This window comes from Rhizobium sp. Root482 (assembly GCF_001426565.1).
Taxonomy (GTDB): domain Bacteria; phylum Pseudomonadota; class Alphaproteobacteria; order Rhizobiales; family Rhizobiaceae; genus Pararhizobium.
Window position 1 is genome coordinate 229,553 of sequence record NZ_LMFA01000022.1, and the last position, 57,671, is coordinate 287,223.

The window sequence follows — 57,671 nt, forward strand, 5'->3', positions numbered from 1 at the left end:
TCGATTTCGAGAAGGACAAGATGCGCCTCAAGGTGCCGGTCGCCAAGGCCGTCAGCATCGGTATGCGCAAGCTGTCCGAAACGGATTTCGTCGAACGTGCATTGAAGGTCGTCCAGGGCAGGGCCCGCGTCAAGCGGACCATGTGGTCGCGTCGCGCGCAGGAATATGATGCCAAGATCAATTCCGGCGACCTGATCTCGATCGCCGAAGTGGTCCGCGATCTCTATCGTGCTGAAAACCAGCCGGAGCAGTCCTATTCCGAACGCCAGCTTTACGAAGCTGCACTCGACCGCATGGCGCGCGAAATCGCTGCCGTGAACAAGATGTCGGAAACGGAAGCCGTTCGCCTGGTCGAGGTCAACCTCGCGAAGGGCCCCAAGCGCGGCAAGACCGTCGAGGAAGACGATACGCAGGAAGAAGCCGCATAAGCCGGCCTCTACCGCTTCTCACTCCAAAAGCCCTGTCAGCGATGACGGGGCTTTTTTCTGTCGGGCACTCTGTGGCTCCGGAGCGTGCGTCTGTCAGGCAAGCGGTTCGGATGTGTTTGTGGCGGGGAAACGGCCAGATCGGGCGGCAGTCACCTTGATAGCGCGGGCATTCCCGGATGCCGCACCTCCTTCGCTCGTGACCGCCGCGTCTGCCTTCGTTCCTTCCAACTCCGCCCGGAACTGCTTTCGATCCTCCGTGACGCCCCGATCTTTCCTCCTGCCAATCCCGGGCTTTTTCATCCTCGGTTCTCTCTCTCTCTCTCTCTCTCTCTCCCTCCCTCCCTCCCTGGTCATCCTTCCCATCTCCCCCTCCGCCATGCAGTTGGCTTGCCGCTCGTCCTTGCGTACTCCGCCCCTTGGGTCATCCTCGGGCTCGACCTCAGAATCCACGCCCCAGGCGATGGACGTGGGCGTGGCCCTGGTTCCTCGGGTCGCGCCCGAGGATGACGAGAGGGGAGGAGCCGACCGCGCGTCACACTCACCCTGCCCGAACAAAATCCCTGCTCGCTCCGTTCTGTGCCCCTTCACCTTCAGCCCCCTCCCTCGTCGGCCTCCACCTTCTCCTTCGTCATCCTCGGGCTTGACCCGAGGATCCACACCGTAAGCACGGAAAACGGTGTGATTGCAGATCCTCGGGTCAAGCCCGAGGATGACGGAGAGAGAGGAGCGGCCATGGGGAAAGCCTGTTGGATGATGAACGGCTCCCTCACAACCCAGGCAAACGGGCTGTTGGAGAAGCCAGCCGTATCCCCAGCACCGGCCCCCCAAGACAAAAATTCCTCCCCGCTCATCCCCGCCCCATGAATCCATGTCACCTTATGCCCGTTCCGTCATTGGATACGCTGCCAGGCGTGGTGGTGAGGCGGGGCCGGTGCCGGATGGGGGCGGGACGCAAGTCTTCATTCGGTGGATGGRCAGAAAATGGTTTCCCTCTCGCCTGAAACAGGGCGGGGCGCGCTTGTGAGGCGCACATGAGGAGCGGCGACTGGGCTTGCCACAAGCAATCCCTTTCGNTGGGGGCGGGACGCAAGTCTTCATTCGGTGGATGGGCAGAAAATGGTTTCCCTCTCGCCTGAAACAGGGCGGGGCGCGCTTGTGAGGCGCACATGAGGAGCGGCGACTGGGCTTGCCACAAGCAATCCCTTTCGTGGCGTCGCCGATACCGGAGCGATCCGGTCACGSCGAGCGTCACCCTGTGCTAGAAAAAGGTGCYGCCACCCCCGCAGAGAGACCGGAATTGTTCATCGACCAACACTGAACGGGGCGCTGGAAGGCGTCATATAAATTAACTTAGTCACGGCACTTTCCAGCGCCCCGGCCAAGTGAATGAAAGCAAACCCACGACGGATGTTTTCCGGGCGTGGCTGAAGGCGGTTGGGAGCCGGCATTCTCCGAATTTCCCTTCTCCCCGGCGGGGAGAAGGTGGTCCGCAGGGCCGGATGAGGGGGGGCGAAGCCACATCATGCCAAGCGGCCAGACGGACAAGAGGCTCTGAAAACATGGCAAGGAAAACAATGACCCACCGATGCCGTACCACCCCCTCATCCGCCCTTCGGGCACCTTCTCCCCAGCGGGGAGAAGGGAGATGCGGCGAACCCGAGCGCCCCAAGCCCCTCACCCCGGGCCTCTCTCCACAAGCAGAACAGGCCATAACGGAGATCTATGACGCCGCAAGCATGCCGTTCTTCCCTTCTCCCCAGCGGGGAGAAGGTGGCCCGCAGGGCCGGATGAGGGGGCCGAAGCCACATCACACCGCGCGGCCAGACAGACAGGAAGCTTTGAAAGCATGGCAGCGAAAGCAATGTTCCACCGATGCCGCACCACCACCCCCTCATCCGCCCTTCGGGCACCTTCTCCCCGCTGGGGAGAAGGGGGATGCGGCGAATTCACGGAGACGGCAGTCTTCCTCACGCCAGCTCCAGCGCCCGCCCGGCCGTCGCCTTGCGGGCTTTCATTGCCTTGCCGGCCACATAGACCTCTGCCACGCAGCGATCGTCGCCCATGGTCTGCAGGATGAACAGTTCGTCGACGAGCGAGCGCGCGGTGCGCATCCGGAGTTCCATCGCCGATTTGCCGCTACTGTCGAGCACGACGATATCGGCATCGGCGCCGACATGCAGCGAGCCGATGTGGTCCTGAAGCCCGAGCGCCCGGGCATTGCCGAGCGTCATCCGGTAGAAGGAATTGAGCGGCGACAATCGCTGGCCCTGCAGGTGCAGCACCTTGTAGGCCTCGTCCATGGTCTCGAGCATCGAGAAGCTGGTGCCGGCCCCGACATCGGTGGCCACCGACCAGCGGGCGCCGAGCTTGTCGAAGCGGTCGCGGTCGAACAGGCCGGAACCGAGGAACAGATTGGAGGTGGGGCAGAACACGCCGACGGCACCGGTCTCTGCCAGCGCCGAAATCTCCCGGTCGCTCAGATGGATGCAATGGCCAAGCAGCGTGCGGTCGGTCAAGAGGTCGTAACGGGCATAGATGTCGGTATAATCCAGCGCATCCGGATAAAGCGAAGTGGCAAAGGCGATCTCGTCGCGGTTTTCGGACAGATGCGTCTGCACATGGCAGTCCGGATGCTCGGCAACCAGCGTGCTCGCCATTTCCATCTGCTCCGGTGTCGAGGTGATGGCAAAGCGCGGGCTGATCGCATAGTGGGCCCTGCCCCGCCCATGCCACTTGCCGATCAGCTTTTTCGTCTCGTCATAGCCCGTCTGCGGCGTGTCGCGGAGTGCTTCCGGCGCATTGCGGTCCATCATCACCTTGCCGCCGATCATCAGCATGCCCCGCTGTTCGGCCGCCGAGAAATAAGCATCGACGCTCTGCGGATGCACCGAACAATAGGCCGCCGCGGTCGTCGTGCCGTTCGCCAACAGCTCGTCCATGAACCGGCCGGCAATGAAGGCGGCATGTTCCGGCTCCGAAAATTTCTGTTCCTCGACGAAAATATAGGTGTTCAGCCATTCCATCAGCTGTGCGCCATAAGACGCGATCGCCTGCGTCTGGGGAAAATGCAGATGCGTGTCGATCAGCCCGGGAAGCACGAGATGCGGCCGGTGGTCGGCCACCGCCACATCGGGCGAGGCTTGGCGGCGGATATCGGCATAATCGCCGACGCCAGCGATCCTGCCGTCGCGCACCAGCACCGCGCCGTCCTCCACGGCCCGGTAGGATGCACTATCATCGAGGCTTTGGGGCTCGTCGATAAAGGTGAGCACACGCCCACGGATCAGGAGTTCGGTCATTGGCTTGTTCCTCCATTCACGACCGCCTCGTACCAGCCGACGAGCAATTGCCGCTCGTCGTCGGATATGGCGGTGACATTGGCCGGCGGCATGGCGTGCGAGCGCCCCGCCTGCAGGTAGATTTCACGGGCATGGGCGGCGATTTCGGCGTCGCTTTCGAGCGTCACGCCCTTCGGCGGAATGACGATGCCCTCCCAGCCTGGTTCCCTGGCATGGCACATGGAACAGCGCCCGAGGATCGTGTCTCGCACCTTCGGAAAGGCGTCCGCCGCGATGAACGTCTGCTGCGTGGCCGAGACCTTGTCCGTCTCGCCGGACAAAACCTTCGGCACGGTCGAGAGCCACATGATGGCGACGAACAGCAGCGCGGTCGCAAGCCAGGTCCAGGTCGGATTGCCGGCATTGGCATGGCGCGTGTTGAAATAATGCCGGATCGTCACACCCATCAGGAAGACCAGCGAGGCGATGATCCAGTTGAACTGGGTGCCGAAGGCCAGCGGATAATGATTCGACAGCATCAGGAACAGCACCGGCAGCGTCAGGTAGTTGTTGTGCGTCGAGCGCTGCTTGGCGATCCGGCCATATTTGGCGTCGGGCGTTCTGCCGGCGATCAGGTCGGCAACCACGATCTTCTGGTTGGGGATGATGATGAAGAAGACGTTTGCCGACATGATCGTCGCGGTAAATGCGCCCAGATGCAGGAAGGCGGCACGGCCGGTGAACAACTGGGTATAGCCCCAGGCCATGGCGACCAGGATGAAATAGAGCAGCACCATCAGCCTGGTATTGTCATTGCCGAACGGCGATTTGCAGATCAGGTCATAGAGGATCCCGCCGAACGCAATCGAGGCGAGCGAGATCGCGATGGCGACAGGCTTCGACACGTCGAGCACGTTCGGATCGATCAGGTAGAGATCGGCGCCGGCATAATAGACGAGTGCCAGCATGCCGAAGCCCGAAAGCCAGGTGACATAGCTTTCCCATTTGAACCAGATCAGGTGCTCAGGCATGTTGGCCGGCGCCACCAGATATTTCTGGATATGGTAGAAGCCGCCGCCATGCACCTGCCATTCCTCGCCATACGCGCCGGCCGGCAGGTCCGGGCGCTTGCGCAGGCCCAGATCAAGTGCCACGAAATAGAAGGACGAGCCGATCCAGGCGATGCCGGTAATGACGTGGAGCCAGCGGACGGCGAAGGTCAGCCAGTCCCAGGCAATGGCATATTCATACATTGGAACCTCCCTGTACGGCAGTTCTATTGCCTATGGATTTACCGCGCGTTCCCCTCTTCTCCCCGGCGGGGAGAAGGTGGCGCAAAGCGCCGGATGATGGGGAAGGCCGGCATAGAAATCGCCGAAAGGCCCCCTCATCGCCTCGCCTGCGCTCGGCACGTCTCCCCGACGGGGAGAAGAGGGAGCCTGACGCAATCGCCGTCGCTCCATATCCAACAGCCCCTGCCTGTTCAGGAGCGTTGTGCCATCGCGCGATCTTCGCCGGAATGCCGGTTAATCCCCAACACTTTCAAAAAAATCTATAAGATCGCCCCGGCTGCGGCGGGTTGCTGCCTGTGATAGAAAGGCTCTCATGTCCTATCTCGATAATATCCGCGTCTTCGTCCGGGTCGTCGAACTCGGTACCCTCTCGTCGGCCGGCCGCGACCAGCGGGTGACGCCGGCCGTGGCCAGCAACCGCATCAAGGAGTTGGAGCGCCATCTCGGCGTGCGGCTGTTCAACCGCACCACGCGCAAGCTCTCGCCGACCGAACATGGCCGGGTGTTCTATCAGGGCGCGGTGAAGATTATCGAGGCGGTGAACGAGGCCGAAGGCGCCATCGCCGATCTCTCCCACAATCCGAAGGGGTCGCTCCGCATCACCGCGCCGCTCGGCCTCGGCCGCCGGCTGATCGCCTCGGGCATTCCGGAATTCCACGACAGATATCCCGATATCGAGGTGCGCCTGCGCCTCTCCGACCACAATATCGATATATTGAGCGAGGGGGTGGATATCGCCTTCAAGCTCGGCGTGCTGGAGGATTCCAACCTGCGCATGCGCGGTATCCTCAATTGCCAGCGCGTCGTCTGCGCCGCTCCCGCCTATCTCGAAAAGCGCGGCGTGCCGCAGACGCCGGAGGCGCTGATCGAGAACCGGCACGACTGCCTGCTTTTGCGCTATCCCGGCTCCAAGGAATATTACTGGACGCTGCAGACCCCGGACGGCATGCGCAAATTCGAAATCGGCGGGCCCTATGATTCCGACGATGGCGACGTCCTCACGCAATGGGCGCTGGAAGGCCGCGGCATCATCAACAAGCCGCTGTTCGAGGTGAAGGCCCATCTGAACGACGGCACCCTCATCGAAATCCTCAAGGACACCCCGCCGGCCAGCGTGCAACTGGCGGCGATCTACCCGCACAAGCGCTTCCAGGACCCGAAGGTGCGGCTGATGATCGACTTCATGGCCGAGCGCTGCCAGCGGATGATCGGTAGGATGCTGGAGTGAAAGCCTTCGAAGAGCGCGATTTCACACCGGAACGCCTGTCTTTCGAAGGACGCGACATCGAGTTCTGAAGGAGGAGCTAGATTTTTGGCTGCGCTTCTTTGCGAATGGCTGGCTTGGATGATGCCCAACTCAACGCCGCCGTGGTGATTTCCGCTGCTGCCAAGGCGGCGATCACGGCCGGGCGCTTGTCCTTCACCGCCGTGCCGCCGATCGGGCAGACGAGGCGGTCGAACAGGTCGGGGCTTCCGATTTCGCGCGACAGCCAGTTCTTGAAAGTGGCGCGCTTGGTCCTGGAGCCGATCATGCCGACATAAGCAGCATCCTCGCGGCGCAGCGCCTCTGTTGCGATCAGGAAATCAAGCGCGTGGTCATGGGTCAGGATGACAAAGGCGCTGCCGGCCGGTGCGTCGCGTACAAGCGCTTCCGGCATCGCCGTCAGGCAGGTCTCGATGCCCTGCGCGGTTGACGCCGACAATTCTTCCTCGCGGGTATCGACAAGAACGGTGCGCACCGGCACCAGCGACAGCGCCATGGCCAGCGCATCGCCGACATGGCCTGCGCCGAAAATATAGACATGCGGACGCTCTGCCATTTCGCGGTCGCTCCGTGCAATGAGAAAAGCGGCGATCTCCGGGGTGACCGCCGTGAAGGCCAGGGCGACCCGGCCGCCGCAGCACTGGCCGATCTCCGGGCCGAGCGGCACATCCATCGCCTGCGCCGGCTCGCTCTGCCGCAAGGCGCGGCGGGCATGGTCGATCGCCATATATTCGAGCTGGCCGCCACCGATCGTCCCGAACAGCCGCTCGGCCGACACCAGCATGAAGGCATCGGTATCGCGCGGCGTCGAACCGGCGACGCCGGATATCCCGACAAGCAGGCAGCCGGGTTCGCGTCGCAGGAATTCCCTGATGTCCTCGCGTCCCGCTGCCATGGTTCACCCGTTCTTTGCCGCCCGCCGCAGCCGCTCGACCGCCATCAGCACCCGTTCCGGCGTCGCCGGTGCATCGAGGCGCGGCGGGATACGATACTCCGCAACGCTTGCCGCCGCCATGGAGATTGCCTCCAGCACCGAGATCGGCAGCATGAAGGGCGGCTCGCCGACGGCCTTGGAGCGACGGATCGTCTCCTCGCGGTTGAGCGACCATTCGGCCAGCTTGACGTTGAAGATGCGGGGCCGGTCGGAGGCAAGCGGGATCTTGTAGGTCGACGGCGCATGGGTGCGCAGCCGCCCCTTGGCGTCCCACCAGAGTTCTTCCGTTGTCAGCCAGCCCATGCCCTGGACGAAGGCGCCCTCGACCTGGCCGATATCGAGCGCCGGGTTCAACGAGCGGCCGACATCGTGGAGAATATCGGCGCGATCGACCTGGTATTCGCCGGTCAGCGTATCGACGCTGACCTCGGAGCAGGAGGCGCCATAGGCATAGTAGAAGAACGGCCGGCCCCGGCCTTCCGAGCGGTTCCAGTGGATTTTCGGCGTCTTGTAGAAGCCCGCCGCCGAAAGCTGGATGCGGGCGCCATAGGCCAGCCTGATGAAATCGGCAAAGGGGATGCGCTCAGGCCCGATGCGCACCATGTTCGGCTCGAAAGCCACATCCGTCTCACTGACGCCATGGCGCTCGGCGGCAAATGCGACCAGGCGCGCCTTGATCTGCTGTGCGGCATTCGCCGCCGCCATGCCGTTGAGGTCCGAGCCGGAGGAGGCCGCGGTCGCCGATGTGTTCGGCACCTTGCCGGTCGTCGTCGCCGTCACCTTGATCCGGTCGAGATCAACCTGGAATTCGTCGGCCACCACCTGGGCGACCTTGGTATAGAGCCCCTGCCCCATCTCGGTACCGCCGTGATTGAGGTGGATCGAACCATCGGCATAGACATGCACCAGCGCGCCGGCTTGATTGAACTCGGTCTTGGTGAAGGAAATGCCGAATTTCACCGGCGTCAGGGCGATGCCGCGCTTGATGACCTGGCTCTTGCGGTTGAAGGCGAGAACCTCCGCACGCCGCGCCGCGTAATCGCAGGAGGCTTCCAGCTCCTCGATGATCCGGCCGATGATATTGTCCTCGACGGGCTGGTGATAGGGCGTCAGGTTGCGCCCTTCGCCGCCGTAGAAATTCAGCTTGCGGATATCGAGCGGGTCCTTACCGAGCGCATAGGCGACCTCCTCGATCATGCGTTCGGCGCCGACCATGCCCTGCGGCCCGCCGAAGCCGCGAAAGGCGGTATTGGAGACGGTATTGGTCTTCAGCGGCTGAGACCGCAACCGGACATGCGGGTAGAAATAGCAATTATCCGCATGAAACAGCGCGCGGTCGGTAACCGGGCCGGACAGGTCGGCCGAGAAGCCGCAGCGCGCCGAATAGACCGCATCCACCGCCTCGATCCGGCCGTCGTCGTCGAAGCCGACCTTGTAGCCGACATGGAAATCATGCCGCTTGCCGGTCGCCACCATGTCGTCGTCGCGGTCGGGGCGGATTTTCACGGCGCGGCGGTATTTCTTCGCGGCAAGGGCCGCGACGGCGGCGAACAGGTTCGCCTGCGTCTCCTTGCCGCCAAAGGCGCCGCCCATGCGCCGCACATTGATCGTTACCGCATTAGAGGGAAGGCCGAGTACCTGGCCGACCATATGCTGGGTCTCGCTCGGATGCTGAGTCGAGGAATAGAGGGTGATCTCGTCGTCCTCGCCGGGAATGGCAAAGGAGATCTGACCTTCCAGATAGAAATGATCCTGGCCGCCGATGCGCATCTCGCCTTCAACGACGTTCTTGGCCTTGGCAAACCCGGCGGCGATCTCGCCGCGTTCGAGTTTCAGGGGATCGACGACCAGCGGGTAATCGGCAGCCGCTGCTTCCAGGACGTCGGTCACATGCGGCAGGTCGCGATAGTCGATCTTCACGCTTGCCGCCGCCCGCCGGGCCAGTTCGCGGCTCTCGGCGATGACGGCGAAGATCGGCTGGCCGTGGAATTCGACCTTGGCCGTCGCAAAGACCGGATCGTCACGCAGATGGGCCGGGCTGACATCGTTTTCGCCGGGAATATCGGCGGCCGTCAGGACGCCGACGACGCCGGGCGCCGACAGAACCGCGTCGAAATCCACCGAGATTATGTCGGCATGGGCGCGGCCGGAAAGGCCGAGATAGGCATGCAGCGTACCGGCCGGTTCCGGCATGTCGTCGATATATTCGGCGGTTCCGGTCACATGCTTGTGGCCGGATTCGTGGCGTTCATTCTCATGGACTCCGCCGCGGATGCGCTCGATGGGCTGCATGACATTCATGATTTCATCTCCTCACACGGCCAGCCTGGCCTGGCGGTCAAGCCGCACCTGCTCGCCGCCCTGCGTCTCCAGATAGAAGCGGCGCAGCAGGTTTTTAGCCACCAGCAGGCGGTAGTCGGCCGATGCGCGCCAGTCGGTGAGCGGCACATAGTCCGCGCCGAGCGCCTCCATGGCGGTCTCCACCGCCGCTTCGGTCCAGGCCGAGCCGGTCAGCGCCACCTCCGCGTTCGTCGCCCGCTTCGGGGTTCCGGCCATGCCGCCAAAGGCGATGACGGCACTCTTCACTTTGCCCGTTGCATCGAGAGCGACCCGGAACGCGCCGCAGACGGCGGAAATATCCTCGTCCAGCCGCTTGGTGATCTTGTAGACGGCGAAGTGCTCGTCCTTGCCAAGCAAGGGGATGCGGATGGTCTCGACGAATTCGCCCGGCTCGCGGTCCTGCTTGCCATATTCGATGAAATAGCTTTCGAGCGGCAGGGTCCGCCGGACGCGACCCTTTCTCAGGGTCACCGAGGCAGCGAGCGCGATCAGCGCCGGGGGCGTATCGCCGATCGGCGAGCCATTGGCGATATTCCCGCCGATCGTGCCCATATTGCGCACCTGCGCGCCGCCGATCCGGTCCCAAAGCTCGGTGAGCTGCGGAAAATGCCGGGTGATGAGCGGATAGGCATCCGTATAGCTGACGCCGGCTCCGAGCGTGATGCCGTCCTTGTCGACGGTGATGCGGCGCAATTCGTCGAGATGGCTGAGATGCACGACTGGCGAGATGTCGCGCATGAATTTCGTCACCCACAGGCCGACATCGGTGGAACCGGCGACGAGGCGGGCCTTGGGCTCGGCTTCGAAGATTTCGGCAAGATCGTCCACCGAACCCGGCAGGATGATGCGCTCGGTGCCGTCGCCGATGACGACGCGGCGGCCGTCCTTCATTGCTTCCAGCTGGCGGCTCACCGCATCGCGCTCGGCGACCAGCGGATCCCGGCCGAGATCGCCGATGACCGAAATCGCTTGCGCCGCGCGGATGATCGCCGCATAGCCGGTGCAGCGACAGAGATTGCCCTGAAGCGCCTTTTCGATCTCCGCCACCGTGGGTTTCGGGTTTTCCATCCACAGCCCGTAGAGCGACATGACGAAGCCCGGCGTGCAGAATCCGCATTGCGAGGCGTGCGTATCGACCATGGCCTGCTGCACCGGATGCAGCGGACCATTCGGTGTGGCCAGCGATTCCACCGTCACCACATGGCAGCCGTCGAGCGAGCCGACGAAGCGGATGCAGGCATTGACGCTCTCATAGGCCAGTCGGCCATTTATCAGCCGTCCGACCAGCACCGTGCAGGCGCCACAGTCGCCTTCCGCGCAGCCTTCCTTGGTGCCGCGCAGATTGCGCTCCAGCCGCAGGAAATCGAGCAGCGTCTGCACGGGCGAGACGGCCGACAGTTCCACCGGCCGGTGGTTGAGCAGGAAACGGATGGTCGTGCGGATTTCGGCGGTCATGGCTCAGCTCCCGCGATAGGTCGAATAGCTGTAGGGCGAAAGCAGCAGCGGCACGTGATAATGCGCCGTCTCCTCGGCAATGCCGAAGCGGATCGGGATCACGTCGAGAAAGGCGATATCGCCGGATTTGCGGCCGAGATAATCGCCGGCATGGAAACGAAGTTCATAGATGCCGGCTTTCATCGCCGGCCCGCTCATCAGCGGCGCGTCGCAGCGGCCGTCCCCGTTGGTCCGGAACACGCCGATCTCCACGGCGCTGTCGCCCTCGAGCCGGAAAAGCTCGATGCGCAGGTTTTCCGCCGGCTTGCCCTGCGCCGTATCGAGCACATGAGTGGTCAGCCGACCGCCGCTTCCGTCTTGAGACTGCATGCGTTTACCTCCCGCAGACTGCATCCATCCTTGCACTATCGCCCAGCCGACTTCCCTTGGATAGAGCGTTGATCATTCGAGACTTTCAAAATTTTCGAGGGGAATGGCGCGCGCGCTTTATGGCTAGAAATCGCCCTATCGCATATCGAGGGAGGAGCGAGCCGATGAGATATCCCCGTGACCTGCACGGCTATGGCGAAAACACGCCCGATGCCGCCTGGCCGGGCGGCGCCCATATCGCCGTCCAGTTCGTCGTCAATTACGAGGAAGGCGGCGAGAACTGCGTGCTGCATGGCGATGCCGCATCGGAAGCCTTCCTGTCGGAGATCGTCGGCGCCCAGCCCTGGCAAGGCCAGCGCCACTGGAACATGGAATCGATCTATGATTACGGCGCCCGCGCCGGCTTCTGGCGGCTGCACCGGCTCCTGACCGGGCGGCAGGTGCCGGTGACGGTCTATGGCGTGGCAACGGCCTTGAAGCGGTCGCCGGCGCAGGTCGCCGCCATGCAGCAAGCCGGCTGGGAAATCGCCTCGCACGGCCTGAAATGGATCGAGCACAAGGACATGGAGGCGGAGGAGGAGCGCCGGCAGATCGCGGAGGCGATCCGGCTGCACGAAGTGGTCACCGGCGAACGGCCGCGCGGTTGGTATACCGGCCGTTGCTCGCAGAACACCCTCGACCTCGTCACCGAAGAGGGCGGCTTTGCCTATGTCTCCGACAGCTATGCCGACGACCTGCCCTATTGGCACGCGCAGGGCGGCAAGCACCAGCTCGTCATTCCCTATACGCTCGATACCAACGACATGCGCTTTGCCACGCCGCAGGGCTTCAACAGCGGCGACCAGTTCTTCAGCTATCTGAAGGATACGTTCGATGTGCTCTATGCCGAGGGGGCCGAGGGCGCGCCGAAGATGATGAATATCGGCCTGCACTGCCGCCTTGCCGGCCGGCCGGGACGAGCTGCCGCCCTTGCCCGGTTCATCGATTATGTCAAAAGCCATGACAGGGTCTGGCTTGCCCGCCGCATCGATATCGCCGAGCATTGGGCAACCACCCATCCTTTCGGGCCGAACGATAATCGCCCATCACATCTCGACGAGGAGACCTTCGTCGCACGCTTTGGCAGCGTGTTCGAACATTCGGACTGGATTGCGCGCCGCGCCCATGCCGGCGAACTCGGCCCAGCCAACGATAGCGCGAGCGGCCTTCACGCCGCCCTGAGCGCTGTGTTCCGCGAAGCGAGCGACGCCGAACGCCTTGGCGTCCTCAATGCCCATCCGGATCTTGCCGGCAAGCTTGCGCAGGCGAGACGCCTCACCGAAAGCTCGACCAGCGAACAGGCCTCCGCCGGCCTCGATGCGCTGACGGACAGCGAGCGCGACCGGTTCAACATTCTCAACGGCCGCTATGTGAAGACTTTTGGCTTTCCCTTCATCATCGCCGTGCGCGGCCTTGGCAAGGACGACATCCTGGATGCCTTTCAACGCCGCATCGGCAATGACTGGCAATCGGAATTCGAAACGGCCTGCCGCCAGGTCGAGCGGATTGCCCTGCTTCGGCTCACCGACATGCTGGCCAGCTGAGGCGACGAGATGAAAAACATCGACATCAGGCCGCTCACTCGCGCAGCCTTTGCGCCTTTCGGAGAGGTTCTGGAAACCGAGGGCGCGGCAAGCTTTCCGATCAATGCCGGCAAATGCCTGCGCTATCACGATCTCGCCCGGATCGAGACAATGGGCGAGAAGGCCCGCCCGATGATCAGCCTCTTGCGGGGCGAGCCCTATTCGCTACCGCTCGAACTTGCCATGGTCGAGCGCCACCCGCTCGGCAGCCAGGCCTTCATTCCGCTGAGCCAGCATCCGTTTCTGGTGGTCGTGGCCGAAGAGACGCCTGAAGGACCGGGCGAGCCGATCGCCTTCCGGACGGTGCCTGGCCAGGGCGTCAATATCGCCCGCAATGTCTGGCACGGCATCCTGACGCCGCTCGAAGGCCTTTCCGATTTCGCCGTGATCGACCGCGGCGGCGAGGGCGTCAACCTGGAAGAGCATTTTTACGAGGAGCCGTTTTTGATCCGGTAACCGCACAGTCTTTCCGCGATTTTGAGGGCCGGTCCATCGCGACCGGCCTTTTTTTTGCGTTGAAAAGACGCCGACCACACGCCATGAAAAAGCCGGGCCGCAATAAATGCGGCCCGGCTCGCGATCGACATCGTCCATGAAACGAGGCGGCAGATCACCGCCTCCGTCCCGTCACTCCGCGAAAAACGCGAAGCGGATGACGAAGAGGGCGGCGACGATCATGGTGGCCGGGTGAATGGCGCGCCATTTGCCGGTGAACAGCTTCAGCACGACATAGCTGATGAAGCCGAAGGCGAGGCCGTTGGCGATCGAATAGGTGAAGGGCATGGCAAGCGCCGTCAGCGCGGCAGGTGCCGCTTCCGTCAGGTCCTCCCAGTCGACTTCCGTCAGTTCGCGCATCATCAGGCCCGCCACGTAGAGCAGGGCCGGTGCCGTCGCATAGGTCGGGACGGAGGCGGCGAGCGGCGAGATGAACAGTGAGGCAAGGAACAGGATGGCGATGACCAGTGCCGTCAGGCCGGTGCGGCCACCGGCCTGGACGCCGGAAGCGCTTTCGACATAGGCGGTGGTGCTGCTGGTGCCGATCAGCGAGCCGGCAACGATCGCCGTGCTGTCGGCAAGCAGCGCCCGGCCGAGCCGGCTCTGCTGCCCTTCCCGGATGAGATTGGCCCGCTTGGCAACGCCGATCAGCGTTCCCGTAGCGTCGAACACCTCGACCAGGACGAAAACAAGGATGACATGGATCAGGCCGCCATGCAGCGCGCCCATGATGTCGAGCTGCAGGAAGGTCGGCGCGATGCTCGGCGGCATCGAGACGATGCCGCGAAACTCGCTGACGCCGGTCAGCCAGGCGAGCACCGTCACGGCGAGAATGCCGATCAGGATGGCGCCGCGCACTTTCAGCGCATCCAGCACCGCGATGACGAAGAAGCCGAAGATCGCCAGAAGCGGACCGGTGGCCGTGAGATCGCCGAGCCCGACCAGGGTTGCGGGATTATCGACGACGATACCGGCATTCTTGAGCGCGATGATGCCGAGGAAAAGGCCGATACCGGTGGCAATCGCGCTGCGCAGCGATTGCGGAATGCCCGCTATCAGCCAACTGCGGATGCCGGTCACCGTCAGGAACACGAAGATCAGGCCGGAAATGAACACGGCGCCGAGCGCCTGCTGCCAGGTGAAGCCGAGCGCCGCCACCACCGTGAAGGCGAAGAAGGCGTTCAACCCCATGCCCGGCGCCATGCCGATCGGCCAGTTGGCGACGAGCGCCATGACCATCGAGCCGAGCGCGGCGGCGATACAGGTGGCCACAAAGACCGCGTCGCGGTCCATGCCCGTCGTCGACAGAATGTCCGGATTGACGAAGATGATGTAGGACATTGTGAGAAATGTCGTCACGCCCGCGACCAGTTCGGTGCGGACCGTGGTATTGTGCTCACTCAGTTTGAAGAGCCGTTCGAACATGTTTCCTCCCTTGGCCGGGATCGCCTGATCCCGGCAAATGCAATGGGCCGAACCGCTTACTCCTCAAGCAGCGCGCCCTCGATCCCCAGCCGATGTCCAAGCCGTCGCGGCTTGTCAGGCCCCCTGCTCGGTCGATGCCCGCTCCCTGAACGGGATGACGGGATGTCTCATTGACGGTTTCCTGATTGTGCGTTGTCATCGGCTCGTCCGCCAGCCGTCCATTTCGACCGGTCAAGCGAAAGTCTTTCAAATTTTTCGGGGAACGGCGCGAGAAGAGATGCCTATCATCCGATGGCGATCGCAACACGACAAGCGGCGCGCCTCAACTGCGTTCCACGTCGCGCCGAAGGACGATGGCCGTGGTGAGATCATCGACATTGTCCAGCGTCGCCACCTCGTTCCGCAATTCGTTGAGCGCGTTGATCGAGCCGACCTCGACCTCGACGACGAGATCGAGCTGGCCGCTGACCGAGGAGACCTTGCGCACCGAGGAAAACCCCGCCAGCCGGTCGAGAACGCCGATCGAGGGCGTGCGCTTCAGTGTCAAAAGCAGGAAGGCGTGGATCCTGTCGTCCTCCAGGAGCCCGATATCGGCGCGGTAGCCACGAATGATGCCGGCCTTTTCCAGCCGGTTGACCCGCTCGGTCGCGGCACTCCTAGAAAGCCCGATCCGCCCGGCCAGCGCCTTCATCGGGATGCGCGCCTCCCTCGAGAGGATGCTGAGGATCGCCCGGTCGATTGCGTCCGTGTCCTGCATCTTTTTCCACTTCCGAGAGAGCCGACAAGATGACGGTTATTCCATACAGACTGCCGGTGCAACCGGCGAAATGCCGGGTGCAGCTTTTCGCCTCTCATGCAAATCTGGCGGCGCCATGAGGAACCGCCAATGAACGACATGATGAAGACCATTCCGGATTTTTCCGTCGACGACGCGACACGGCTTCTGGCCGAGCATTACGGCCTCGCCGGCTCGCTATCGCCGCTCGAAAGCGAGCGCGACCAGAACTTCAAGGTCACGGCCGACGAGGGCGTCTATATCCTCAAGATCGTCAATGCCAGCGAGCCACGCGCGGAGAGTGATTTCCAGACCGCCCTGCTCGACCATGTCGCGACACATGCGCCGGCACTTCCGGTGCCGCATTTGCGGCCGACGCTGGAAGGCGGGAGCCTCGCCGAGATTACCAGCCCGCACGGCGCCCGCCACCTGCTGCGCCTCGTCGGCTGGGTGGAGGGCGTTCCGCTGGCGCGCTCGACCCGCAGCGATACGGCACTCGAAGCGCTCGGCCGCCTGCTTGGCCGTTTCGATGCGTCCCTCAAGGGTTTCATGCATCCGGGTGCCCTGCGTGACGATCTCGACTGGAACATCCGCAATGCCGGACGATCCGCTGACAGGCTGCATCATATCGCCGGAGAAGACGACCGCGCCCTGCTTGGCCGCTTCCTCGCCCGCTTCGAGACAAGTGTCGCGCCGAAACTGCCCAGGCTGCGCTCGGCGGTCATCCACAATGATGCCAATGACTGGAACGTGCTGGTCGCCGAGGGGGATCACGACCGCATTGCGGGGCTGATCGATTTCGGCGATGCGCTTTATGCGCCGGTGATCGCCGAAGTCGCGATCGCCGCCGCCTATGCCGGGCTCGACCATGCCGATCCGATCGGCGCCACGGCCAGTATCTTGCGCGGTTTCCATGCCGAATATCCGTTGCTCGAAGAGGAGGTCGATCTTCTGTTCGACCTGATCGCCCTGCGGCTCGTCACCTCCGTCACCATTTCCGCGTCGCGCCATGCCCATACGGGGGCAAATCCCTATCTTGCCATCAGCGAGAAGCCGGCCTGGACGCTGCTGCGCAAGCTCGACGCGATGAATCCGAAATTCGCCACCGCCATCCTGCGCCATGCCTGCGGTTTCGAGGCGGTTCCCGGTGCGCGGGCCGTCACCCACTGGATCGCGGCCAATCGCGCCTCACTCCATCCGCTGCTTGAAAAGCCGGCGGCGACCTATCCGGCCGACCTCGTGCCCTATGGCGACCCGGCCCATCCGATGACCGTGACCTCCGCAGGCGAGCAGCCGGATGAGGCGCAGGCGATCTGGGAGGCTCATTGCCGCGAGCACGGCGTCGCGCTCGGCATCGGTCCCTGGGGCGAGGCGCGCACCGTCTATTCCGGCGAGATGTTCGTCTCCAGGCTGATCGAAAAGACCCGCCGCACCCGCCATCTCGGGCTCGACCTGTTCATGGCGGCGGGCACCAGACTCTATACACCGATCGCGGCAACGGTCGCCAGCGTCGAGATCGAAAAGGACCCGCTCGGCTATGGCTGTCTGGTAGCACTTCGCCATGAGCCGGAGGGCTGCCCGCCCTTTACCACGCTCTGGGGCCATCTTGCCCATGAGGCGCTCGACCGCATCAAGGCCGGCGACCGGCTGGAAGCCGGAGCATTGGTCGGCGAGATGGGGGCACCGAGCGAAAACGGCGGCTGGGCGCCGCATCTGCACCTGCAGATTTCTACCGATACCAGCCTTTCGGCGGCGGCCATTCTGGGCGTCGGCGAAGAACGCTATCTCGATGTCTGGGCGGAACTGTTTCCCGATGCCAACGCCTTTGCCGGCATCGCGCCGGAATTCTACAAGCGTAGCGGCCGCTCGCATGAGGAGATCGTCAAGCGGCGCAAGGAACTGCTTTTGCCGAACCTGTCGATCTCCTATGACCGGCCGATCAAATTCGTGCGCGGCGACGGCGTCTGGCTGATCGACGATCGCGGCCGCGCCTATCTCGATTGCTTCAACAATGTCTGCCATATCGGCCATGCTCATCCGGCCGTGGTCGAGGCGATGGCGCGGCAGGCGGCGGTGCTCAACACCAATACCCGCTACCTGCACGACAATATCGTCGCCTATGCCGAGCGGTTGACCGCGACCCTGCCCAAGGAATTGACGGTTGCCGGCTTCGTCAACAGTGGCTCAGAAGCCAACAGTCTGGCGCTGCGGATGATGCGCGCCCATACGGGGCGCGAGAATGCCATCGTGCTCGACTGGGCCTATCACGGCACGACCCAGGAACTGATCGACATCAGCCCCTACAAGTTCCGGCGCAAGGGAGGCCAGCCGAAGAAACCGCATGTCCATGTGGCACGGGTTCCCGACAGCTACCGCGCCCCGGCGGACTGGCCGGTCGAGGAACATGGCAGGCGCTATGCCGAAAGCGTGGCGGAGTTGATCGCCACAATGCAGGCCAAGGGCGAAGACCCCGGCTTCTTCATGGCCGAATCCATCCCGAGCGTCGCCGGCCAGGTGTTTTTGCCGGATGGCTATCTGAACGAAGTCTACCGCATGGTGCGCGAGGCCGGCGGCATCTGCATCGCCGACGAGGTACAGGTCGGCTTCGGCCGGGTCGGCAGCCATTGGTGGGCTTTCGAAAGCCAGGGCGTGGTGCCCGACATCGTCACCATGGGCAAGCCGATCGGCGACGGCCATCCGATAGCGGCCGTCGTCACGACGCGGGAAATCGCCGATTCCTTCAATAACGGCATGGAATATTTCAACACGTTCGGCGGCAACCCGGTCTCCACGGCCGTCGGGCTTGCGGTACTCGATGTGATCGAAGGGCAGGACCTGCGGCGCAACGCGCAGGGGATCGGCGATTATCTGATGGCCGGCTTCCGGGCGATGCAGGACCGCCACGAGGTGATCGGCGACGTGCGCGGCATGGGGCTGTTCCTCGGCATCGAACTGGTCACCTACCGCCGGACCAAGACGCCGGCCACGGACTTTGCCCGCGCGGTCTCGAACGGCGCGCGCCAGCGCGGCGTGCTGATAGGCACCGAGGGGCCGCATGACAATGTGCTGAAGATGCGTCCGCCGATGATTTTTTCCAGGCGGGACGCGGATCATCTGCTGGCGGTGCTGGAAGAGACCTTCCATGCGGTTGCGGCCAGCTGAGAGCCGACATGCTGCGATGAGAAAAGCCGCCGCGAAACGTCGCGGCGGCTTTGAAATGATCAACTTCCGGGCTTATTCGGCGGCCAGCGCCGGATAATGCTGCTCCGGCTCGCCGCCGCCGGCTGTCTGTTCCGGCTCATCCTTGCGCTTCGGTTCGCGGCCGAAGAACAGGGCATATCCTGCCGGCAGGACCAGGATGGTCAGGACGGTGGCGACGAGGATGCCGCCCATCATCGCATAGGCGAGCGGGCCCCAGAAGACGCCGCGCGAAATCGGGATCAGCGCCAGCACCGCCGTCATCGCCGTCAAAACGATCGGCCGGAAGCGGCGCACGGCCGAGCCAATGATCGCCTCGGTGCGCTCCATGCCGGCGGCGATGTCCTGGTCGATCTGGTCGACGAGGATGATGGAGTTGCGCATGATGATGCCGAGCAGCGCGATGACGCCGAGGATGGCGACGAAGCCGAAGGGGGCGCCGCTGATCAGAAGGGCTGCGGCCGCACCGATAATGCCGAGCGGGCCGGTCGCCAGCACCAGCATGGCCTTGCCGAAATGCTGCAGCTGGATCATCAGCAGGAGGACGATGACCGCCAGCATGATCGGCGCCTTGTCGGCGATCGACTGCTGGCTTTCCGCCGCATCCTCGGCACCGCCCTGGATTTCCACGCTATAGCCGGGTGCGAGGCTGTCACGCAGCGGCTTCATGTCGGCATGGATCTGCATCGCCACGTCATTGGGCTGGACGCCGTCCGGAAGCGTGCCGCGCACCGTGATCGTCGGCAGGCGGTTGCGGCGCCATTCGATGCCCTGTTCGAGAACCGGAACGACCTTGGCCACCTGGGAAAGCGGCACGAAACTGCCGAAATCCGTCGGGATATAGATGGAATCGACCGACGACAGCAGCTGGCGGCTGGCCTCCGGTTCGCGGGCGACGATGGAAACGGTCTCCTCACCATCGCGGAGATCACCGAGCGGCGCGCCGGACATGGTGGCCTGCAGCATCTGGCGGATGCGCTGCGAGGTGACGCCGAGCGCCCGGGCGCGGTCCTGGTCGATCACCAGCTTCATGGCGGGCACCGGCTCCAGCCAGTCATCGTGGATGGCGCCGAGTTCGGGGGTTTCTGCAAATTTCGCCTTGACCTGATCGGCAATGCGGCGAACCTCTTCGCGGTCCGGGCCGGTGACGCGCATCTGCACCGGCCAGCCCGTAGGCGGCCCGAGGAAGAGGCGATCGACCTTGCCGCGGATGTCGGGAAAATCCTTAGCAAGGATATCGCGCAGCTTGACGATCAGCCGCTCGCGGGCCGGCTCGTCCTTTGCCATGACGAGCAATTGGGCGAAATTCGGATTGCGCAGCTGCTGGTCGAGCGGCAGGAAGAAGCGTGGCGCGCCTTCGCCGATATAGGTGGCGACGAATTTCTTGTCCTCGTCGCCGGCGATCTTGTCCTCCAGCGCCTTCGCCTGCGTCTCGACCTCCCTGATGCTGGTGCCTTCCGGCAGCCAGAGATCGACGAGGATTTCCGGGCGCGAGGATTGCGGAAAGAAATTCTTCGGAATGAACTGGAAGGCCCAGAGGCTGGCCATGAAGGTGACGAGCGTGAGCGACAGCACGATGATCCGGTGGCGCACGGCCCAGCCGACAGTGGCGCGCAGGCGGCGATAGAACCGCGTGTCGAAGACATCGTGATGGACGCCCGCATGCGGCCTCTGCTTGAGGATCATGTGGCCGAGCCAGGGCGTGAAATAGACCGCGACGAACCAGGACACGACCAGCGCGATGCCGACGACATAAAACAGCGAGCGCACATATTCGCCGGCGGTCGAGGCTGCGAAGCCGACCGGAATGAAGCCGGCGGTGGTGATCAGCGTGCCGGTCAGCATCGGAAAGGCCGTCGAGGAATAGGCAAAGCTCGCCGCATCGATCTTGTCGAGACCCTCCTCAAGCTTTCGCTCCATCATCTCCACGACGATCATCGCATCATCGACCAGAAGGCCGAGCGCGATGATGAGGGCGCCGAGCGAAATGCGCTGCAGGTCGATGCCGAGTTCGTACATGATGGCAAAGGTGGCGGCGAGGACGAGCGGAATGGCGATGGCGATGACGAGGCCCGAGCGCCAGCCGATCGACAGGAAGGACACGACAAGGACGATCACCAGCGCCTCGGCCAGCGCCTTCATGAATTCGCCGATCGCCTCGGTGACGACCTCAGGCTGGTTGGCGATCTGGTCGACGGCGACGCCATAGGGCAGAGAAGCCTCGAACCGCTGATAGGTCTCCTCGACGGCGGCACCGACATCGGTGACGTTGAAGCCCTTGGCCATCACCACGCCGATCTGGACGCTGTTGTGACCGTTGAAGAGGAATTTGCGCTGGTAAGGGTCCACGAGGCCGGAGGTCACGGTGGCGATATCGCCCAGACGGGTCACCTCATTGCCGGCGCGCAGCCGAAGCTCGCGGATGTCATCGGCACTGGTGACGCCACCATCGACCGAAATGCGCACCGAGCGCGTGCCGGTATCGACCGAGCCCGCCGGATCGACCGCGTTCTGGCCGCTGATCGCCGCCTGAATATCGGTGAGCGTCAGGCCGCGCGCGGCGAGCACCTTGGACGGTATGTCGATATAGATCTTCTCGGCCTGGTCGCCGATGATGACGGCCTTTTCGACGCCCGGCGTCGTCAAGAGCATGTCGCGCGCCCGGATGGCGAAGTCCTTCAGTTCGGGATAGCTGTAGCCCTCGCCGCTCAGGGAATGCAGCGTAATGAAGGTATCGCCGAACTCGTCGTTGAAATAGGGGCCGAGCAGGCCCTGCGGCAATTCATTTGCGATATCGCCGACCTTCTTGCGTGCCTGGTAGAAGGCATCGGCCACGTCAGCGGCATTGGTATCGCCCTTGACCTGCAGGGTGATGATAGCGCTGCCGGAGCGGGTGAAGGAGCGCACGAAATCCAGATGCGGCGTTTCCTGCAGCTTGCGCTCGATCTTGTTGACGACCTGGTCTTCCATGTCCTTGATCGAGGCGCCCGGCCAGACTGCCTGCACCACCATGACGCGGAAGGTGAAATCCGGATCTTCCTTCTGGCCCATGCGCATCAGGCCGAGCACGCCGGCAACGAGGATCAGGCCGAACAGGAAGCGCCCGATGCTGGGATGGGTGATCGCCCAGCGCGAGAGATTGAAGCCTTGCTTTTCACCGGTCGAGGAGGTCATCGGCGTGGTTCCGCTTTCGATGGTCTTTAGGTTCAGCGCAGAAGCGCGCCATTGCCGGTGGCAGTCGATGCGGTTTCATGACCGGGTTGCTCGCCGATCTTCACCTTCAGGCCCTCGGTCATGAACTGGGTGCCGGCGGACACCACCATGTCGCCCGCTTCCAGGCCCTTGGCGATGCGGACACCGTCGTCGGTAAAGCCGGCGATCTCGACCGGATGGGCATGCACGGTCGCTTCCGCGCGATCCACCCGCCAGACGATCGGCCGATCATCCTGTTGGGCAAGGGCGCTGAGCGGCAGGGATACCGTCTGCGGCCCGGCTTCGACCGTGGCTTCGATGCCAGCCGTCATGCCGAGCAGGACACCCGGATCGTCCGGCAGGCTGATGCGCACGGCAAACGTGCGCGACTGCGGGTCGGCGCTGCCGGCGATCTCGCGGATCTTGCCTTCGAGCACCAGCTTGGCGCTCGACCAGAAACGGACTTCCACGGCATTGCCGGGCTTGAACTGGGCAATCTCGGTTTCCGGCACGGCGATCAGCACTTCCTTGCCGCCATCGACGGCAACGGTGAGCACCGGCGTCCCCGAACCGACGACCTGGCCGATATCGGCATTGACGGCGGTGACGATGCCGTTGTGGTCGGATCTGAGCTCGGCATAGCGGACCTGGTTCTTCGCCTGGTCCAGACTGGAGCGGGCCGTATCGCGGGTGGCGACGGCCTGGTCGTAATTGAGCACGGCCTGCTCCAGCTGCGCCTTGGGCGACACATTCTTGGCGAACAGCTGCTCGGCGCGGCTGCGGGCCAGTTGCGCCGTCTCCACCTGCCGTTCGGCGGCATCGAGGCTGGCCTTGGCGCTGTTCACCGCAAGCTCGTAATCCGTCGGATCGATCCGGGCGAGAGGATCGCCGGCCTTCACGCGCTGGCCGATATCGACGAGACGTTCGGTGATCTTGCCGGCGACGCGGAAGCCGAGATTCATTTCGGTACGGGCGCGCACCGCGCCAGCATAGTGCAGTTCGCGTATATTGTCGGCCCTGGCGATCTCGATCACCTTGACCGGGCGCACGACCTGCGGCGCCTCGGCCTTCTCCTGCGAGCAGGCGGAAAGTGCAAGGGCGGCGAAAACCGGCAGGAAAAGAAAAGGCAGGCGAAGACGGGACTGGCTGGGCGAAGACATGCTCGCGCTCCTGATCACTTGAAAATTTTCGATGGGCGAGCCGGTCGGCTCACCTCAAGGCCTTGATTGCAAATTCGATGAGGTCGTCGGGCATCGCCCGGTTTTCCTTGGAAAGACATTGGGCCACCATCTGCGGATGGCAGAGGCCAAGCGTCGCGGCCCCGAAACACCTGGAGGCCATGACCGGGTCCTGATCGGCGAACTCGCCGGCCGCGATACCCTGGCGGATCATTTCCTCGATCAGGTCATGCAGGCGATCGATATGTTTCTCGATGACGTGCCAGTCGCGCTCGATGGCGACGACGACCATCTCATGGACTTTTTCATGATCGAGCATGGCCGCCAGGGTGAACTGGTACTGCGCCTGCACATATTGGCGCAGGCGATCGGCGGCGCTGATCGGCAATTGCGTGATCTCCACGGCCTGGTGGTAGATGCCGTCGAGCATCCGCAAACAAATGGCCTGGTGGATTTCGGTCTTCGAGGAGAAAAAACGATAGATATTGGCCGGCGACATGCCGAGATCGCGGGCGATGTCGGCAACATTGGTCTTGGCATAGCCGAAATGCCGGAACAGCCGCTCGCCGCTGTCCAGTATTTTCGTCATATTCTCCTGACGGATGGCATCGATGATATCGGCGCTCTCGTCCATGATTCCCTCTCACGAATTAAGACTGACGAATTTCATATTTCGTCAGTCGTAATTCGAAACCACGGATCTGTCAACGCGGAATCGTCTCTCCGGACGTCGCCGCTCGCTGGTTTTCGATGATGGCGCGCATGCGTGTCACCAGGAAATCGACGAAGGCGCGGGTCTTGGCAGAGACATGGCGACCCTCGGCATGAATGACATGAACCGGCAGGGGCGGCTCCTCGTGATCGGCAAGAACAATCATCAGGCGTCCCTCGGCAACGGCCGGCGCCACCTGATAGGAGAGCGCCCGCGCCAGGCCCCAGCCGCTGGCGGCCGCCGAAATCGATGCCTCCACGGTATTGCAGAACAGCCGCGGCTGGAGGGCGACGCCGGTCTTCTGCTCGGCGCCGAAGCGCCAGTCGAGCGGCGCGGAAGACCCGGTATTGGCGATGATCGTGTGGCCGGCGAGATCGGCCGGCACCTGCGGCACGGGGTGATCCTCGAAATAGGAGGGCGCGGCGCAGATCACCCGGCGGACGCTGCCGATCTTGATGGCCGTGTAGCCGGAATCCGGCAGATGGCCGATCCGCAGCGCGACATCGATGCCCTCCTCCACCAGATTGACCACCCGGTCGAAGAGAAGCACGCGTCCGGTCACCGCCGGATGGGCGGTGAGAAAGGCGGTCAGCGCCGGCATGACGTAGATCTGGCCGAACAGGACAGGGGCCGTCACCGTCAACAGGCCGGTGGGCGTGGCATGGGAGCCGCCGGCCGAAGCCTCGGCCTCCTCGATATCGGCGAGGATATTGCGACAATCCTCGACATAGCGGCTGCCCGGCGCCGTCAGCTTCACGCTTCGCGTCGAACGCAGGAAGAGCCGTGCGCCGGTCAATTCTTCCAGATAGGCGATGGCGCGGGTGACGGCGGGCGGGCTCATATTGAGCGCGCGGGCCGCGCCGGCGAAGCTGCCGGCCTCCGCCACTTTCACCAGCACCCGCATGGCCTGCAGCCTGTCCATATCACGTCTCCATCGAGATTATTCCGCCAAGTGGAATGATCTCTTGTTCATTATCGCACTTCTATCTTCCTTGGGAAAGAAACATGCTCTTGGCGACGACCCAAACTGGAGATTGCGATGAAGCTCTACCATCACCCCCTGTCCGGCCACGCCCACCGCGCCCGGCTGTTCCTGTCGCTCATCGGCGTCGATGCGCAGCTGATCGAGGTCGACCTGGCCGCACGCGCCCACAAGGCGCCGGACTTCCTGACGCTCAATCCGTTCGGTCAGGTCCCGGTGCTCGACGACGACGGCATCGTGATTGCCGATTCCAATGCCATCCTGGTTTATCTTGCCAAGAAGCACGGGGCGGAAAACTGGCTTCCGGAAGACCCAAAGGGTGCCGCGGCCGTGCAGCGCTGGCTTTCGGTCGCTGCCGGCGAGATTGCCTATGGCCCCGCCGCCGCCCGGCTCGTTACTGTCTTCGGTGCCAAATTCGATGCGGATGAAGTGGTTGCTCGCGCCCATACCGTCCTCACGCGGATGGACACGGAGCTGGGCCGACGCCTCTGGATAGCGGCCGATCACCCGACCATCGCCGACATCGCCCTCTACAGCTATGTCGCCCGCGCTCCGGAAGGCAACGTCGATCTTGGCGTCTATGCCCATGTCAAAGCCTGGCTGGGGCGCATCGAAGCGCTTCCCGGCTTTGTCGGCTTCCAGAAGAGCGCCGCCGGCATCTCTGAGCCGGCCTGATCACAAAAAACGATCCTGCTCACCATCCTTCACGACAGGTGTTCGCAATGCTCTCCAAAATCCCGACAGAAGCGGATTCCCCCTGGCATGCCGGCGAAATCGCCCTTCAGCAACAGGCCGGCGTGGCAGTGCGGATGGACGAGATCGGCCGGCGGGTGCTGCGCGATCACCTGATCGACCAGCACCGCGCCTTTTATACCCAGCTTCCCTTCGTGGTTCTCGGCACCGTCGATGACGCGGGGAATGCATGGGCAAGCTTGCGCGCCGGCCAACCGGGCTTCCTGCAAAGCCCGGATCCCCATTCTCTGTGCGTCACGCTTGGCCGCGCTCCGGACGATCCCGCCGATATGGGAATGGAAGACGGCCAAGCCATCGGCCTGCTCGGCATCGAACTGCAGACGCGCCGCCGCAATCGGCTGAACGGCACAATCCGGCGAGAGGGACCGGGCCGCTTCGAGATCGAGGTCGGGCAGTCCTATGGCAATTGCCCGCGCTATATCCAGCCGCGGGATTTTGCCTTCACCCGCGCGCCGTCCATGCCCTCCAGCGCCGGTCCGGCGTGGCTCGATCATCTCGACCCGCCGGCGCGCCGGCTGATTGGCGAAGCCGATACATTCTTCGTCGCGTCCTATGCCGATCCGGAACAGAAGGGCCGGCAGGTCGATGTCTCGCATCGCGGCGGCGCGCCCGGTTTCGTGCGGATCGGAGAGGATGGAGCGCTGACGATCCCGGATTTTGCCGGCAACCTGTTTTTCAACACGCTCGGCAATATCCTCATCAATGGCCGGGCCGGCCTCGTCTTTGCCGATTTCGAGACGGGCGAACTGCTGCAGCTCTCCGGCCTGGCGGAGGTAATACCGGAGGGGCCGGAGGTCGCAAGCTTCCCGGGCGCCGAACGCCTCTGGCGCTTCACGCCGCGCCATATCGTGCGCCGACCGGACGTCTTGCCGCTGCGCATGCACGCACTTCCGGCCCGGCATCGCTGATCCGCTTTCCGGACTATGGCGTGGTACGACGCTCATCCCATGCCGGGCTTGGGGAGGATGAAGCGGTTGCAAACCGCACTCCCGCACGCCATTGTTCGAACCGAACCGGCTTCCACGCGTTAAAGCTGTCGATGGCGCTTCCCGCGACAGGGAGCATTCGGGACGCCATAGCGGAGAGACAGGATGAGCCGAGCCTTTACCCGGGAAATCGACGACGCGCCTCCTCCCCCCGTTCCGGAGCGGGCAGTGAGCGCTGCGCGCAATCTCGTGACCCGGCAAGGCGCCAGGCAGATCGAAGAGATGATCGCGACGCTGACCGGACAACTGGAGGCAGGTGGTGAAATCTCAGCCCTCTCTGCCTTGAGGCGCGACCTGCGCTATTGGGATGCAAGACGCGCAACGATGGAGATCGTTGAGCCGAGCCCTCACCCGACCGTCGTCAGGTTCGCAACCACCGTCGTGATCCAACGCAACGGCAAGGCCAGCCGGATACGTATTGTCGGCGAGGATGAGGCCGATCCGTCTTCCGGAGCGATCGCCTGGACCTCGCCCCTCGCCCAGGCTCTGGAGGGCGCCGGCGTCGGCGAGATCGTCGAATTCGATGCCGCCGGGCGGGACGAAGAGATTTCGATCCTGTCGATCGAATCCGAAAATCGATGACGCCTGAACGCGAAGTTTGCCGAAGAATTGAAAGGCCGACGATCTGGACAGGGAGGATGACAAATGCGGATCGAGGATTTCCTGCTCACGCCGAGTGAAGGCATACCGAACAATCCGGCCCTGCCGGTGATCGTCTACCACCGCGCCCTGGCGGGAGAGACGGAGCTGGCAAAGGCATTCGAAGCGCGGTTTTTGGAAAACGGCTGGAAGGGCTGCTGGCGAGACGGCGTCTATTCCTATCAGCATTATCATACGCGCGCTCATGAGGTGCTCGGCATAGCGCGTGGTGAGGCCTGTCTTCTGATCGGCGGACCGGACGGTCGCAAGATCGAGGTTTCGGCCGGTGACTGCCTGCTCCTGCCGGCTGGTACCGGTCATTGCCGCATCAGCGCCGATCCGGATTTCCTGGTGATCGGCGCCTATCCCCCGGGGCAGGAGGCGGACATCAGGACGGAGCCAGCCAAGGAGGAAGATTTTGCGGCCATTCGTGCCGTGGCCCTGCCAAAGGCCGACCCGATCGAAGGCAGGGGCGGGGCGGCAAGCCGGCTGTGGGCGAGCCGATAGGCGGATGATCCGCCTATCTGAGATCCGCCTGGTCCATTCCAAAATGATCGAGAATCAACCGGATGTTGCGTTTGTGCGATTTGAAATAAAGATCGAACACGTCGCCCACCACCGGCACCGTGCCGACGGCCGCGTCGATGCCGAGATTGTAGAGCATCCTGACGATCTTGTGCCGTGGCACGCCCAGCCTGCGCGCCTCGTTGACGATAGCGAGGCCGATCAAGGCGCCGCCGGCATCGCCAACCACGGGAAGCAGCCCCAGCACGGAATCGGCGCCGAAGCGGATATTGGTTCCGGGAATGCGCAGCGCCGTATCCATCAGGCGCGCCGCCGCATTCAACCGGCGCAACCGACGCAATCGCTCCGCATGGTCGAATTCCGATGAATAGCCGCGGAAGCTGAAGGCCTGGTCTGTGCTTGTCATGGTTTTCCTTTTCGCGCCGCCTCGATGACGGCATCTCCCTTTCAGATGGTAAATGCCGGGCTGCGGCACAAGTTCCTGGAGGAAGTCCCATCGTCGCCATCCGCGCATCCACATGCCGATATTGATCTGCGCCGCAAAAGGCTTAAAACCCGGGCGATTGCTTTCGTGATTTTAAGGACGGGAATGGAGACCACGCTTTATCTGCCGATCAAGCGCTTTCTCGAAGCGGCCGGCTATAGCGTCAAGGGCGAGATCGCCGGCTGCGACCTGGTCGGGCTCAGTGACGGCGAACCGCCGATCGTGGTGATCTGCGAACTCAAGCTCAGCTTCAATCTCGAACTGATCCTGCAGGCGGTCGACAGGGCCGCGGCCAGCGACGAGGTGTGGATCGCAGCACGTGTTTCGGCGAAGGGCAAGGGACGCGAAAGCGACCGGCGCTACCGCGACCTCTGCCGCCGATTGGGTTTCGGCATGCTTGGGGTGGCCGATAGCGGACAGGTCGATATTCTCGTGAGCCCCATCTCCGCCCTGCCGCGCAGAAATACGCGCAAGCGCTCGCGGCTGGTCGATGAACACCGGCGCCGGAAGGGCGACCCCACCGTCGGCGGCAGCACGCGCGCGCCGATCATGACCGCCTATCGCCAGCAGGCTCTTGCCTGCGCCGCCGCCATGCGTGACGGTCCCTTGCGCCCCCGCGACCTGAAGGCTCTCGCTCCCAAGGCCGGGGCGATCTTGCGGGATAATGTCTATGGCTGGTTCGAACGCATCGATCGTGGCATCTACGGCCTGACCCTGGCCGGCGCTGAGGCGCTTTTACGCTGGCCGCCTGCCGCGGACGAGTCCGCCATAAAAATCGGATAGTCCGGGTTTCGGCGGCTTAGACCGCTGAGGCGGCGGAGATCCTGCGCAGCATTGCTACGATCGCCTGATCGAGTGCCGCATCGGTCGGTTGCGCCTGCGAGGAAAGCTTGACGATGACCGTGTGCGTCGAGGGATCGATCCAGATCCACTGGCCGTGAATACCGATCGCGGCAAGCTCCCCGCCCTCTGTCTCATACCAGTAGTTGCGATAGCTTCCCTGCGGAAAAAGGTCCGCCTGGTCGCCCTTCGCCCAGGTTTCGCGGCTGCCGCCGGTCCAGAGATCCTCGACCCATTCCGGCTCGACGAGACCGGCACCCTTCCGGCGGACGAGGTCGCCGGCAAGCCCCAGGTCCCGGGCGGTGACCGACATGCCGCCGGCAGCCCGCGCCGTGCCGATGCGATCGACAGTGACCATGGCATCGGACCGGGCGCCCAGCGGTTTCCACAGATACAGGCTCATCATCTCCGCAAGACGCATGCCGCCGGCACGCTCGAGAACGATGCCTGCGAGATCGGTATTGGGCGAGCGATAGGCATGTCGTGTGCCATGCGGCTCGGTGCCCTTGCCGATGCTGCGGAGAAATTCCGGCAGATCCGGCGCCGGGTCCTCCGGTCGGTCGGGGTTCCACGCGGTGGCGCGCCGGTAGCGCTCATAGCCGCCGGATTTATCCAGATAATCCTCGACGAAATCGACGCTGACTTCCATGTCGAACAATTGCTGCACGGTGGCATCCGCATAGGCCGAACCGGCGATCTCCGGCAGGTAATCGACGACGGGCCTGTCGAACGACAGGCGGCCCTTTGCCGAAAGGATGCCGGCAAGAAGGGCGGTCAGTGATTTTGAGACGGAGAAGATGATATGCGGGCGATGGGGATCGGAATGATCCGCAGACCATTCCGCGACGATGCGGCCTTCCCGCATGACGACGAGTTCATCGGTTTCGGTTGCGCTCAGAAAGGCATCGAGCGTTTGCGGCGCGCCGTCGAGCCCGGTGATCTCGAGGGCTGCAAGCGCGCCGAGGGAAAGCGCCGGCGGCTCGTCCCGGCGGTTCGCTTCGATGACCGCCGAGGGCACGATTTCGCCGACATTCTGGAAGGACCATCGGCAAAAGGGGGCCGTGCGCCAATTGGCGAGCGTCACGTCGCGGCGCTTGAAATCCGTCATTGCCTGCATCCTTCAACACGATCGCCGGGCCGCAAAGCGGACGGCCGTCAGGCGCCTTCGAAACCGGTGAGCACGCCCACCGCATTGACGCCGATTTCGGCGACCGCATAGCCGCCTTCCATGACGAACAGGGTCGGCAGGTTCAGCCGGGCGATGCGCTCGCCGATCCGGGGGTAATGTTCGGTCTTCAGCCTGAACTGGCTGATCGGATCCTTCTCGAACGTATCGACGCCGAGCGAGACCACGACGACATCCGGATTATAGGCGACGAGCTTGCCGCAGGCCTCTTCCAGCGTCTCGCTCCAGCGCGCCCAGTCGGTCCCGAAGCGCATCGGATAATTGAGGTTGTAGCCTTCGCCCTCGCCTGAACCGCGCTCATTCGCATGGCCGAGAAAATAGGGATATTCCTGCATCGGATCGGCATGCAGGTTGATCACCTGCACATCGGCGCGGGAATAGAAGATTTCCTGCGTGCCGTTGCCATGGTGATAGTCGACATCGAGGATGGAAACGCGCTTGGCGCCGTTGTCGCGGAAGCGCTGCGCCGCCACGGCCGCATTGTTGATATAGCAGTAGCCGCCCATGAAAGCCGAGCCGGCATGATGGCCGGGGGGCCGGCAGAGCGCGAAGGCGGCGCGCTCGCCCTCCTCGACCAGATCGGCCGCCGTCAGCGCCGTGTCATGCGAGGATTTGATCGCATCCCAGGAGCCCTCGACGATACCGCAGCCGGCATCGAAGGAGTAATAGCCGAGCAGGCCATCGATGAATTCCGGCGGCACGTCGCCGCGAAGTCCGCGCGTCGGCCAGGCATAGGGCAGTGCCGTGCCGGAGCGGCCTTCGGCCGTCCAGCGGTTCCAGATCGTCGGCAGGAAGTCGAGATAATCCTGGCGGTGTACGCGGGCAGCGGTCGTCAGGTCGTGATCCTGGGGTTCGAAGATCGGCCCGAGCCCGACGGTGCGGATGCGGTCGCAGACATATTCCGCGCGCGAGGTCAGCTCATAGCCGGGAACGATGGCGCCGGCGACTAGTTCGGACTGGTCGGCATGGCCGCGATGGCGGGGCGAAAAGACAGTTTTCATGGCGATACTCTTGGGGATACGCGTCGGCTGGTGGGACACCCCGCGCGTCAGACGCGGGGTGTCGTATCGAAGGCCTATTTCTGCAGTTCGGTCCAGATCTTCGTATAGAGTTCCTGGACCTCCGGCGGGCAGGTCATGGAGGGAACGGCATTTCCGGCGAATTCCGCCGGAATATCGATCTCCGGAGCGCCCTTCATGTCGGCCGGCATGAATTCGTCGGAACCGGCTATGCCGTTGGCATAACGATGAAAGCCGGAATTCATGCCAGCATTTTCCGGGTCCATCATGAAGTTCTGGAAGAGCTTGGCGTTCTCGACGTTCTTGGCGTCCTTGAGCACGGCAAGATTATCGCTCCAGCCGACAAAGCCTTCCTTGGGGTAGCCATATTTGATGGCCGGGTTCTTCAGGCGCTGGCGGAAGGCCGAGCCGTTCCAGTCGCTGGATGCGGAGAAATCCCCCGAGCCCATCTTCTCGACCGTGCCGTATTCCATCGCCACCCAATCGGGCTTGGCCTTGATCAGCGTATCGCGCACCTTCTTGAGGATCGTGAGGTCGCCGGTGCATTTGGTGCCGCCGTTATAGAGCACCGCGGCGTCCATCACGTCGTTCATTTCCGGAACGACATTGACCTTGCCCTTCAGTTCGTCCGGCGTGTCGAAGATGATGGCCCAGGTATTGATGTCTCCCTTATAGACGTCGGTGTTGACGACGGTCCCGACCGTGCCCATCGCCCACGGCACCGTATATTTGCGGCCCCTGTCGAATTCCGGATCCACCCATTCCTTGGCGACGTTCTTGAAATTCTCCATCTGGCTCGGATTGGTTTCGAGGAAAAGGCCCTCGGAAATCCAGATCGGAATATAGTTCTGCGACGGCACGACCATGTCGAAGCCGGAGCCCCCCTGGCGCACCTTGGCAAGAGCCGTGTCGTTGGAATCATAGTCGGTGATGGTCACCTTGACCTTGTATTCATCCTCGAACTTCTTGATCATTTCGGGGCTGGTGTAATTGCCCCAATTGTAGATGTTGAGTTCGCCCTCGGCACGGGCAAGGCCCGTCGACGCCAGAAGTGCGGCCGTCAAGGCCATGGTCGCGGTCATGCATTTCATGTTGCTGTTCCCTTTCTGTTAGACGCGTTTTCGATTGACGAAAAAGAACACCGTGACGACGCCGATCGACAAAAGCAGGAACACTGTCGAAATCGCGTTCATTTCCGGCGTGATGGTGCGGCGGATCTGGCCGAGCATATAGGTCGGCAGGGTATCCTGGCCGGCGGATTTGACGAATTGGGTGATGACCACATCATCAAGCGAGATGACGAAGGCAAGCATGAAGCCGGCAAGAATGCCGGGCCAGAGCAGCGGCAGCGTCACGTAGCGGAAGGCCTTCCACGGCGTCGCGTAGAGATCGGCGGCCGCCTTTTCCAGCGTCAGGTCCATATTCTCCAGCCGCGCCCGGATCGGCAGATAGGCAAAGGGGATGCAGAAAGCCGTATGGGCGGCAATGAGATAACCGAGGCCGGAATAGCCGGTCCAGATCTTGATGCGGGCAAAGAAGATCAGCAGCGCCACGGCGGTGACGATTTCCGGGATCATCAGCGGCTGGTTGATGAAGGCATATTTCAGCGTCAGACCGCGGTAGGGTTCGGTTCGCGTGGTCGCCAGCGCCGCCATGGTCGCGGCGATCGTGGCGACGGTGGCGGCCACGGCGGCGATCTGCAGCGAGCGCAGCGAGGCGTCGATCACCTGCTGGTTTTCAAAGGCCCGGGCAAACCAGCGCAGGGAGAAGCCATCGAAGGAAGAGAGCGATTCACCGGCATTGAAGGCGTAGAAGACCAGCACGATGATCGGCAGGTAGAGCGCGAAGAAACAGCCGATGGCGATGGCCGTAAAGCCCCTCTGGCGCTGGACCGAAAAAGCCTTAGCCATGCCGCGCCCCTTGCGAACCCGCATTGCGGACATAAAACAGCAGCGCCACCATGACGATCAGCATCAGGGTGATCGACAGGGCCGAGCCGAGCGGCCAGTTGCGGCCCTGCCCGAACTGCAATTCGATCAGGTTTCCGAGCATCAGGTTCTTGCCGCCGCCGAGAATGCTGGGCGTGACATAGGCGCCGAGCGCGGGAATGAAGACAAGGATGGAGCCGGCGACGATGCCCGGCTTGACGAGCGGAATGATGATCCGCCGGAGCACCCGGAACGGCGTCGCATAGAGATCGTAGCCGGCCTCGACGAGGCGGAAGTCGAGTTTTTCCATGCTGGCATAGAGCGGCAGCACCATCAGCGGCAGATAGACATAGACCATGCCGACCAGAATGGCGCCGTCGGTGAACAGCATCTGCATTGGCCTGCCGATCAGGCCGAGATCGATCAGCAATGTGTTGATCAAGCCCTCATTGCGGATGATCTCCAGGATGGCGAAAGTGCGGATGAGCAGATTGGTCCAGAACGGGATGGTGATCAGGAACAGCCAGAGCTCGCGGCTTCTTTCCGGACGGGTGGCGATGAAATAGGCCGTCGGAAAACCAACAAGAAGTGTCAGCACGGTTGTCATCAGCGACAGGCCGGCAGAACGCAGGAAGATCGAGACATGCGCATCGGCCAGCGACAGCGTGTCATCGAATATATCCTTTTCCAGAACCACGCCGATCCAACCCTCGAGCGAGAACCGCCAGGCGACATCGCCATAGGGGCCGGGCGTCAGGAAGGAATAGAGAAGGACGATCAGCAGCGGGCCGGAGGCGGCGACGAGAATGATCAAGAGGGCGGGAAGCGAAAGCAGCCAGCGCTTGCGGATATCCCGGCTCTGTTCGGCGTCGATCGGTCCGGCCGGCTGGGTCATCTCAGTTCCTCAAGACCCGGGCGGCATTGGCCTCAAGCGCGATGCCGACCCTGTCGCCTTCGGCAAACCGCGCTGTCTGCAGCGGCTTGTTCTGCTCACGCAGGATAAACAGGCTCTCGCCGTCCGAAAGTCGGACATGATAATGCGTGTCGGTACCGAAATAGACGATCGTCTCCAGCGTTCCTGTCATCTGGGAGGCGCCGGGCTGGTCGGGCGCGCAAAGCGTGGCATGCTCCGGTCGCAGCACCACAGTTACCTCGCCCTGCGGGTGGAAGTCCGTGGGAACTGTGGCCGATATCCTGCCGGCGACCTCCGTGTCGACGGTCGCAACGCCGCCTGCCAGCGTTTCGATCCGGCCCTTCAGGAAATTGGTCTCGCCGATGAAATCGGCAACGAAGCGATCCGACGGCGCGTCATAAATCTCGCGCGGATTGCCGACCTGCAGGATGCGGCCGGACGACATGACCGTGATCCGGTCCGACATGGTCAGGGCTTCCTCCTGATCATGGGTGACGAAGATGAAGGTGATGCCGGTTTCCGCCTGCAGCCGCTTCAGTTCGATCTGCATATCCTTGCGCAGCTTGTAGTCCAGCGCCGAGAGCGGCTCGTCGAGGAGCAGCACCTTCGGCTGCGGGGCAAGCGCTCGCGCCAGCGCCACGCGCTGTTGCTGGCCACCGGAAATCTGGCTGGTGCGCCGGTCCGCCAGCGCCTCCATGCGCACCAGTTTCAGCATGGCGGCGACGCGGTCCCTGACCTCCTGCTTGGGCCTGCCGAGCATGGTCAGCCCGAAGCCGATATTTTCGGCCACCGTCATATGCGGAAACAGCGCATAGCTCTGGAAAACCGTGTTGATCGGCCGCTTGAACGGCGGCATGGCGGCGATATTCTCGCCATTCAGCATGATCTCACCGGATGTGGGAAACTCGAAGCCGGCGATCAGCCGCAGCAGGGTCGTCTTGCCGCAGCCGGACGGGCCGAGAAGCGTGAAGAATTCGTTCTGGCGGATAGAGACCGACGCTGAATCGACGGCGGCAAAGGCAAATTCGCCATAACCGAATATCTTGGAAACATTACGTATTTCGACCGCGTTCACATCCGCCATCTGCGGTACTCACCATCACATCAACTGCTGTTCCCGCCTTTTCGGCTTGGCGCTAGGTGACCACAGGCCCCACGCATTGACAACCGGATTCTCGTTGTCGGCAAAAAATATTTATCAGGCGGAAAAACTGACGCGGCCGCCGCAGATGGTCGTGACCGGCCTCACCTCATGCATGGCCTCCGGGGGCACCTCCTCAAGGTTGCGGTCAAGGATGACGAGATCGGCGAGATAGCCCTTTTTTACCCTGCCCTTTCGGTCCTCCTTGAACTGCGCATAGGCACCCTCGACGCAATAGGCGGAAAGCGCTTCCATGAGCGAGAAGGACTGGTCCGGGTCGGTTTCTGCCCAGCACTTGCGGGTCACGGCCGCCTCGATGCCGACAAGCGGGTCGATCGGCGAAACGGGCCAGTCGGACGCAAAGCAAAGATGGGCGCCGGCCTCCTTCAACGTCCGCCAGGCATAGCTCCATGGCCAGCGATGGCGGCCGATGCGCGAGACGGTGGGCTCCAGCGGCACGCCGGCGCAGCCCGGCGGATGCGGCGGCTGCATCGAGGCGATGACGCCGAGTTCGGCAAAGCGCCTGATGTCGTCCGGGTGCACCACTTCGATATGCTCGATGCGATGGCGGCTGTCGCGGGCGCCGTTTGCCTGCCGTGCCGCCTCATAGCCGTCGAGCACCGCCCGCACGGCCCCGTCGCCGATGGCATGAACGGCGATCTGCAGGCCGCGCCGATCGGCCTCTACCGCAACAGCGCGAAAAGTCTCGGGCGTGAACAGGCCCTCGCCGCAATCGCCCGGCTTGTCGGCATAGGGTTCGACCATCACCGCCGTCCAGCTGTCGAGCACGCCGTCATAGAACAGCTTGACGACGCCGGAAGACAGCCAGTCGCTATCGAAGCGGCGGGCCAGATCCGAGGCTTTTTCCAGCATGTCGAGCGACATGAAATTCTTGAAGTGGAAGGGGATCGATACCCGGCACTTAAGGCCGCCGTCTTCCTTCTCGATCGCCGCCAGCAGTTCCAGCTGGTAGAGATTGCCATCCATGTTCTGGATGGTGGTGATGCCGTGGCTGGCGCAATAGTCGATCCCGCGCCGCATGACCGCCATGTCCCGGCGAAAGACCTCGGCATCCGGATAGGGATCGGGCTCGCCGCCTGTGGACAAACCGAGCCGGTAACGGTCGAAGCCGCCGGCCGCCAGCACCGGACCGAAGGCCTCCATCTCGCGCAATTCGCCGGTCGCCAGCCCATCCTTCCCCATGACGACCTCGTTGCCGGGGCCGACGTCTTTCCCATGGAGCAGCCCGGCAAGTTCGAGCGCTTTCGTATTGGCCCAGACGGTGTGGTGATCCGGCGCGACCAGCGCCAGCGGCTGGTCGGGAAGAATGTCGTCGAGATGCCGGCGGGTCAGCCGGTCGCTATCGCCGAGGATGGTATAATCCGCTCCCTGTCCGAACAGGACTTTTTCGCCGCTGCGGCTTGCTGCATAGGCACGCACCGCTTTCGTCAGGGCCGGCAGTCCGCTCACGCCGGCAAGCTGGAGATGATCGAGTTCGGCGGCACCGGAAAACAGATGCATGTGGTTTTCGGAAAATCCCGGAAGCACCGAGCCGCCATTGGCATCGATGACCTGGGTACCCTCGCCGCGCAATGCTTCGATCTCATCCCGGGCGCCGACCATGACGATCCGGCCGGCGGCGAGCGCCACGGCCTCGGCGCGCGGATTGTCGCCGTCAAGCGTCAGGACGCGCCCATTGAGAATGATGATATCGGCCGTCTGGGTCATGATGAGCTCGCGCAATCAAAAGAGAAAGCGCGAGCTAAGCCGATCCGCTGCCCAAATTCAACCGGGCAAATTTGACAGGCCAAATTCAATAGGCATTTGCTTACCAGCCCTCCGAAAGCACGCGCTCCAGCATGTCGGCGAAAAAGTCGGCGCTTTCGCGGGTGAGGCAAAGCGGCGGCTTGATCTTCAGGACGTTCAGGTGATCGCCTGTGGGCTGCATGATGACGCCGAGTTCGAGCAGGCGGTCGCAGATCGCCGCCGTTTCTTCGGTCGCCGGCACCAGCGTCTCGCGGTCGCGGACGAATTCCAGCCCGAGATAAAGGCCCATGCCATGCACTGCCCCGACAAGCGCAAAGCGCTGGCCGAGCGCCTTGAGGCGGCGCTTCAGATGCTCGCCGGTGTCGCGGGCATTCTCCTGCAGGCCCTCGTCGCGCATGATGTCGAGGACGGTCATGCCAACAACGGAACTGACCGGGCTGCCACCGGCGGAGGAGAAGAAATAGCCTTCCTTTTCCAGCGCATCGGCAATCGCCCGGGTGGTGATGACGGCACCGAGCGGATGGCCGTTGCCCATGCCCTTGGCGACGGTGATGATGTCGGGAGCCACGCCCTGCTGTTCGAAGCCCCAGAAATGATGACCGAGACGGCCGTAGCCGACCTGCACCTCGTCGGCGATGCAGAGGCCGCCACGGGCCCGCACCTGGGCGTAAATCTCCTTCAGGTAGCCCGGCGGCAGCGGAATGCCGCCAGCATTGCCGTAGACGCATTCGCAGATGAAGCCGGCAAGGCCTTCGCCTTGTGCATCCAGCGCATCGAGCACCGGCCTCACGGCAGCCACATAATCGGCTGTGGAGCCCGGTCCGCGGAAGGGGCCGCGATAGGTATTGGGCGACGGCACCGGGTGCACCCAGTCCGGGCGTGTCGTCAGGGCATTCGGATTGTCGGCGATCGAGGTGGAGACCGCGTCGCTCGCCACCGTCCAGCCGTGATAGGCTTCGAGCAGGCAGAGCATGTTGCGGGCACCGCTTGCCGCCCAGGCAAGCCTGAGCGCAAGGTCATTGGCTTCCGAGCCGCTATTAACCAGGAAAACCGTGTCGAGCCCTTCCGGCGCCATTTTCGCCAGCCTCTCGGAAAAAGCGGCCACCGAGGCATAGTGAAAGCGCGAATTGGTGTTGAGCCGCTGCCATTGCCGGTGGACGGCTTCGGCAAGGCGCGGATGGCCATGGCCAAGGATCGTGACATTGTTGACCATGTCGAGATAGGCGCGCCCCTCGACATCGACCATATGTTCGCGAAGCCCGCGCTCGATCTGCGGCGGCGCGGCGTAATAATTCTTCTGCGGCCGGGCGAAATGGCGCTCGCGGCGGGCAAGAAGGGCGGCACCCTCAGGCGCCGGCGCGTCGCAATCGAAGCCCAAAAGACCGGCGGGCGACGGGCAGAGCACCGACCATGCCTCCGCCTGGCCCGGCAGGCAGAAGGCCGGCGGCGCGATATCAGGATCGCGGCAGAGCTGCACGTGAAGCCTGCCCTTCTCACTGGCAGCGCCTGCGACGACGCCCAGTATGTCGCCACGCTCGAAGCGGACCTTATGACCCGGCGCGGGCGCGATCCCGGCCAGATGGAGGGTAACATCATCTCCGACCAGCACGATGCCCGCGCCAACCGATCGGCCTTCGCCGGCAAAGGACGCAACCACCTCAGTGCCCGCCGGCAGCAGCAATTCCACATGGAGCGCGAATGTCGCGGAGGGTTTGGGGGAAAGCAGCGCGGTTCGGGTCAGCCGGTGCTCGCCGTAACGCGTCGCCGCGACGGGAAAGGCCGCAGCCGCAAGGAGCGTCGCTTCGAGACCGGACGACGGCCAGTCCGTGCCGTCGAAAAGCGGGCTCTGCGGATCGAGCGCGATGATCCCCACCTGCGTCGGGTCGATCCGCGGCAGGAGACGGGCGCCGGATATCGGCTGATTGGCGACGATCGGGTTGCGCCCCAGGGCCTGGAGGATCGCCGTTTCCATCAACGCCGGCGGCACCGAGACGGCGATGTCGAAAATCAGCCGCTCATGCTCGATATTGCCACTGACATAGGTGTTTTCGGGATCGAGCGCCAATTGCTGTTCGCTGCTTGCGACCAGCACCGCGGCACGCGCCACGACCAGTGGCCAAAGCGCCCGCAACTCCGCCTCGTTGAGCGGGAAGACGGCATGGAAGGCGCGGATGGCGGGCAGGATGCCGAAAGGATTACCATCGACATGGTGGAGCAGCGAGGCACAGGTGACGGCAAGATCGGCGACGAGCCAGCCTTCGATGATATCGCCGAAGTCGATGACGCCACCCGGTATCGGACGGCCGCTTTCGTCCGGCCGGCTGACGACATTGTCGTCGGTGACGTCGTGATGGATCGCCTGCAGGCGCAAATCCGCTTTCAGGCCGTCGATACGGCGCGACGCATCGGCCATCGCCTCGGTAATGCGCGCCTTCCTGCCCTCGTCCCGCACCGCCGACAGGAGCCGGCGGACGACCGGCTCGGCATGGCGCAGATCCCATTGAAGTGCGCGGGAAAGGCCCGGATGGCGGAAGTCCGAAAGCCCGAGCGCCAGGCGTCCGCCAAGTTCGCCGAGTGCCGCAATGGTGGTGGCGGACAGGTGCTTGCGCTGCGTCAGCGGCTCGCCTTCGATATAGTCGAGCAGGCGGACCTGGCAGGCTTCCCCGCCGATCGTTACCGACAGGATATCGGCGCCGTCAATGCTGGCGACCACGCCCGGCACCTGCGGCATGCCGGTCTTCCCACTCTTGCCAGTCTTGCCGGCGATGTGGCGCAAGGCGGCGTTCTGCGCCTCAAGCTCCACGGTGGCATAATCGGCGCGGCTGATCTTCAGGACAAACCGGCCCTGTGGCGTTTCGATGCGAAAATTCCGGTCCTGCTGGCTTCCCAGCTCGACGATCGGCCCGGTCAGGCCGTAGTGCCCGGCAGCGACGCGGGCCGCGTCCTCGATGGTGACATCAGGCCGTGACAACAGAGCCCGCCGCAAAAAAGCTTCTCCCAATCTTTCCTCTCCCTGGAATCGGATACGGCCCTGTGTGGCACGAACGAGGGGTGGACGGCAAACGGGCAATGCAGCCGCCGAAAGACATGCGGTCGCGGATGGGGACGCGACGGGCGCTCTTCCGGATCAGGCCGTTCTGAAGGCCATGAGGAAACAGCCGAGGGCCCCGATGGACGACAGGGTACGCACATGGTTCCAGCGGACCCAGTCGGTGAGATAGCCGGCCCAGAGGCGTGCGGCCTCTTCGCTATCCGGACGCGCGGCCTCCAGCGCATTGTTCATCGGCACGTTGAAGACAATGGTCACCAGGATCGTGCCGCCAAGGAACAGAAGACCGCCGGCAACCAGATAGAGACGCGCCGGTCCGCCGACGACAAACCCGCCGATGACCAGGAGCAGCGCCAGCACCGCCGTCCCCATGAAGGCAAGCATGAACAGCGGATTGAGGATCACGACATTGACCGCCTGCATGGCGGCGATGCCCTGTTCGGCAGGCAGCCGCGAAAGGGCGGTCATGATGCAGACGGAGAAAATGAAAAACAGGCCGGCATTGAGCCCGGCGCCAAGTGCTGCAAGAAATGTCAAAGAAGGAAGAAGTCCAGCCATTGTTTCGCTTTCTCAGAGGTCTGTTGCGGCCTATTCAACCGCCCCGGATCGAACTGCGCCAGACCAGATCGGCATGCAGGCGCACGGATCGGTTTTCCGGTTGCGCCTCCGTTTCCTGAGAAAGCCAGGACACCGCCGCGCGGGCGATGATATCCACGGGCTGGGCAAAGGTCGTGAGCTGATAGGATGACCAGGACGCCTGTTCGATATCGTCGAAACCCGCGACGCACAGCTGGTCCGGCACCGAAATGGAAAACTGGTGGCGGGCCGCATCCATCAGGCCGCAGGCAAGAAGATCGGTCGCGCAGAATATCGCATCGGGCCGCTCCTTGCGGGTGAGCAACTGCTGGGCGACGGCCCGGCCGCTCTCGTAACCGGTATGGCCGAAACGCTCCACGACGACCTCCAGCCCGAGCCCCCGGGCAGCGGCGACGAAGCCGCGCTCGCGCGCCATCAGGCTGGGCGTTCCGGCCTGCGAATTGGCAAAGGCAAGCCGCCGACAGCCGGCCCGCACGAAGGCGGTCGCGATCCGCGCGGCGGCGTCCTCGTCGTCGAGATTGATCCTAAGCGGCCCTTCCCGGTCGTCGTCGCGGTTGATCAGAACGATCCTCTGGCCATTCTTCAGGCAGAGATCGGTGATCGACTTGTCCGGCAGGCCCGACAGGATGATCGAGGCATCGGCCCGGTAGCGGATCGCCTGGCGAAGCGCCAGATCGACGCTTCCGTCGGACCGGTCCGTATTGATCAGCATGGCGATCTTGCCGGTATTCTGCAGCTGCTGTGTAAGCGCCCGGATCAGTGCCGAGCGGTAGGGCGTACCGATTTCAGATACGATCAGGCAGACGATGCCGCTTTCGTTGCGCATCAGCCCACGCGCAAGATGATTGACGTGGTAACCGAGTGCATCGGCCGCATCCAGCACCTTCTGCCGGGTCTTCGGCGAAACGCTGGCACCGGAGGTAAAAGTGCGCGATACCGCCGAGCGGGAAACGCCGGCCCTCTCGGCAACCTCCTGGGCACTGACGAACAGCTTCTGCGACATGCCGGACTCCATCCACGGCATTTACTTTGCACAATTCTGCAATTGCGTGCAAGCGCACACTCTTTTTGCACCGCAACGATTTTAAAGAAAATGTTTGACAGCCGTTACACTCTCATGCAGCATTTGCACACGCTTGCAAAAAGGCGACGGCGTGGAGGCGCCGATTCAACAGGAGGGAATTTCATGGGTTCAACATATATTGCCGGCGCCGCCCTTGCGGCCGGAACGGTCCTGTCCGCCTTTGGCGCCCAGGCCGCGGGCGATCTCAACCTGATCTGCTCGGCCGATGTCGTCATCTGCGAGCAGATGAAAGGCGATTTCGAAAAGGCGCACAGCGACATCAAGGTCAGTATGGTACGCCTGTCGTCCGGCGAGACCTATGCGAAGATCCGTGCGGAATCCCGCAATCCGAAGACGGATATCTGGTGGGGCGGCACCGGCGACCCCCATCTGCAGGCAGCGTCCGAGGACCTGACCCAGGAATACAAGTCGCCTCTGTTCGACCAGTTGCAGGATTGGGCGAAAAGCCAGGCCGAAAGCGCCGGCTACAAGACCGTTGGCATCTATGCCGGAGCGCTTGGCTGGGGCTACAATACCGAAATCTTCAAGACCAAGGGCTTCAAGGAGCCGAAATGCTGGGCCGATCTGCTCGACCCGGCTCTCAAGGGCGAAATCCAGATTGCCAATCCGAATTCCTCGGGAACGGCCTATACGGCGCTTGCCTCGCTGGTGCAGATCATGGGCGAGGATGAGGCCTTTGATTATCTGAAGAAGCTGAACAACAATGTCTCGCAATATACCAAGTCCGGCTCCGCGCCGGTGAAGGCGGCGGCCCGCGGTGAAACCGCGCTCGGCATCGTCTTCATGCATGATGCGGTTTCGATGACGGTCGAGGGTTTCCCCATCAAGTCGGTCGCGCCATGCGAAGGCACCGGCTACGAAATCGGCTCCATGTCGATCGTCAAGGGCGCCAAGAACCTCGACAATGCCAAGACCTGGTATGACTGGGCGCTGAAGCCGGAGGTGCAGTCGCGCATGAAGGATGCCAAATCCTTCCAGCTTCCCTCCAACAAATCCGCCGAAGTGCCGAAGGAAGCGCCGCGCTTCGAGGATATCAAGCTGATCGACTACGACTTCAAGACCTATGGCGATCCGGCCAAGCGCAAGGAACTGCTCGAGCGCTGGGACCGCGAGATCAGCGCCAACGCCAACTAGCCCGAACGAAGCGGGGTGAGGCGGCTCGTATCCGCTCCACCCCGCTGTTCGCGCACGTTCTGGCCCGTTCACCGCGCCTCATCCCTACGGATGAATCGTGGCCCCGGCCAGTCATTTCCTTCGACACCATCAAGAGGCGCGGGACCATCATGGACCATCGCAACCGCAGACTGGACATCGTCCTTGGGCTCGCCATCGCCGCCTTCGTGCTCGTGCCGTGGTATCGGTTCGAAGGCGGGTTCCTGAGCCTGGGCTGGCTGTCCGGTTTTCCGACGGAAGCCTCCGTCGCGCCCGGTGTGCTGCAGATGTTCGGGTTCGGCCGCTGGTGGTTGACGATCGCAGCGGTGATCCTTGCCGTGGCGGTCGGCGCGCGTTTCATTGCGGATCCTGCCCGGCGCGGAACGCTGCTTGCCTGGGCCGGCGCCTTCGGCGTCTTGTTTCTGGCATTGCAGGGACTGGCAATAGGCTTTACCGGCTGGACCTGGACGGCAAGCGAGGCGCTGTTCGGATCGCTTGCCGACGGCCAGCCGGCAATGGGCGCCGGCGCCATCCTTGCCTCGCTCGCCTTCGTGCTGATCTTTTCCTTCGGGCTTGCCGAACGCGGCGTGATGAAGGGCGATGCCTTCGTCGTTTCAGCCATCACCATCCTGGTCTTCCTGGTCGCTATCTTCGTCTTCTATCCGGTCGGCAGCATGCTGGTGGGCGCTTTCCAGGATTTCGACGGCTCGTTCAAGCCGGACGGCTTCATGCGCAATATCCAGGACCCGTCGATCTGGAGCCTTGGCTGCGTAGTGGGCGGTGAGCGCTGCGGCGTCGCCTGGCGCACGCTGTGGCTGGCGATCATGACCGCCGGCGGCTCGACCGTCATGGGGCTGGCCTTCGCGCTGGTGGCGACACGCACGCGCTTTCCCTTCAAGAAGGGCTTGCGGCTCCTGACGGTGCTGCCGATCATCACGCCACCTTTCGTCATCGGCCTGGCGCTGACCTTGCTGTTCGGCCGCTCCGGCGTCATTACCGAGGCACTTTCCAGCCTGTTCGGCGTCGAGCCGGGCCGCTGGCTCTATGGTCTCACCGGCATCTGGATCGCACAGGTCCTTTCCTTCACGCCGATTTCCTTCCTTGTCCTGATCGGCGTCGTCGAGGGCGTCAGTCCTTCGATGGAGGAGGCCTCCCAGACCCTGCGCGCCGATCGCTGGCGCACTTTCTGGCGCGTCTCCCTGCCCTTGATGAAGCCCGGCATCGCCAATGCCTTTCTCATCGGCTTCATCGAAAGCATGGCCGATTTCGGCAATCCGCTGGTGCTTGGCGGCAGCCATGGCGTCCTGTCGACGGAAATCTTCTTCGCGGTCGTCGGCTCGCAGAACGATCCGTCGCGGGCTGCCGTGCTTGCCATCATCCTGCTCTGCTTCACCCTGTCAGCCTTCCTTGCCCAGCGTTACTGGCTGTCGGGCAAGAATTTCGCCACCGTTACCGGCAAGGGCGACAGCGGCGCCCACATCGCCTTGCCGCGCCCGCTCTCCATCGCCGTCCACGCCGTGGTCGTGCCGTGGATGATCTTCACGGTCGTCGTCTACGCGATGATCCTGTTCGGTGGCTTCGTGAAGACCTGGGGCCTCGATAACTCGCTGACCCTCGAACACTATGCGCGAGCCTTCTCCATCGAATTCCGCGACGGCGCCCTGGCCTGGACGGGCGTTGCCTGGAACTCGTTCTGGACGACGATGGAAATCGCCCTGATCTCGGCACCGCTGACGGCCGCCGTCGGCCTCCTCACCGCCTATCTGATCGTCCGGCAGAAATTCGCCGGCCGCAACGTCTTCGAATTCGCGCTGATGATGAGTTTCGCCATCCCCGGCACGGTCATCGGCATCAGCTACATCATGGCCTTCAACCTGCCGCCGCTCGAAATGACCGGCACGGCGCTGATCCTGATCGCCTGCTTCGTCTTCCGCAACATGCCGGTGGGCGTGCGTGGCGGCGTAGCGGCGATGAGCCAGCTCGACAAGAGCCTCGACGAAGCCTCGCTGACGCTGCGCGCCACCAGTTTCCGCACGATCCGCAAGGTTATCCTGCCCTTGCTGCGGCCGGCGATCACGGCGGCTCTCGTCTATTCCTTCGTGCGCGCCATCACCTCGATCAGCGCCGTCATCTTCCTGGTCAGCGCCGAATACAACATGGCGACCTCCTATATCGTTGGCCTGGTCGAAAACGGCGAATATGGCGTGGCGATCGCCTATTCCTCCATGCTGATCGTGGTGATGATCGTCGTCATCACCGGCTTCCAACTGCTTGTCGGCGAACGCCGGCTGAGGCGCGAGAACCGCGTCTCGGGCATTTCCGCCGCCCCTTCCCTTCCCCTCGCTCAGGAGAAAACCGCATGATCGCTTCCCGTGCCGGCTCCGTCGTCTTTGAACATATCCGCAAGCAGTTCGGTGCCTTCACCGCCATTCATGACCTGTCGCTGACCATCGAGCCCGGCCAGTTGGTGACGCTGCTCGGCCCCTCCGGCTGCGGCAAGACCACGACCCTGCGCATGCTGGCCGGCCTCGAGCATCCGACCTCGGGCCGCATCCTGATCGGCGGCAAGGACGTGACCATGTTGCCGGCAAACGAGCGCGACGTGTCGATGGTGTTTCAATCCTATGCGCTGTTTCCGCACATGAACTCGCTGGACAATGTCGCCTATGGACTGGAATCCTCCGGCCTGAAGAAGAAGGAAGCCCGCGAACGGGCCGAGGAGGGCCTGAACCTCGTCGGTCTCGGCGGCATGGGCCAGCGGCTTCCCGCCGAATTGTCGGGCGGCCAGCAGCAGCGCGTCGCGGTCGCCCGGGCGCTGGTCCTTGAGCCGCAGGTGCTTCTGCTCGACGAGCCCTTGTCCAATCTCGATGCCCGGCTGCGCCGCCAGGTGCGCACCGATATTCGCGACCTGCAGCAACGGCTCGGCTTCACCGCCGTCTACGTCACCCATGACCAGGACGAGGCGCTGGCGGTCTCCGACCGTATCGTCATCATGAAGGACGGGGTGATTGCCCAGGAAGGCACCCCTCGCGATCTCTACGAGGCGCCGGCATCCGCCTTCATCGCCGATTTCATGGGCGAGGCCAATGTCGTTTCCTGCGACGTCATCCGCGTCGAGGGCGCCGACGCGACCATCCGTATCGGCGCCCTGGAACATCGGGTGCCGAGCCGCAATGCAAGACCCGGTCCGGCAAAGCTTGCCGTTCGGCCGAATTCGATCACGCTGGAGCCGGCAACGGGTGCTGCCTTTCCCGGCCAGATCACCCATGCGGCCTATCTCGGCGACCATGTCGAATACGAGGTGGAGACCACGACCGGAAAGCTTTTCGTCGTCGATCCGGCGGTCGAGCGCGCATTGGCGCCGGCAACCGAGGTCGCCATCGGTTTCAAGGGGCGCGGCATCGCCATTATCAACGGCTGACCCGCAATCAGGTACAGAGGACGACATAAATGACATTGCAGATCTCCGGGCTCGACGCGCGCTTCGCACTGGCCAAAGCCATTGCCGACGAAGCGGGAGCGGTGGCGCTCGGCTACTACAACAGGCGCGAAACGCTGGTGATAGAAACCAAGCGCGACCTGCAGGACGTCGTCTCGATCGCCGACCGGGAGGTGGAGAACCTGATCCGCGCCCGGGTCGCCGCCGCCCACCCCGACGACGGCTTCCTCGGCGAGGAATACGGCCTTGCCGAGGGGAGTTCGGGCTTTACCTGGGTCGTCGACCCGATCGACGGCACCAGCCTCTTTGTCAACGGCATGCCGAACTGGTGTGTCTCGATTGCCGTCCTTTCCGGCGGCGAGCCGGTGATCGGCGTGATCTGCGCGCCCTGTCACAACGAGATCTATGCCGGTGCTTCGGGCAAGGGCGCCACGCTGAACGGCAAGGTGCTGAGCCTTGATCCGACGCGCACGATCCGCAATGCGGTCACCGGCATCGGCGCCAATAATTACGTGACCCCCGCCTTCGTCGGCAGAATTGTGGAAAACCTGCTCGAAGCCGGCGGCAATTTCATCCGCAACGGTTCCGGGGCCCTGATGCTGGCCTATGTCGCCGCCGGCCGGCTGGTCGGCTATTATGAGCCCTATATGCACGCCTGGGATTGCCTTGCCGGCTATTGCCTCATCAAGGAGGCCGGCGGCTGGCACCATCCTTTTCCGGTGGAAGGCGACCATTTGACCAAGGGAGCGCCGGTTCTGGCGGCCGCCCCTGGAGCGCGGGAGGATCTCAGAAAAATTGCCGGCTTGTAGGCATTGCAAAACGGCTGGCGCTTGCGCATGGACAAATTCCCGCCCGCTCCTATCTCATTCGCAGGCTGGGGAGCCATTCGGGCGATTTTCGGCATGAAAAGAAGGGTTTCCGCGACGATCGAGGAGGGTTGTCACGGGGTTGCAATCAAACGGAATCATTCTGTTTGAGCATCATCAAGGAGAAATGCATGTTCAAGAACTTCCTGACAGCATCCGTAGCCGTCGTCAGCCTGACGATCGCCCTGCCCACGGGCGCCTTCGCCGCCACCGAACTGCAATGGTGGCATGCCATGACCGGCGCCAACAACGAGGTGGTCGATAACCTGGCGAAGGAATTCAACGAAAGCCAGAGCGATTACAAGATCGTGCCGGTCTTCAAGGGTACCTATCCGGAAACGCTGAATGCCGGCATCGCCGCCTTCCGCTCGAAGCAGCCGCCGGCCATCATCCAGGTCTTCGACGCCGGCAGCGGCGTGATGATGGCGGCCGAAGGCGCGATCATGCCGGCCGCCGAGGTTCTGCAAAAGGGTGGCTTCACCTTCGACAAGTCGCAATATCTCGCCGGCATCGCCGCCTATTATTCCAAGCCCGACGGCACCATGCTGTCCTTCCCCTATAATTCGTCCTCGCCGATCCTCTATTTCAACAAGGACGCCTTCCAGAAGGCCGGCCTCGACGCCGAAAACCCGCCGAAGACCTGGCCGGAAGTGTTCGAAGCGGCCAAGAAGATCAAGTCGAGCGGCGCTGCCCCTTGCGGTTTCACGTCTACCTGGCTCACCTGGATCCAGACGGAGAATTTCGCCGCCTGGAACAATGTCTCCTATGGCAGCAACGAAAACGGCCTAGGCGGCAACGACGTCAAGCTCGCCTTCAACGCGCCGCTGTTCGTCGAGCATTTCCAGGCGATCGCCGATCTCGCCAAGGACGGCACCTTCCGCTATGGCGGCCGCACGTCGGAAGCCAAGCAGCTGTTCATGTCGGGCGAATGTGCGATCCTGACGGAATCCTCCGGCGGCCTCGGCGATATCGTCAAGTCGGGCATCAATTACGGCATCGGCCAGCTTCCCTATTATGAAGGACACGGCCCACAGAACACCATTCCGGGCGGCGCCAGCCTCTGGGTCTTCGGCGGCAAGTCCGACGAGGAATACAAGGGTATCGCCCAGTTTTTCGACTTCCTGTCGCAGACCAAGATCCAGGCCCGCCTGCACCAGGTCTCGGGCTATATGCCGGTCACCAATGCGGCTTACGAAGAAACCAAGAAATCCGGTTTCTACGACAAGAATCCGGGCCGTGAAACGCCGATCCTCCAGATGATGGGCAAGGCGCCGACCGAAAACTCCAAGGGCGTGCGCCTGGTCAACCTGCCGCAGGTCCGCGACATCATGAACGAAGAGTTCGAAGCGATGCTGGCCGGCCAGCAGGATGCCAAGACCGCCCTCGACAAGGCCGTCGAACGCGGTAATGCTGCAATCGCCGAAGCCATCGGCAACTAAAGTCGGGTTTTCATCGGCCGTTCGCATCCTTCAAGGTTGCGGACGGCATTCTTGACTGCCGCATGAGGAGCATTTCGTGCACAATGTCGCCTTTCCCAACAAGGTCCTGCCCTATCTTCTCGTTGCGCCCCAGATCATCCTGACGATCGTCTTCTTCTTCTGGCCGGCCAGCCAGGCGCTGTACCAGTCCGTGATGCGCGAGGACCCGTTCGGGCTGAAAAGCGAATTTGTCGGGCTTGCCAATTTCAGTTCCGTGCTGACCGACCCCAATTATATCCATTCGGTGCAGATTACCGTCATCTTCACGCTCCTGACCGTACTTCTGTCCATGGCCGTGGCGCTGCTTCTGGCGACAGCGGCCGACAAGGTGATTCGCGGCCAGACCTTCTACCGGACGCTGTTGATCTGGCCCTATGCGGTGGCACCGGCCGTCGCCGGCATGCTCTGGCTGTTCATGTTCAATCCGGCGATGGGAACGCTGGCCTATCTGCTGCGCCGCAACGGCTTTGCCTGGGACCCGCTCCTGAACGGCGACCAGGCGATGGCGATGGTCGTCGTGGCATCCGCCTGGAAACAGATCAGCTATAATTTTCTGTTCTTCGTGGCCGGACTGCAGGCGATCCCCAAATCGCTGATCGAGGCCGCCTCGATCGACGGCGCACGCGGCGCGCGGCGCTTCTGGACCATCGTCTTCCCGCTGCTCGCGCCGACGACCTTCTTTCTTCTGGTCGTCAATACAGTCTATGCCTTTTTCGACACGTTCGGCGTCATCCATTCCGTCACCGGCGGCGGCCCGGCAAAGGCGACCGAAATTCTCGTCTACAAGGTTTACAACGACGGCTTCGTCAATCTGAACCTCGGCTCCTCGGCGGCGCAATCGGTCATCCTGATGGTCATCGTCATCGCCCTGACCGCGTTCCAGTTCCGTTTCGTCGAAAAGCGGGTGCATTATGGCTGAGGGACAGGAATGATCGAGAAACGACCCATCGCCAGCCTCATCGGCCACCTGATCATGATCCTCGGAATCATCATCGTGGCCTTTCCGATCTATTATACCTTCATCGCCTCGTCGATGACCTCGGTCGAGATCATCCGGCCGCCGATGTCGCTCCTGCCGGGCGGCCATCTGGTCGAAAACTACCGCGAGGCCATGACCGGCGGCGTCGAGCGAGTGATCGGCGTCAGCCTGGAGCGGCTTCTGTTCAATTCCTTCGTCGTCGCGCTTGCCATTGCCATCGGCAAGATCTTCATTTCCTTCCTGTCGGCCTTCGCCATCGTCTTCTTCCGCTTTCCCTTCCGTATGGCCTTTTTCTGGATGATCTTCGTGACGCTGATGCTACCCGTGGAGGTGCGTATCTTGCCGACCTACAAGGTCATCGTCGATCTCGGCCTGATCGATACCTATGCCGGCCTGACCCTGCCGTTGATGGCCTCGGCCACCGCCACCTTCCTGTTTCGACAGTTTTTCCTCACCATTCCCGGCGAACTGGTGGAGGCGGCGCGGATCGACAATGCCGGGCCGTTCCGCTTCATGCGCGATATCCTGCTGCCGCTGTCGAGCACCAATATCGCCGCCCTTTTCGTCATCCTGTTCATCTACGGCTGGACGCAATATCTCTGGCCGCTGCTCATCACCAACGATGCCAAAATGAACACGATCATCATCGGGCTCCGACGCATGGTGGACTTCACCGATGCATCCACCCCCTGGAACTATGTCATGGTGACGGCGATCCTCGCCATCATCCCGCCCATCCTCGTCGTCGTGCTGATGCAGCGATGGTTCGTCAAAGGTCTCGTGGAGACGGAGAAATAATGGCCAAGATTATCCTCAACGACGTTCGCAAACGCTATGGCACGGTCGATGCGATCCAGGGCGTGTCGCTTGATATCGCCGATGGCGAACTGGTTGTGCTGGTCGGACCGTCCGGCTGCGGAAAATCGACGCTGCTGCGCATGATCGCCGGCCTCGAAAGCATCACCGGCGGTGAAATCTCGATCGGCGAGCGCGTCGTCAACAATCTTGAACCATCCGAGCGCGATATCGCCATGGTCTTCCAGAACTACGCGCTTTACCCGCATATGACGGTGCGCCAGAACCTTGCCTATGGCCTGAAGAACCGCAATACGCCAAAGGACGAGATTGTCCGGCGCATAACGGAAGCTGCCAAGGCGCTGGAAATTGAGGCCTTCCTCGAGCGAAAGCCGCGCCAGCTCTCCGGCGGCCAGCGCCAGCGTGTGGCCATGGGCCGCGCCATCGTGCGCGAGCCGGCGGCCTTCCTGTTCGATGAACCCCTATCCAATCTCGATGCCAAGCTGCGCGTGCAGATGCGCGTCGAGATCCGGCGTCTCCAGCGCGCCCTTGCCACAACCAGCGTCTATGTCACCCATGACCAGATGGAGGCAATGACGCTTGCCGACCGCCTCGTGGTCCTCAATGCCGGCCGGATCGAGCAGGTTGGCACGCCGATCGAGCTCTATGAAAAGCCGGCGACCAGCTTCGTCGCCACCTTCATCGGCTCGCCGTCGATGAACCTCCTGCCGGACGGAGCGCAGCGGCCCTGGACGCTCTCGCCGGACATGGTGCCGCCGCCGGGCGCCACCATGCTGGGCATCCGCCCCGAAGACCTGCACCTGGCCGAAGACGGTGGCCCCGGCGACGTCTTCAAAGCCGACGTCACGGTCGCGGCAGTGGAACTCGTGGGCGCGGAAAGTTATGTCCATGGCGTGCTTTCGAATGGAGAAACCATAGTTTTCCGCGTTTCCGGCCGTTCCTCGATCGCCATCGACGCGGTGGTGACCGTGCATGCCGATCGGGACCGCCTGCATTTCTTCGGTGAAAACGGTCGGCGCCTCTAGCGCGCCGAAACTGCACCTTCCTGGCTCACACACCAGTTTATTTCGGGGATTGCGCTTGATTGCCGGAGAGTTCTAAAGTCGCGGCCACGGGCGGCAATGCGTCGATCATCTCGACGCCGGCAATTCGGGGAGTAGTAATGGGGGACTACGAGGGTCGATCGTTTTCCGTTTCGACGGCTGCGACCGCGATCATTACCGCGATGTTTGCCGCGCTGATCGTCCTGATCGCCTTCTGGCTCTACCAGGGCCACGAGACGGCGGAACGTCGCGGCGAGGAAAGAGCGATCGCGGCCTCCAAGATCGTCGCCACCAACACATCCTGGATCAACGCGCTGGCCTGGCAGGCGCTGCAACGGATCGACGAATCCCTGGGCGCGACGATCGACGTCAACGCCCATGAACAGGTCCGCGACATCAATGAAGCGGTCGAGAACCTGCCAGGACAGGTGCAGGCCTATGTCGTCGGCAGGACCGGCCGCACGCTCTACTCCACCGATCCTGCCATCAAGCCGCTCGATATCACCGATCGGGACTATTTCTCGGCGCTTGCCAAGGGGGAAAGACAATATGTTTCCGCCCTCCTTGTCAGCCGGCTGAACGGAAAGCAAATCTTCGTCTTCAGCCGCCGCCTCGAGCGCGACGGTGTCTTTGCCGGCGCCGCCATGGTTTCCTTCGAAGCCGGGCTGCTCGCGAATGTCTGGGAGGCTGTCGATCTCGGGCCGAACTCGACCGTCAGCATCATCCGCAAGGACGGCATGCTGGTGGCGCGCTTTCCGTTCGCGGACGGGCCTCTCGACATGAGCAAATATGTGCTCTTCACCGACTATTTGCCGAAATCAGCCTCCGGCACCTATCTGGCGACATCGCCGGTGGACGGCGCGTCACGCGTGGTTGCCTATCAGGCGGTGGAAGGAACGGATTTCATCGCCATCGGATCGGCCGACTACACTGTTGCCTTGCGGCCGTTCTGGAGCGATGTCTATATCGCCGCGGGCGTTCTCATCCTTGCCGCGATCGGCTCGCTTGCCGCCGGCGGGTGGATCAGACACCTCCTCAAGCGAGACGCGGTCCGTTCTACCCGGCTATCCCTCGCGCTCGAGCAGAACCAGCTTCTGCTCCGCGAGATCCATCACCGCGTCAAGAACAACCTGCAATCGGTGCAGGCGGTGATCCGCATGCAGCAGCTGCCCGCCGACATGCAGGCATCGCTGTCGGACAGGATCGCCGCGATGGTCGCCGTGCACGAGCAGATCTATAGCCGCGACCAGTTCATGGAGGTTTCGGCCCGCGATCTCCTGCCGGTCATTCTCGACACGCTCGTCAAGGCCTATGCCAGCGACGTCACCATTTCCTACGATATCGAGGATGTGAAGGTCAGCAGCGACAATGCGACGCCGCTCGCCATGCTGGCCAACGAGGTTGTTACCAACAGCCTGAAATATGCCTTTCCGGACGACCGCAAGGGCCATATTTCAGTAAAATTCCACGTGATTTCGGAGCGGCTCGCTCGCCTCGAGATCTCCGATGACGGCATCGGCATGGATCCGTCGACCGTTCATACGGGCATGGGCACCCGGCTGATCCGGGGCGTGATTTCTCAGCTGAACGGAACATTCGACTATGCCGAGGGTGATGGCACGAACTTTGTCGCCGAACTGGAGGTGGTGAACCAGGCAGCCTGAGACATAATCTCCCGGCTGCCTGCGTTATCCCTTTGCATTTTTCGAGCGCCACCAGCCAGCGACCGGCTAATCCTCGGCGTCGCCCATCGGAATATCCACCGTCTCCCGGCCGACCGCCGACAGGATCGAGCGCTTGCCGACATGATTTGCCGGGCCGACCAGCCCTTCGCGCTCCATGCGCTCCACCAGCGAGGCGGCCCGGTTATAGCCGATCGACAGGCGGCGCTGGATATAGGACGTCGAGCATTTCTTGTCGCGAAGAACGACTTTCACGGCCTTGTCGTAGAGGTCGTTTCCGTCTTCCTCGGCCATCGCGCCCTTGTCGAACACCGCGCTATCCTCTTCCGCGGGCTCGTCCACTTCGTCGGCGTCTTCGGTGACGGTTCCCAGATATTCCGGCCGGCCTTGCGTCTTCAGATGGGCAACCACCTTCTCGACCTCCTCGTCGGAGACGAAGGGCCCGTGAACGCGGGCGATCCTGCCGCCTCCGACCATATGCAGCATATCTCCCTGCCCCAGGAGATGTTCCGCCCCCTGTTCGCCGAGAATGGTGCGGCTGTCGATCTTCGAGGTCACCTGGAAGGAGATGCGGGTCGGAAAATTGGCCTTGATCGTGCCGGTGATGACATCGACCGAAGGACGCTGCGTCGCCATGATCAGATGGATGCCGGCAGCACGGGCCATCTGGGCCAGCCGCTGGATGGCGCCTTCGATCTCCTTGCCGGCGACCATCATCAGGTCGGCCATCTCGTCGACGATGATGACGATATAGGGCATGGGCGCGAGGTCCATTTCCTCCTGCTCGAAGATCGCCTCGCCGGTCGAGCGGTCGAATCCGGTCTGGACGCTGCACAGGACGGTTTCACCCTTGGCGCGCGCGGTTGCCGCACGCGCATTGTAGCCGTCGATATTGCGCACGCCGAGCCGCGACATCTTGCGATAGCGGTCCTCCATCTCGCGCACCGCCCATTTCAGCGCCATCACCGCTTTCTTCGGGTCGGTAACGACCGGCGTCAGCAGATGCGGGATGCCGTCATAGACCGAAAGCTCGAGCATCTTAGGATCGACCATGATCAGCCGGCATTCCTCCGGCTTCAGCCGGTAGAGCAGCGACAGGATCATCGTGTTGATCGCGACCGATTTTCCGGAGCCCGTCGTGCCGGCCACCAGAAGATGCGGCATCTTGGCAAGTTCAGCCACGACCGGCTCACCGCCGATGGTCTTGCCGAGGCAGAGCGCCAGCTTCAACCGGGTCTCGACATAGTTTTCGGATTCGATCAGTTCGCGGAAATAGACGGTTTCGCGCACCGGATTGGGCAGTTCGATACCGATGACATTGCGGCCGGGGACGACGGCGACACGCGCCGACAATGCCGACATGGAGCGGGCGATATCGTCGGAAAGACCGATGACACGCGAGGACTTGACGCCCGGCGCCGGCTCGAATTCATAGAGCGTCACCACCGGTCCCGGGCGGACATCAATGATCTCGCCGCGAATACCGAAATCCTCCAGCACGCTTTCCAGCAGGCCGGCGCTCTGTTCCAGCGCTTCCTGCGACAGGATCGCGGTTTGCTGGATCGAGGGTTCCTGCAACAGGTCCACCGGCGGGTGGACATAATCGTCGCCGGCCTCGATCGCTCCGATGGTTTCGATCAACCTTGCCGTCACCGGCCTTGCGGAAACACCTGCGGGCGCGGGCTTCTCCCGTCGTTCGAGCGGCCTTGAAGGAGCCGGAACTTCCTCCGCAACGGCAGCTCGCGGTGGCTTCTGCGGCTGTGCTGCGGGAACCGATATGGAAACCGGTGGCGCGACAGACGTCTTACCCACCGGCCTTACGCCCACCTCGCGGTAAAGCGATGTCACGGAGTTCGAAGCGACCTGATATTCCGGCGGCTGCCAGCGCAGCGTCGGCGCAAGCACGTCCAGGTCGGCCTCCATGTGCAGCGTATCCCAGAACACCTCGTCGGAGACATGCAGGAAAGGCGCCGCCCGCCGGAAGCCGGGCTCCGTCACAGCGGCGGATACTATCTCTCCATCGGCCGGAAAACAGGCAAGGTCGATATCGGCCGTCTCGTTGCTTGCAACAGCCGAAGGCTCGGCTGCACGCATTTCCATTTCCCGCTGCAGGCGAAGCGACAGTAACCGGATCCCGCCGACAGGGGCATTCTGGATGCCGGGCGGAACGGCAGACGCCGGCGTCGTCATATCCGTGATGCCGGTGACATCGATGCCGACAGGATCGACCTTCAGCGGTGCGACCGGCTGTCCTTTCTCCTGCCTCGCGGCAGGCATCGACTTTTTGGAAATGACGCTTTCCGGCGTGCGGGTGAAGCGGACATTCGGTCCGAGTACAAAGGCGCTCTGCCAAACCGGCGCATCCTTGCGGCCTTCGATTTCGCTGGCCGCAATGGCATCGGTAGAAACGCCGCTCATGCTTTCCTCGTTTACAGAAACGGGATGCGCGCCATAGACGGACCGCTGGATATCCGCCTTTTCCAGCGGTTGATCTCCATAGGCGGGTTCTTCTTCCGTCATATCAAGGCCATTCGGGAAATTGGTTCGGGAAAGACGCATGGGACCTGCTCACTCAGAATTCACGGGCATTCGCACCATCCATTTCAATAGAAAATAAAGGTTAATCAGCCCTTTCTAGCCGACCCTTCTGGCGGAATTTCCGTTCGTCCTGGCAAGCGCCATGAGCATCGGCCCCAGCGAAAATTCGCCCTTCTCCGCCCGCCGCGTAAGGTCGCGCAGATAGCCGCCGGCCGAGTTGATATGCCCTGCCCGCTCCAGAATGCAGGCGATGACGGTGGCGGCATTTTCCGGTCCGAGAATTTCGCAGGCCTGTTGATAGGCATCGGGACTGACACCGAGCATCGAGCGGACGACGACCGCCGCCGACATAAGCTCGCGCCAGTTCGAAATCGTACCTCCGGAACCGTAGGCGATGATTTCCGGGCAGGCCTGGAGAACGAGAGCCAGCGGAAAGGCCTTGATTTCGGGCGCCACCCGCAAACGATCGGTTTGATCCCTTACGGGTTTAGGTTCCTGCCGTGCAGTTGCATCCTCATCAGACCTTTCGAGATGGATCGGTACAACCGAACCTTCGTGATCCGTCTCGAAAGTCGCCTCCTGCTTCTTTTCGAAGCAAGGTTCAAGTTCATAGGTAGAGTCGGAGTTTGAATTCTGTATGTGGCAGTCATTCTGAGAGGGATTGCCATTCATTTTTTCTGTTTTTACACGCGCTTCCAGCAAGTTGACGATCTCGTCGCGCAGCATTTCCATTTCTTCGAGCACCGGCGTCACATCATCGGCCGTCGGGATGCGCGGCAAGGCCCCTGCCAGGGATCGGAACTGAAGCGTGATCGCTTCCCAATCGCCTGTCGCCCCTTCTTCCATTGCCATCTCGATCAGCTTGGCAATGTCGCGTCGGCAGAGCGTCAATCGTTCGCGCAGCCGCCGCAGCGCAAGCCGCTCGGCCACCACCTCGGCCGCCAACTGCGCGATCTCCTCGGCACGCGCCAGAAGCGGCGCCAGGGAAAAGCCGAAGGCATCGTCGATCGCGCCGGCGCTGTTGCGGCGGACATAGCGCTTACCATTGGGACTATCCTTGCGGCTGATCAGCCCGGCCTCCACCAGAACGGCCAGATGACGCCGGATCGTCTGTTCCGTCATGCCATGCGCCCGGAGAGACAGTTGGGCGTTCGACGGAAAGACGACGAGGCCATGCGCCTGTGACAGCTCGTCCTTGGGGTAGAAGCTCAAAAGCGCGTTCATCACCGCAAGTGCCCGATCGGTGACACCGAGCAGCGGCCTCGCCTCGCAGAGCGCCCGGTAAAGCTTCCACTTGTCGGCGGACTTGGTATCGTCGATCGTCTCGGCCGCAAATTGACTTGCCAACATGCCAAGCGTCATCGGCCGCCGCCCAAAGGGCGTCGTCACACTTCCACTTTCCATCTTCTTCGCCTTTCGTGCAGGCAAAGCTGTCCGGCTCGTCAAAATGACGCCGATCTCAATGAAGAGACTTGACTACGATTCCAGGAAGTGTGATTCTCTCAGTCGCCAAACAGTTGAGAAGGGCTTCCGGAATGCATTTCGGGGGCCTTTTTCTTTGCCAGTTTTCGTCTTTGCCTATCCTTCGATAGCGGTTGACATCAAGGCGCCGACCATGGCGCCCGGTTGAAACTAATTTCGGCGGTCCGGCTTTCGCCCGGCCGTGAATTGCGCGTAGAGCTCGTCGAGCCGATCTGCGAGGAAATTGCCGAAATCGGGTACCTGGCGCTCATCGAAGACGATCCGCGTCTGCCGCTCGTCGCGTTCGATACGGGCAGCCTTTTTCCCCTTCGGACCTTTCCATTCCTGCGCCTTCGGCCCACGCTTT

45 protein-coding genes (2 of these 45 running past the window's edge) are annotated in these 57,671 nt (G+C 62.8%); 19 read left to right on the forward strand and 26 right to left on the reverse strand.

Going from position 1 to position 57,671, the window contains the following annotated elements; translation table 11 throughout:
- Positions 1–428 carry the 3' portion of a CarD family transcriptional regulator gene (locus ASD31_RS17125; RefSeq protein WP_056336397.1) on the forward strand. 142 nt of this gene lie to the left of the window's left edge, so 428 of the gene's 570 nt are visible here — the last part of the coding sequence; the start codon falls outside the window, past its left edge; it ends in the stop codon at positions 426–428.
- A 1,967-nt stretch (positions 429–2,395) separates the two neighbouring features.
- Here the strand turns inward: ASD31_RS17125 and guaD are convergent.
- Positions 2,396–3,727, reverse strand: coding sequence for a guanine deaminase (gene guaD, locus ASD31_RS17140; protein ID WP_056336405.1), 1,332 nt, complete (start codon positions 3,725–3,727; stop codon positions 2,396–2,398).
- Entirely contained in the window at positions 3,724–4,959 is a 1,236-nt protein-coding gene (locus ASD31_RS17145) for a urate hydroxylase PuuD (RefSeq protein WP_056336408.1), read from the reverse strand. Before ASD31_RS17145 ends, guaD begins: the two co-directional genes overlap by 4 nt.
- Before the next feature lie 352 nt (positions 4,960–5,311).
- On the opposite strand from ASD31_RS17145, the gene ASD31_RS17150 reads away from it, so the two are divergent.
- The gene (locus ASD31_RS17150; protein WP_056336411.1) at positions 5,312–6,226 is read left to right on the forward strand and encodes a LysR family transcriptional regulator; all 915 of its coding nucleotides are present in this window, start codon (positions 5,312–5,314) and stop codon (positions 6,224–6,226) included.
- A gap of 76 nt (positions 6,227–6,302) precedes the next feature.
- On the opposite strand, the gene xdhC is transcribed toward ASD31_RS17150, so the two are convergent.
- The 4 genes from xdhC to uraH are packed head-to-tail and all read right to left on the reverse strand — an operon-like array spanning position 6,303 to position 11,360.
- Positions 6,303–7,157, reverse strand: coding sequence for a xanthine dehydrogenase accessory protein XdhC (xdhC, locus tag ASD31_RS17155; protein WP_056336414.1), 855 nt, complete (start codon positions 7,155–7,157; stop codon positions 6,303–6,305).
- 3 nt (positions 7,158–7,160) lie between these two features.
- The gene (gene xdhB, locus ASD31_RS17160) at positions 7,161–9,497 is read right to left on the reverse strand and encodes a xanthine dehydrogenase molybdopterin binding subunit (protein WP_056336417.1); all 2,337 of its coding nucleotides are present in this window, start codon (positions 9,495–9,497) and stop codon (positions 7,161–7,163) included.
- 12 nt (positions 9,498–9,509) lie between these two features.
- Positions 9,510–10,991 carry a xanthine dehydrogenase small subunit gene (gene xdhA / locus ASD31_RS17165; protein WP_056336421.1) on the reverse strand — a complete coding sequence of 494 codons (1,482 nt, stop codon included), beginning with the start codon at positions 10,989–10,991 and terminating at the stop codon, positions 9,510–9,512.
- A 3-nt stretch (positions 10,992–10,994) separates the two neighbouring features.
- The gene (gene uraH, locus ASD31_RS26045; RefSeq protein WP_056336424.1) at positions 10,995–11,360 is read right to left on the reverse strand and encodes a hydroxyisourate hydrolase; all 366 of its coding nucleotides are present in this window, start codon (positions 11,358–11,360) and stop codon (positions 10,995–10,997) included.
- A 164-nt stretch (positions 11,361–11,524) separates the two neighbouring features.
- On the opposite strand from uraH, the gene puuE reads away from it, so the two are divergent.
- Positions 11,525–12,943 (forward strand): allantoinase PuuE, encoded by a 1,419-nt coding sequence (puuE, locus tag ASD31_RS17175; protein ID WP_056336427.1) that lies wholly within the window; start codon positions 11,525–11,527, stop codon positions 12,941–12,943.
- A gap of 9 nt (positions 12,944–12,952) precedes the next feature.
- Positions 12,953–13,438: an ureidoglycolate lyase gene (locus ASD31_RS17180; RefSeq protein ID WP_056336430.1), complete on the forward strand. Its 486-nt coding sequence runs from the start codon at positions 12,953–12,955 to the stop codon at positions 13,436–13,438.
- A gap of 171 nt (positions 13,439–13,609) precedes the next feature.
- Here ASD31_RS17180 and ASD31_RS17185 read toward each other — a convergent pair whose 3' ends face one another.
- Together ASD31_RS17185 and ASD31_RS17190 are read right to left on the reverse strand one after the other, a co-directional pair.
- Positions 13,610–14,902, reverse strand: a complete 1,293-nt coding sequence (locus ASD31_RS17185; RefSeq protein WP_056336433.1) for an NCS2 family permease — start codon at positions 14,900–14,902, stop codon at positions 13,610–13,612.
- A 322-nt stretch (positions 14,903–15,224) separates the two neighbouring features.
- Positions 15,225–15,659 carry an Lrp/AsnC family transcriptional regulator gene (locus tag ASD31_RS17190; protein ID WP_056336437.1) on the reverse strand — a complete coding sequence of 145 codons (435 nt, stop codon included), beginning with the start codon at positions 15,657–15,659 and terminating at the stop codon, positions 15,225–15,227.
- 129 nt (positions 15,660–15,788) lie between these two features.
- Between ASD31_RS17190 and ASD31_RS17195 the strand changes: the two genes are divergently transcribed.
- Positions 15,789–18,839: an aminotransferase class III-fold pyridoxal phosphate-dependent enzyme gene (locus tag ASD31_RS17195; protein WP_056336440.1), complete on the forward strand. Its 3,051-nt coding sequence runs from the start codon at positions 15,789–15,791 to the stop codon at positions 18,837–18,839.
- A 72-nt stretch (positions 18,840–18,911) separates the two neighbouring features.
- Here the strand turns inward: ASD31_RS17195 and ASD31_RS17200 are convergent, their stop codons facing one another.
- From ASD31_RS17200 to ASD31_RS17215, 4 genes are all read right to left on the reverse strand, one after another.
- Positions 18,912–22,049, reverse strand: a complete 3,138-nt coding sequence (locus ASD31_RS17200; RefSeq protein WP_056336443.1) for an efflux RND transporter permease subunit — start codon at positions 22,047–22,049, stop codon at positions 18,912–18,914.
- A 32-nt stretch (positions 22,050–22,081) separates the two neighbouring features.
- The gene (locus ASD31_RS17205) at positions 22,082–23,227 is read right to left on the reverse strand and encodes an efflux RND transporter periplasmic adaptor subunit (RefSeq protein WP_056336446.1); all 1,146 of its coding nucleotides are present in this window, start codon (positions 23,225–23,227) and stop codon (positions 22,082–22,084) included.
- Between the two features lie 49 nt (positions 23,228–23,276).
- The gene (locus tag ASD31_RS17210) at positions 23,277–23,879 is read right to left on the reverse strand and encodes a TetR family transcriptional regulator (RefSeq protein WP_056336449.1); all 603 of its coding nucleotides are present in this window, start codon (positions 23,877–23,879) and stop codon (positions 23,277–23,279) included.
- Between the two features lie 70 nt (positions 23,880–23,949).
- Complete coding sequence (locus tag ASD31_RS17215; RefSeq protein ID WP_056336451.1) at positions 23,950–24,879, reverse strand: LysR family transcriptional regulator; 930 nt, start codon at positions 24,877–24,879, stop codon at positions 23,950–23,952.
- Between the two features lie 117 nt (positions 24,880–24,996).
- On the opposite strand from ASD31_RS17215, the gene ASD31_RS17220 reads away from it, so the two are divergent.
- The 4 genes from ASD31_RS17220 (at position 24,997) to ASD31_RS17235 (ending at position 27,824) form a co-directional block, all read left to right on the forward strand.
- Complete coding sequence (locus ASD31_RS17220; RefSeq protein ID WP_056336455.1) at positions 24,997–25,614, forward strand: glutathione S-transferase family protein; 618 nt, start codon at positions 24,997–24,999, stop codon at positions 25,612–25,614.
- Between the two features lie 47 nt (positions 25,615–25,661).
- Complete coding sequence (locus ASD31_RS17225; protein WP_056336457.1) at positions 25,662–26,600, forward strand: pyridoxamine 5'-phosphate oxidase family protein; 939 nt, start codon at positions 25,662–25,664, stop codon at positions 26,598–26,600.
- A gap of 183 nt (positions 26,601–26,783) precedes the next feature.
- Positions 26,784–27,260: a GreA/GreB family elongation factor gene (locus tag ASD31_RS17230; protein WP_082520604.1), complete on the forward strand. Its 477-nt coding sequence runs from the start codon at positions 26,784–26,786 to the stop codon at positions 27,258–27,260.
- 63 nt (positions 27,261–27,323) lie between these two features.
- Entirely contained in the window at positions 27,324–27,824 is a 501-nt protein-coding gene (locus ASD31_RS17235; RefSeq protein ID WP_056336463.1) for a cupin domain-containing protein, read from the forward strand.
- Positions 27,825–27,837: 13 nt separating this feature from the next.
- Here ASD31_RS17235 and ASD31_RS17240 read toward each other — a convergent pair whose 3' ends face one another.
- Positions 27,838–28,248: a DUF4112 domain-containing protein gene (locus tag ASD31_RS17240; RefSeq protein WP_056336467.1), complete on the reverse strand. Its 411-nt coding sequence runs from the start codon at positions 28,246–28,248 to the stop codon at positions 27,838–27,840.
- Positions 28,249–28,431: 183 nt separating this feature from the next.
- Here ASD31_RS17240 and ASD31_RS17245 point away from each other — a divergent pair, with 183 nt between their 5' ends.
- The gene (locus ASD31_RS17245; RefSeq protein ID WP_056336469.1) at positions 28,432–29,109 is read left to right on the forward strand and encodes a DUF2161 domain-containing phosphodiesterase; all 678 of its coding nucleotides are present in this window, start codon (positions 28,432–28,434) and stop codon (positions 29,107–29,109) included.
- Positions 29,110–29,125: 16 nt separating this feature from the next.
- Here ASD31_RS17245 and ASD31_RS17250 read toward each other — a convergent pair whose 3' ends face one another.
- From ASD31_RS17250 to ASD31_RS17295, 10 genes are all read right to left on the reverse strand, one after another.
- Positions 29,126–30,274, reverse strand: a complete 1,149-nt coding sequence (locus ASD31_RS17250) for a serine hydrolase domain-containing protein (protein ID WP_056336473.1) — start codon at positions 30,272–30,274, stop codon at positions 29,126–29,128.
- A gap of 47 nt (positions 30,275–30,321) precedes the next feature.
- On the reverse strand, positions 30,322–31,353 hold the full coding sequence (locus ASD31_RS17255; protein ID WP_056336477.1) for a histone deacetylase family protein: 1,032 nt from the start codon (positions 31,351–31,353) through the stop codon (positions 30,322–30,324).
- A gap of 74 nt (positions 31,354–31,427) precedes the next feature.
- A complete protein-coding gene (locus ASD31_RS17260; protein WP_056336479.1) occupies positions 31,428–32,462 on the reverse strand; it encodes an extracellular solute-binding protein in 1,035 nt (344 codons plus the stop codon).
- A gap of 18 nt (positions 32,463–32,480) precedes the next feature.
- On the reverse strand, positions 32,481–33,281 hold the full coding sequence (locus tag ASD31_RS17265; RefSeq protein ID WP_056337208.1) for an ABC transporter permease: 801 nt from the start codon (positions 33,279–33,281) through the stop codon (positions 32,481–32,483).
- Complete coding sequence (locus tag ASD31_RS17270; RefSeq protein WP_056336481.1) at positions 33,274–34,194, reverse strand: ABC transporter permease; 921 nt, start codon at positions 34,192–34,194, stop codon at positions 33,274–33,276. Before ASD31_RS17270 ends, ASD31_RS17265 begins: the two co-directional genes overlap by 8 nt.
- Before the next feature lies 1 nt (position 34,195).
- Positions 34,196–35,296 (reverse strand): ABC transporter ATP-binding protein, encoded by a 1,101-nt coding sequence (locus ASD31_RS17275; RefSeq protein WP_056336484.1) that lies wholly within the window; start codon positions 35,294–35,296, stop codon positions 34,196–34,198.
- Between the two features lie 114 nt (positions 35,297–35,410).
- Positions 35,411–37,081, reverse strand: coding sequence for an amidohydrolase (locus tag ASD31_RS17280; RefSeq protein WP_056337210.1), 1,671 nt, complete (start codon positions 37,079–37,081; stop codon positions 35,411–35,413).
- 100 nt (positions 37,082–37,181) lie between these two features.
- Positions 37,182–40,121 (reverse strand): aminotransferase, encoded by a 2,940-nt coding sequence (locus ASD31_RS17285; protein ID WP_056336487.1) that lies wholly within the window; start codon positions 40,119–40,121, stop codon positions 37,182–37,184.
- Between the two features lie 126 nt (positions 40,122–40,247).
- The gene (locus ASD31_RS17290; RefSeq protein ID WP_056336491.1) at positions 40,248–40,727 is read right to left on the reverse strand and encodes a DUF1772 domain-containing protein; all 480 of its coding nucleotides are present in this window, start codon (positions 40,725–40,727) and stop codon (positions 40,248–40,250) included.
- A gap of 34 nt (positions 40,728–40,761) precedes the next feature.
- The gene (locus ASD31_RS17295) at positions 40,762–41,769 is read right to left on the reverse strand and encodes a substrate-binding domain-containing protein (RefSeq protein WP_056336493.1); all 1,008 of its coding nucleotides are present in this window, start codon (positions 41,767–41,769) and stop codon (positions 40,762–40,764) included.
- Between the two features lie 183 nt (positions 41,770–41,952).
- Between ASD31_RS17295 and ASD31_RS17300 the strand changes: the two genes are divergently transcribed.
- The 9 genes from ASD31_RS17300 to ASD31_RS17340 all read left to right on the forward strand — a co-directional run bounded on the left by ASD31_RS17300 (position 41,953) and on the right by ASD31_RS17340 (position 53,287).
- Entirely contained in the window at positions 41,953–42,984 is a 1,032-nt protein-coding gene (locus ASD31_RS17300) for an ABC transporter substrate-binding protein (RefSeq protein WP_056336496.1), read from the forward strand.
- Between the two features lie 149 nt (positions 42,985–43,133).
- Positions 43,134–45,365 (forward strand): ABC transporter permease, encoded by a 2,232-nt coding sequence (locus tag ASD31_RS17305; protein ID WP_056336499.1) that lies wholly within the window; start codon positions 43,134–43,136, stop codon positions 45,363–45,365.
- Entirely contained in the window at positions 45,362–46,423 is a 1,062-nt protein-coding gene (locus ASD31_RS17310) for an ABC transporter ATP-binding protein (RefSeq protein ID WP_056336502.1), read from the forward strand. The genes ASD31_RS17305 and ASD31_RS17310 overlap by 4 nt, the downstream gene beginning before the upstream one ends.
- Before the next feature lie 29 nt (positions 46,424–46,452).
- Positions 46,453–47,250 carry an inositol monophosphatase family protein gene (locus ASD31_RS17315; protein WP_056336505.1) on the forward strand — a complete coding sequence of 266 codons (798 nt, stop codon included), beginning with the start codon at positions 46,453–46,455 and terminating at the stop codon, positions 47,248–47,250.
- 188 nt (positions 47,251–47,438) lie between these two features.
- Positions 47,439–48,746 (forward strand): sn-glycerol-3-phosphate ABC transporter substrate-binding protein UgpB, encoded by a 1,308-nt coding sequence (gene ugpB, locus ASD31_RS17320; protein WP_056336508.1) that lies wholly within the window; start codon positions 47,439–47,441, stop codon positions 48,744–48,746.
- Between the two features lie 76 nt (positions 48,747–48,822).
- The gene (ugpA, locus tag ASD31_RS17325) at positions 48,823–49,704 is read left to right on the forward strand and encodes a sn-glycerol-3-phosphate ABC transporter permease UgpA (protein ID WP_056336511.1); all 882 of its coding nucleotides are present in this window, start codon (positions 48,823–48,825) and stop codon (positions 49,702–49,704) included.
- A 9-nt stretch (positions 49,705–49,713) separates the two neighbouring features.
- Positions 49,714–50,562 carry a sn-glycerol-3-phosphate ABC transporter permease UgpE gene (gene ugpE / locus ASD31_RS17330; RefSeq protein WP_056336514.1) on the forward strand — a complete coding sequence of 283 codons (849 nt, stop codon included), beginning with the start codon at positions 49,714–49,716 and terminating at the stop codon, positions 50,560–50,562.
- Positions 50,562–51,605 (forward strand): sn-glycerol-3-phosphate import ATP-binding protein UgpC, encoded by a 1,044-nt coding sequence (locus ASD31_RS17335; RefSeq protein ID WP_056336517.1) that lies wholly within the window; start codon positions 50,562–50,564, stop codon positions 51,603–51,605. Before ugpE ends, ASD31_RS17335 begins: the two co-directional genes overlap by 1 nt.
- 137 nt (positions 51,606–51,742) lie before the next feature.
- Positions 51,743–53,287, forward strand: coding sequence for a sensor histidine kinase (locus ASD31_RS17340; protein WP_056336520.1), 1,545 nt, complete (start codon positions 51,743–51,745; stop codon positions 53,285–53,287).
- Positions 53,288–53,353: 66 nt separating this feature from the next.
- Here the strand turns inward: ASD31_RS17340 and ASD31_RS17345 are convergent, their stop codons facing one another.
- From ASD31_RS17345 to repB, 3 genes are all read right to left on the reverse strand, one after another.
- On the reverse strand, positions 53,354–55,864 hold the full coding sequence (locus ASD31_RS17345) for a DNA translocase FtsK (protein WP_082520605.1): 2,511 nt from the start codon (positions 55,862–55,864) through the stop codon (positions 53,354–53,356).
- 75 nt (positions 55,865–55,939) lie between these two features.
- Positions 55,940–57,247, reverse strand: coding sequence for a plasmid replication protein RepC (repC, locus tag ASD31_RS17350; protein ID WP_056336523.1), 1,308 nt, complete (start codon positions 57,245–57,247; stop codon positions 55,940–55,942).
- 228 nt (positions 57,248–57,475) lie between these two features.
- Positions 57,476–57,671, reverse strand: the final stretch of a protein-coding gene (gene repB / locus ASD31_RS17355; protein WP_056336526.1) for a plasmid partitioning protein RepB. 809 nt of this gene lie beyond the right edge of the window; 196 of the gene's 1,005 nt are visible here — the last part of the coding sequence; its start codon lies beyond the right edge, outside the window; it ends in the stop codon at positions 57,476–57,478.

Bases quoted from the DNA above. Each gene is read 5' to 3' on its own strand.
- ASD31_RS17210 (WP_056336449.1), bottom strand. From the start codon at position 23,879: ATGGACGAGAGCGCCGATATCATCGATGCCATCCGTCAGGAGAATATG.
- ASD31_RS17180 (WP_056336430.1), top strand. From the start codon at position 12,953: ATGAAAAACATCGACATCAGGCCGCTCACTCGCGCAGCCTTTGCGCCT.
- xdhC (WP_056336414.1), bottom strand. From the start codon at position 7,157: ATGGCAGCGGGACGCGAGGACATCAGGGAATTCCTGCGACGCGAACCC.
- ASD31_RS17240 (WP_056336467.1), bottom strand. From the start codon at position 28,248: ATGACAAGCACAGACCAGGCCTTCAGCTTCCGCGGCTATTCATCGGAA.
- ASD31_RS17195 (WP_056336440.1), top strand. From the start codon at position 15,789: ATGAACGACATGATGAAGACCATTCCGGATTTTTCCGTCGACGACGCG.
- ASD31_RS17190 (WP_056336437.1), bottom strand. From the start codon at position 15,659: ATGCAGGACACGGACGCAATCGACCGGGCGATCCTCAGCATCCTCTCG.
- ASD31_RS17250 (WP_056336473.1), bottom strand. From the start codon at position 30,274: ATGACGGATTTCAAGCGCCGCGACGTGACGCTCGCCAATTGGCGCACG.
- xdhB (WP_056336417.1), bottom strand. From the start codon at position 9,497: ATGAATGTCATGCAGCCCATCGAGCGCATCCGCGGCGGAGTCCATGAG.
- ASD31_RS17235 (WP_056336463.1), top strand. From the start codon at position 27,324: ATGCGGATCGAGGATTTCCTGCTCACGCCGAGTGAAGGCATACCGAAC.
- ASD31_RS17290 (WP_056336491.1), bottom strand. From the start codon at position 40,727: ATGGCTGGACTTCTTCCTTCTTTGACATTTCTTGCAGCACTTGGCGCC.
- ASD31_RS17340 (WP_056336520.1), top strand. From the start codon at position 51,743: ATGGGGGACTACGAGGGTCGATCGTTTTCCGTTTCGACGGCTGCGACC.
- puuE (WP_056336427.1), top strand. From the start codon at position 11,525: ATGAGATATCCCCGTGACCTGCACGGCTATGGCGAAAACACGCCCGAT.
- guaD (WP_056336405.1), bottom strand. From the start codon at position 3,727: ATGACCGAACTCCTGATCCGTGGGCGTGTGCTCACCTTTATCGACGAG.
- ASD31_RS17275 (WP_056336484.1), bottom strand. From the start codon at position 35,296: ATGGCGGATGTGAACGCGGTCGAAATACGTAATGTTTCCAAGATATTC.
- ASD31_RS17310 (WP_056336502.1), top strand. From the start codon at position 45,362: ATGATCGCTTCCCGTGCCGGCTCCGTCGTCTTTGAACATATCCGCAAG.
- ASD31_RS17145 (WP_056336408.1), bottom strand. From the start codon at position 4,959: ATGTATGAATATGCCATTGCCTGGGACTGGCTGACCTTCGCCGTCCGC.
- ASD31_RS17345 (WP_082520605.1), bottom strand. From the start codon at position 55,864: ATGCGTCTTTCCCGAACCAATTTCCCGAATGGCCTTGATATGACGGAA.
- ASD31_RS17185 (WP_056336433.1), bottom strand. From the start codon at position 14,902: ATGTTCGAACGGCTCTTCAAACTGAGTGAGCACAATACCACGGTCCGC.
- ugpE (WP_056336514.1), top strand. From the start codon at position 49,714: ATGATCGAGAAACGACCCATCGCCAGCCTCATCGGCCACCTGATCATG.
- ASD31_RS17220 (WP_056336455.1), top strand. From the start codon at position 24,997: ATGAAGCTCTACCATCACCCCCTGTCCGGCCACGCCCACCGCGCCCGG.
- ASD31_RS17295 (WP_056336493.1), bottom strand. From the start codon at position 41,769: ATGTCGCAGAAGCTGTTCGTCAGTGCCCAGGAGGTTGCCGAGAGGGCC.
- ASD31_RS17225 (WP_056336457.1), top strand. From the start codon at position 25,662: ATGCTCTCCAAAATCCCGACAGAAGCGGATTCCCCCTGGCATGCCGGC.
- ASD31_RS17255 (WP_056336477.1), bottom strand. From the start codon at position 31,353: ATGAAAACTGTCTTTTCGCCCCGCCATCGCGGCCATGCCGACCAGTCC.
- ASD31_RS17265 (WP_056337208.1), bottom strand. From the start codon at position 33,281: ATGGCTAAGGCTTTTTCGGTCCAGCGCCAGAGGGGCTTTACGGCCATC.
- ASD31_RS17200 (WP_056336443.1), bottom strand. From the start codon at position 22,049: ATGACCTCCTCGACCGGTGAAAAGCAAGGCTTCAATCTCTCGCGCTGG.
- ASD31_RS17230 (WP_082520604.1), top strand. From the start codon at position 26,784: ATGAGCCGAGCCTTTACCCGGGAAATCGACGACGCGCCTCCTCCCCCC.
- ASD31_RS17205 (WP_056336446.1), bottom strand. From the start codon at position 23,227: ATGTCTTCGCCCAGCCAGTCCCGTCTTCGCCTGCCTTTTCTTTTCCTG.
- ASD31_RS17300 (WP_056336496.1), top strand. From the start codon at position 41,953: ATGGGTTCAACATATATTGCCGGCGCCGCCCTTGCGGCCGGAACGGTC.
- uraH (WP_056336424.1), bottom strand. From the start codon at position 11,360: ATGCAGTCTCAAGACGGAAGCGGCGGTCGGCTGACCACTCATGTGCTC.
- ASD31_RS17335 (WP_056336517.1), top strand. From the start codon at position 50,562: ATGGCCAAGATTATCCTCAACGACGTTCGCAAACGCTATGGCACGGTC.
- ASD31_RS17270 (WP_056336481.1), bottom strand. From the start codon at position 34,194: ATGACCCAGCCGGCCGGACCGATCGACGCCGAACAGAGCCGGGATATC.
- ASD31_RS17150 (WP_056336411.1), top strand. From the start codon at position 5,312: ATGTCCTATCTCGATAATATCCGCGTCTTCGTCCGGGTCGTCGAACTC.
- ASD31_RS17215 (WP_056336451.1), bottom strand. From the start codon at position 24,879: ATGGACAGGCTGCAGGCCATGCGGGTGCTGGTGAAAGTGGCGGAGGCC.
- ASD31_RS17245 (WP_056336469.1), top strand. From the start codon at position 28,432: ATGGAGACCACGCTTTATCTGCCGATCAAGCGCTTTCTCGAAGCGGCC.
- ugpB (WP_056336508.1), top strand. From the start codon at position 47,439: ATGTTCAAGAACTTCCTGACAGCATCCGTAGCCGTCGTCAGCCTGACG.
- ASD31_RS17305 (WP_056336499.1), top strand. From the start codon at position 43,134: ATGGACCATCGCAACCGCAGACTGGACATCGTCCTTGGGCTCGCCATC.
- xdhA (WP_056336421.1), bottom strand. From the start codon at position 10,991: ATGACCGCCGAAATCCGCACGACCATCCGTTTCCTGCTCAACCACCGG.
- repC (WP_056336523.1), bottom strand. From the start codon at position 57,247: ATGGAAAGTGGAAGTGTGACGACGCCCTTTGGGCGGCGGCCGATGACG.
- ASD31_RS17315 (WP_056336505.1), top strand. From the start codon at position 46,453: ATGACATTGCAGATCTCCGGGCTCGACGCGCGCTTCGCACTGGCCAAA.
- ASD31_RS17280 (WP_056337210.1), bottom strand. From the start codon at position 37,081: ATGACCCAGACGGCCGATATCATCATTCTCAATGGGCGCGTCCTGACG.
- ASD31_RS17260 (WP_056336479.1), bottom strand. From the start codon at position 32,462: ATGAAATGCATGACCGCGACCATGGCCTTGACGGCCGCACTTCTGGCG.